Here is a 57,671-nt window from a genome sequence, read left to right as displayed (position 1 = left end):
TATATCGCCATGTTCTTATTAAATGTGAAGCTGGCGCTTATTTGTTTAGTGGCTGTTCCGATTATTTTCCTATGGTCGATGACTTATCGAAAGTTTGCGTCGGTTTACAATCACCGCATTCGATCCATCATCAGTGAAATTAATGCCAAGCTAAATGAAGCCATTCAAGGAATGACGATTATTCAAGCATTTCGACATGAACAAGCAACGAAAGAAGAATTTGATGAGCTGAATAACAATCACTTTCGATATCAGCGAAAGATGCTTCATTTAAATTCACTGCTTTCACATAACTTGGTGAATCTACTTCGGAACTTAGCATATGTCGCACTCATTTGGTATTTTGGCGGTGCGTCCTTAAGTGCGACGGGCATTGTATCGATTGGTGTGCTCTATGCATTTGTCGATTATTTAAATCGTTTGTTCCAGCCGATTACAGGCATTGTGAATCAATTCTCTAGATTAGAATTAGCAAGGGTTTCATCTGAACGGGTCTTTCGATTATTAGATGAGCCAGGTACTGAAGTAGAAGAACCAATTCAGAAGAAACTAGAGGGACACGTCCAATTTCAGGATGTTACCTTTGCGTATAATGAAGGGAAAAATGTATTAAAGAACATCACCTTTGAGGCGAAAAAAGGTCAGACGGTGGCACTCGTTGGACATACCGGTTCTGGGAAAAGTTCGATCATGAATTTGCTGCTACGTTTTTATGATATTCAGCATGGGGACATCCTCATTGATGGAGAAAGCATCTATGATCAGTCGCGCCAAACGCTGCGTAAGCAAATGGGCATTGTACTACAAGATCCTTATTTGTTCTCTGGAACGATTGCGTCCAATGTCAGTTTAGGAAATGAAGACATTAAAAGAGAAACGATTGAAACATCGTTAAAGCAAGTGGGCGCAGCAGAACTATTAAAGCATTTGCCTGAAGGTTTTGATGAACCAGTTGTTGAAAAGGGGAGTACTCTTTCCTCTGGGGAGCGTCAATTGATTTCATTTGCCCGTGCACTGGCATATGATCCAGCGATCTTAATTCTAGATGAAGCGACGGCTAACATTGATACAGAAACAGAAGCCATCATTCAACGGGCACTAGATGTCGTCAAAGAAGGACGAACCACTTTTGTCATTGCACATCGATTATCTACTATTAAGAAAGCTGACATGATTTTGGTGTTAGAAAAGGGTGAGATTGTCGAGCGCGGCAACCACGAAGAGCTCATGGAGCAAGGCGGACTGTATGCGCAAATGTACGAATTACAAAAGGGAGCTGTGACGAGCAGCTGATAGGATAAGCAGCAAAAGCCTCTTTCAATTTGAAAGAGGCTTTTTCATGGCAATGAAAAAAGTCGAGGCTTCATGATATGATCTCGACTTTTACTGGTTGTATATCATTTACACGAACTAAATGGTCAATAAGCGATACCGACACGTTGATGCACAAATTCTTTTGAGTTTAACTGCTGATACAAAAAGTGTGCGGTATCTTCAACTGAGATTTTCTGTCCATCTATAGGGAGAAAATTCTTTTCATAGCGATATGACCGTGTCACTTCTCCATCTGGTAAATAGGTTGGGCAAATGATTGTCCAATCTAGTTCAGTGGATTGAAGAATTTCAAATGCTTTGGCATGTTCTTTAGCAGCTCGGGAAGTGGTTCGCCTTGATTCATTTGTTTCAAAGCGGTAAAGCTCAGGCTGCTGCCTTGCTTTCAAAATCCCCGCAGTGCCAATCGTAATAATTCTTGATGTTCCTGTTTGCTTCATGGCTTGTACGATATGCTCCATTGAAACAGATAAAGTATCATCACCATCTGTTGATAGACAGCTCACGACAATATCTGATCCTTTAATTGTTTCAAGCACATCCTCTTGATTTCTTGAATTGCCGGTGACTTGAAACATACCCGCAAGCATTTCTTCCCGGTTTGTCCGAATTAACGAGCGAACCATGTAACGATCATCTTCTTTTACGAAACGAAGAAATGCTTGTCCTACACGTCCATGAGCACCGAAAAGAGCTATTTTCATCTGATCGATCCCTCCACTACATACTATAAGTGAAAAGAACTTAAAATGGTACAGTTTTATGTCATGCTTTTTTTATAAAGATGAAAGGACCGAATACTATGAGCATATTCACATATTAGAGAGAGACCGACAAATTGTAGAAGTTCAAAATTCACACCTGAAATAATGTCCATGAAGATCCGCTCCTTTCTAATACATCATATGAATTCAAAAGGAATCGGTGAGGGATAAAACCAAAAAAAGAAGACACCATAAGAGGTGCCTTCTATGATCCAGATATGAAATTAAGCTTTTGTTCCGCCAAGGTTTTGCTGAGCGTAAGATACAAGACGTTTCGTGATTTCTCCACCAACTGAACCGTTAGCACGAGCTGTTGTTTCTGCTCCAAGGTTTACACCAAACTCAGAAGCGATTTCGTATTTCATTTGATCGATTGCTTGCGCTGCTCCAGGAACTAGTAATTGATTTGAACTATTAGAATTTGCCATGATGTGAATCTCCTTTTTATATATGATTTTTTTGGTTGGGTTTGCTGGAGTCGCACCAGCGAAATGACCAAGTCATTTGCCACTTGGCGAAACCCAATGCGGTAACTGCTTTGTACTAAATATTATGGTTCGCTACGAAAAAAACATACGGAAAAAGAACATGGTAAATGTTGTTTTCATATACAAAAAACCACCACCCAATGGTGATGGTTTGTGAAACGTCTTCTTATTCAGCTGAGCGGATGCGCAGCTCAGTCTCTGTATCAAAGAAGTGCGCTTTATTCATATCAATGGCAAGAGGGATCGTCTGACCTGCCTGAATATCTGTGCGAGAATCAACACGTGCAATAAACGTTTGACCAGCGAGAGAAGAATAAAGCATCGTTTCCGCTCCCATTAATTCAGCCACTTCTACGTTTGCTTCAATTTTTGTTCCTTCAGAAGCCTCTATAAACACAGGCTCATCATGGAAATCTTCTGGTCTGATGCCTAGAATCACATCTTTTCCGATATAGCCCTGACTGCGTAATACTTTCATTTTTCCTTCTGGTACACGAATGTGCGTATTCCCAATGGCAATGGCTCCGTCAGACAGTTTTCCTGTAAAAAAGTTCATCGCTGGAGAGCCAATAAATCCTCCTACAAAGACATTCTCTGGGTTTTCATACACATCCTTTGGTGCGCCAACCTGCTGAATAAAGCCATCTTTCATGACAACAAGCCGAGTAGCCATTGTCATGGCTTCTGTTTGATCGTGTGTGACATAGATGAATGTTGTCTGCAGCCGCTGATGAAGTTTAGAAATTTCGGCACGCATCTGAACACGAAGTTTAGCATCTAAATTAGAGAGAGGTTCATCCAAAAGAAAGACTTTTGCATCGCGCACAATGGCCCTTCCAAGTGCAACACGCTGTCTTTGACCTCCAGACAATGCCTTAGGTTTTCGATCTAAGTATTGTTCAAGCCCTAATATTTTCGCAGCGTTTCGTACCCGCTCATCAATTTCTGTTTTAGGAAATTTTCGAAGCTTTAATCCAAAAGCCATATTATCGTACACATTCATATGAGGATATAAGGCATAGTTTTGGAAAACCATCGCAATATCCCGATCTTTTGGTGCCACATCATTCATTCGCTTGCCGTCTAATAGAAAATCTCCTTGTGAAATTTCTTCAAGGCCTGCAATCATGCGGAGGGTTGTTGATTTTCCGCACCCAGATGGACCAACAAACACAATAAATTCTTTATCCTCAATATGTAGATTAAAGTTATCTACTGCTGTTACTTTGTTATCGTACACTTTATAAATTTGATTCAGCATCATTTCAGCCATAGGTGGTAGCCTCCCAGTCCTTTTTTGAAAGCGCTTTACTTATAAATGAAGTGTATAAAAAGGAAGGGTGTCTGTAAATGGACAACGTGCACAACATCTTATTTTCATTTTTAGGCAAGGTGCTCATGATAGGATCATTTAAGAAAGATCGAGAAGGTTCATCATGAAGTAAGCAGCTGACGCTTCTTGAAAATGACGTATATCTAGTCCTGTCCGTTCAATAAATTTATCAATCCGATACTGAAGGCTGTTTCGATGAACATATAACGCTTTTGCTGCCTGCGATGCATTTAAATTACACTGCATATAGGTCGTGAGAGTCCGGTAAACGTCCCGATCAAAGATTGTTTCTATAAATGCATCTGAAATAGCAGCAGAAACTATGTCTGTATCATGGCGAATGAAAGCAGGTAGACATTGATAAAATGTTGCAACCCCTGACCTAAGTTTTCCTTGCTTAAGATGCCATAAAAAGAGCTGATGTTCATTTAATAATCTCATTTTTAAATTTCCATTCGGCAAATGCAGCTGTCCTTGCATGAAGACAACGTCTGTTAAAAAATCACTTGTGATGGCTTGAGACAAATCATGTAGCTGTTCAAGTTGACCATTTTCTGATGTAGCGTTTGTTTGAATGAGCATAGCTGTTTCAGTGCCTGTCCATATGAAATGAATATGTTCGAGGCTGCTGTTCACAGCCTCTTTTATTTGCTGCCTTTGTTCTGCTTGGTGATCCATTTTGAAAAAATGAACACGGACGGATTGATCGATGGTGATTGATTTGTTTTCAAAGAGATAGCTGTACCATTTCTGTTCTTCTTCCGTTTCCTGCGTATGAGGTACATCAATTGGTGTGAGGAATGAATTGAGAAGAAGCGTTTCCCTTTCTGTTAGCTCCGTTTTGTTTACTCCGAAAATTTCGCCTTCGTCTGTTTGATACCAGAGAATTTGTTTATCATTTGTTGGTGAACTGATGATATGGTGTCCGTAAACAAGTTTTAGTTTTTCTAACATGGCGAGGCTCCTTAAACAGTTTAATCATACACATGGAATAGCATTAATTCGTGGATTTCTTCTTTTAAGGTTGGTTCAACTTCATGAGGCGGAAGCTGAGAGCCCCATTCAATATCACCCGTTTTGTGATAAATGCCTTCATAGTGTGAACCATTATGAAAAAAGGATATTTTCCAGCCAGGTAATTGCGCTTTTTTAAAGAGTGGTTTCCATTGAAAATGAGAAATCATATCATCATTGCCTCCTTGCTTTTATTGATGAAACAATAAATACACACGACAATACGGAAACAACCTTGAACTTGGTTTTATTGTATCTCATCTGATGAAAAGAGCATAGGGAAAGCACAGATTTCAGAGACATGAAAAGAAAACATCAGTAGGCGTTTGCATGGTCTATAGGAGTAAGAGCCATTTGTGTTAGGTAAGATGCGTATTCAACGATTCTTTTCCCAATCAGCCATTCTGAGTGTTTCAATGGTGCATGCAGAAAAATCTCGCGGCCTGGACGAGAATTGGCTTCAAACATCCAGATAGCACCTAAGTGATCAATACCTAAGTCAAAACCAATTTCGCCAATCAGACCGGGCATTTTTTCATCTATCACACGACTAAGTGCGAGGGCAGTATCAGAGAGCTCTTGCAAAACCTTCAAACGTTTCTCTGCATCAGGAAAGATATCATATAGTGTTTTTACTGAACCACCATGCAGTTGATGGGTTGTGACAGTGTGATCTCCTGAAACTTTTCCAGCAGCGGCTGTAACAGTCCAATGACCATACTTATTTTTATTCGTATGAATTCTAAAATCCATTGGTTGATTGTCTATTTGAAGAAGCTCAATGCCTTGTTGTGCAATCAAGTCGTGAATTGCACAATCTTTTCGCAGTTTTTTCACGAAATGGTCTACGGAATGATATGAAGTGGATTTCCCTTTATTTGAGCAGACAGTGATCCCGTTTTCCGCCTTCTTTAACTGATAAATACCGTCTCCGTGACTGCCGTTTGTTGGTTTTAAATAAATGACATGATGCAGATGAAGGAGTGTTTCTATTTTAATTAAAGCATCAAAAGGATCTAATCGTATGGAATGTGGTAAGAAAGAGCTTGTGTTTTCATCTGTTAATAGCTGCTCATGAATGTCCCATTTATTAAAAAAATAAGGATTGAACCAAGGGATATCGTAGTCTTGAGTGAGTTTTCGTTTTGTTTCTTGAATGAATGCCGACTGAGCAGCCTTTCTATTAGGCAGTCGGTCATAAACAACGGATGGGAGGGGCATCTGCTTTTTTACCCAGCGCTCCTCTTGGTAAAGCAAACCTTCCACTATTCCTTTATCCCAATCGATAGAATGAGTACCAAAAAGATATGCAAAACCAGCATGCTGCCTGCAAGATTGCAGCAATTTCATAAAATAGGAAGATCTTGCGCCTAAAGGTGCTGTATTTTGTTCGAATCCTGCAGTGAAAATGCCGATGAGAGGTCCTATATAGAGTGTATGTTGAACTAATATGACATCAGCTTTCGTTTTGTATGGAATGAGTAAAGCGCGATAAAGGTCTTCTGATAATAAAATCATTTGAGATTGATGATGATAGGAAATGGTGAAATCATCTACTAAACAAGAACCTAAAGCAATAGATAAAATTGCCTCCTGCTCTTTAAACTGAGCAGGGAGATGTACTGTTTTTTCACTTGCTGAATGAGGAGCGATGATGTAGCGTTTTCTCTTCATAAGGAACCTCCTTTTCTTCAGCCATCATCGATTTGGCATGTTCAAGTATGGTCTGAATCAATTGATTCTCCTTCTCAGGATAAGCTTTTAAAAAAGAGGATCGTCCTGGCTTTGATCTTACATTTGAGATAAAAAGTCTGCCTTCATTTGTATGAAGCAAGTCTACAGCGAATTCAATACACGGTGAGAAAGTTTTGTCTATAAACGCTGGAAGAGATGACTGAATGGAGGCAATATCATCTAACAACAGCTCCTTGATGTGTGGCTTTAATGAGTTTAAATAGTGATCAAAGGCTACCACATGAATGGAATTTTGTGTATTGCTTAAAAGGCTGTTTTCTACTGATGGTTTTGTATGAATCCCCATGCTATTCCATTGATTTTGTGAATTTTTTATAAGAAAAATCCTAATTTCATTGAATATAACGTCTTTTTGATCATTCGTGTTAAAAAATTGAAGGAAAGATCGGCCGATATACTTTTTGCACCAGCGTTCAACCTCTGCTGAATGTGAAAAGGTGATGATTTGCTTAGCGTTTAGCTGCACAGTAATGAGTGATTTGTCTCTTAAAGAAATGAAGCAAGAGGGTGCTGCGTGCTGTTGAGAAAGCGGCTGTATTTTACAATATCCGCCCTTTCTGACCAAGTTGAGAAGGTCTGAAGGCTCTGTCAATAGAGAGCAGACAGGTAAGTATGGTTGTAAAGAAGGGAGGAGACGGAGCTGCTCGAATAGCCGCATTTTATTTGAAATTCCAGTATTCAAAAAAAACGGTTTTTGGATACTTTTTTAACCAATTCATGATAGGTTTTGCTTTTTTAGATTGTGCGTCATGCTGATAAAGACAACGATCATAAATCAAGTCAGGAATCTGAAATTCTGACGCTTCAAATCCTTTGCCAGTCTTAAATTTTTGACCGTGAATGACATTTGAAGCAGGCTTTAAATCTAGAGGTGAAAAACGAACAACTTCTAAATCAAAAGAAGAGGCTGCTTTGGCAAGCTGATGTGTGAATGCTTCTTCATGCTTCGGAGAAAGAGTGACAATGCCGAGCGTTGACGTCATGAAACAACACCTACTTTTCAAATTCTTTTTTTAACATCTGAAAAACACTTTTTGTTGATTTTACATAAACTTGGCGTTCCTATATCATTACGACAGATCGTTGTCTCATATGTCACATTGAATGCTTCATTTGCTTGGACTCTTGACAACAACTATAATACGTATAGATAAAAACAATAAACTTCAGGTGTTGTTTGAAAGGTAGATGACGACTTTGGATATATTCACAACGTTTATCTTTATGATTGTGATAGGTGCAGTGATAGGGGCAGCAACAAACCATCTCGCGATTAAAATGCTTTTTCGTCCGTATAAGCCATATTATTTATTTGGGAAGCAGCTCCCATTTACACCGGGTCTCATTCCTAAAAGAAGAGATGAAGTAGCCAAGCAGGTTGGCGTCATGGTGATGGAGCATTTACTAACGCCAGAGGGCATTAAAAAACGATTTGAATCATCAGAGGCAAAGCAAGAGATATTGCGGACAGTGCACCGATATATTGATAAAGGTGCTGATATGGAAATGACGGTTTTCTCCATGTTAGAAAAATACGGTTTTTCACAGGCTGACGTTAAAGCTGACGCATGGCTTCATCAGTGGACTGATCATAAGCTCCACTCACTGCTTGAAAAGTATGATCAGCAAACATTGTCTGAGCTGTTGCCACAGGATGTAGAAAATAAGCTTGCATCAAAAATTCCAGATGCCGCAGATTATATTTTAAAGAGAGGCATTCATTATTTTGAAAGTGATGAGGGAAAAGCAAGACTCGGTCATATGATAGACGATTTCTTAAAAGAACGAGGAATGCTTGGCAGTATGGTCCAAATGTTTTTAGGGAATTCAAGCTTAATTGATCGCGTGCATCCTGAAATGATGAAGTTCTTAAAGAATGCAGAGACAAAAAGGTTTTTATCAGATTTACTTGTTCAAGAATGGGACAAGGTAAAGCAATTTTCTTTACATGAGCTTGATAAAAAATGGAATGTGAAGGAGCTTCTATTTAGTTTGAAAAAGCAATTGCTTTCACATTTTTCTACAAAGGTGCTGTTAGATAGACCAGTAGGAGTTTACATCAGTGCAGTAGCGGATGATCTTAAGACCAAGTTTGCTCCATCTCTCATTGATAAAGGGATTGAAGCCGCATCTAATGCGCTTGAGGGACTGCTCGCAAAGCTCCAATTTGAAGAAATTATTCGTGAACAAATTGAACTTTTCCCGCTTGAAAAAATGGAAGAGCTTGTGATCAGCATATCTAATAAGGAGCTGAAGATGATCACATTTTTAGGCGGTCTTTTAGGTGGATTGATCGGTGCTGTCCAAGCGATTTTTGTCACCTTATTCTAAGGCGAGATCAAGAAATTTCGATGAATTTATTGTATATATGTGAAACGAAAGCCATAGTTTGTTATAGTGGAGTGGTGTCCGCCGATCCATATCGGTGATAACGGATAGAAAGGAGACATAACATGTCTGTAAATCTTTATGATGTTGCATATGACCTTGAAAAAGCACTGCGTCATAGCGAAGAATATTCAGCGTTAAGAAATCTTTATGATGAGGTAAACGGGGATGAATCCTCTAAAAGAATGTTTGAGAACTTCCGTGACATTCAAGTAAACCTTCAACAAAAACAAATGACTGGTCAAGAGATTACACAAGAAGAAGTAGAGCAAGCGCAAAAAACGGTTGCACTTGTGCAGCAGCACGATAAAATCTCTCAGTTGATGGAAGCAGAACAACGCGTAAGTGTTCTCATCGGTGAATTAAATAAAATTATCATGAAGCCTCTTGAAGAGCTTTATGGAAATACTGAAGAAAATTAATTGAAAGGGCGATCATATTCGCCCTTTTTTTCATTCATATCGCCGCTTGTATATCTTTAAAAAAAGGGTTGTCGAAGCTCGTAAATTCTGCGATAATACTTATTGAAAGTGCTTTCAAAAAGCGCTATCGTGATGAATTGGGTGCGTTCCACTTTGGATTTACGGCGATGAGCCAAATGAGAGAGAAGCGCTTCTGGGAGAAAAGCAAAGCATAAGGGGATATGATATAAGCAATGCTTTGGTGTGTGAAAGATGAGGGGATCATGGGGAGCTTCATCACGCCATTGTTACGCATCCAAACCATACATAAAAAAAAGCCTAGGGGTAGGCTTTTTTTATTTGCGATTGTGGCATAAAACAAGGGCTGCTTCAACTGCATGTTCTAAAGCGCTAAGCTAGGGCATATCCTCATCGTAAGTACAGTCATCAAGAAGGGGGATGCCTCAGTGTCAAAAAAGCTACTTGCACTCAATATAGATGGAACGTTGCTTCGTTCCAATGGGAAAATCCATTCCGCTACAAAAGAAGCTGTGGAATATGTTAAGAAAAAAGGGGTTTACGTGACGATTGTCACCAACCGTCATTTTCGATCTGCACAAAAAATTGCCAAGGCGTTGAAAATACCAACTTCAACTCTTGTGACGCATAGTGGTGCATTTATCGCTGATAAGCTTGATGAGCCGCTCCATGTGAAGAAATTAACGGAAGAGAAAACATTTAATCTTGTGCAGATCCTTGAAAGCTTTGATTGTAATGTTCGCTTGTTACATGAAAAATTCTCAATCGGCAATCGGAAAAAAACACAGTCTCAACTGATGGGAAAAACGTTGATTCATCCATCTGATCCCATTTTCTATCCCGTTCAATTTGTTGAATCATTAAGTGATATGCTCATGGATGAACCGGTTAGCACACCTGTCATTGAAGTGTATTCGACGGCAGCACTTCAGCCTGAAATCCACACAACCATTCAACAAGCATTCCCATCTGTTGATCTGATTAAGATCAGTGATGAGAAAATGAATATTGTATGCAAAGGGGTATCGAAAGAAGCAGGACTTTCTCTTTTAACCTCAGCACTAGGTTTTACATTAGAAGATACGGTCGTGATCGGTCACGGGACAGACGACATCCCGATGCTTGAGTTAGCTGGCTTAGGCGTTGCGATGGGGAATGCACCTCATTCGGTCAAACGTAAAGCCGATTGGGTGACACGTTCTCATGATGAACAGGGTGTTGCTTATATGATCAAAGAATACTTTAGAATGCAGCAAAGGGAAGGTTTTTTACATCAATTTGATATTAAACGATAATATAGTGAAGGCCCTGTCTATTAAGAAATGGCAGGGCCTTCGTCTGTTCTCTTCATTGCTTTTCCTAGATGAATTTTGTAAAATGAAACAAGTTTGAAGATAAAGGTGATATGATGCGAATTTTAGTTAAAGGGCTGTCTAATGAACGATTTCATCGACCGCTTGTCAATATAGCCAATTTATTCGAGGAAGATAGTGAAGTGCTGTTTGATTCAGGTGAAGCAAACGATGGCCTGGTCATGGTGTTTGATTGGAAAGAAACTGGCGGTATGGTGGAGGCTTCTGGCCATATTGCTGGATCAGATATGACGAGTTGTTTTACAAGAGAGATGCCGGAGGGCTTGAACGATAAAGAGCGCTGGAAGCAAATCAAAAACACTGTGCTGTCTGTTTATTTACATCTGCTTCAGGAATATACAGGAATGACGCAAAAATGGGGGATTCTTACGGGGATACGCCCTACGAAATTACTTCATAAGATGCTAAGAGAAGGCATGACAAAGGAAGAAGCACATGCAGCGTTAAAGCGCGATTACTTGATTCATGATGAAAAGATCAATTTGATGCAGGAAATTGTTGATCGTCAAATCAAAGCCATTCCAGATCTGTACGATCTGCAGGAGGAAGTGAGTATTTATATCGGTATTCCTTTCTGTCCAACAAAATGTGCTTATTGCACGTTCCCTGCTTATGCCATTCAAGGACAAGCTGGAAGAGTAGGAACGTTTCTTTTTGGGCTGCATTATGAGATGCAAAAAATGGGCGAATGGTTAAAGGAACATGGGGTTAAAGTGACGACTGTTTATTTTGGCGGAGGTACTCCAACGAGTATTACAGCAGAAGAAATGGATTTGCTGTATGAGGAGATGTATCGCTCTTTTCCAGATGTGAAACATATTCGGGAAGTCACTGTAGAAGCGGGACGACCTGATACGATTTCACCTGATAAGCTGGAGGTGCTCAACCGTTATCATATTGACCGGATTAGTATCAATCCGCAATCATATGAGAATGAAACATTGAAAGCGATTGGCCGGCACCATAGTGTGGAAGAAACGATTGAAAAGTATCATTTATCAAGGCAGTATGGCATGAATAATATTAACATGGACTTAATCATTGGGCTGCCAGGAGAAGGGCTAAAGGAATTCCAACATTCCTTGCAGCAAACAGAAGAACTGAAGCCTGAATCTTTAACGGTGCATACCCTTTCCTTTAAGAGAGCGTCTGAAATGACCCGCAATAAGGAAAAGTATCAAGTGGCAGATCGAGAAGAGATCACACGTATGATGGATGAAGCGGTTGCTTGGACAAAGGCTCATGACTATCATCCGTACTATTTATACAGACAAAAAAACATTTTGGGGAATCTCGAAAATGTCGGGTATTCGTTAGATGGACAGGAAAGTTTGTATAATATTATCATTATGGAAGAGGTGCAGACGATCATTGGCATTGGATGCGGCGCTGCGAGTAAATTCATTGATCCGCGAACCGGAAAAATTACGCAGTATGCCAATCCAAAAGATCCAAAGTCTTATAATGATCGTTATGAGCACTATACGGAAGAGAAGATTCAGTTTCTTGAGTCATTATTTGTTTCTCACATGTAAACACTGCGGTGACGCAGTGTTTTTTTCATTTGTAAAAGGGTATATAGGGGGTAAAAAGGTAAAGCAGGTGTACATATGATGGATGTGATCGGAATTGGGATTGGGCCAGCAAATTTAGGATTGGCCGCTTTATTAGAGGAGTATGAAGATGTGACATGCTGTTTTTTTGAACAGGAAACCGAATTTGCTTGGCATCCTGGTATGCTCATCAAAGGAACGGACTTACAAGTTTCCTTTCTAGCGGACCTTGTGACAATGGCTAATCCAAGGAGCAAGTATACATTTTTAAATTATTTACATGAATCAAACAGGCTGCACCGATTTTATACATTTGAACAATTTGATATCCCCCGGAGAGAATTCAATGAGTATTTATCATGGGTTGCAGGTGAATTAGATAGCTGTCAGTTCGGGATGAAGGTGGAAGAAGTGACCGACTGTGAAGACGGGTATCTTGTAAAAGTTCGGCGGTTGAAAGATGGATCGCTTTCTGAATATCGTGCAAAGCATGTCGTCCTTGGAACGGGAAGCAAGCCGATGGTCCCTGTCGATGTGCCAGAAGCTGCGTTGCCGCATGTGACCCATAGCAGCCGTTATGTGGATCAACAAAAAGAACTTCATGAAGCTGAAACGGTGGCGGTGATTGGTTCAGGTCAGAGTGCAGCTGAAATTTTCTTAGACCTGCTTCAGCATCAGAAGAAAGGACAGCAGCTTTCGTGGTTTACACGTTCAAGTGAATTTAGAGAACTAGAGACAGCGGAGCTTGGTCAGGAGCTATTTACACCTAAGTATGTTGAATATTTTCATTCCCTTCCTTATGAAGAACGGATGAACACATTGCCTAGACTGGCAGGATTAAGGAATGGCATAGATGCATCGACGCTTTCTCGTATTTATCAGGAATTGTACCATCGCTCCGTTTCAGGAGAAGAGCCTTCTGTACTCATTCAGCCAATGACTGAGCTTGAAGCGATACATATGGAGGATGAGCAGCAGTTAGAGCTGCATTTGAAACAATGGCAGCTCAAGAAAGAAAAGAAAATCACAGCCAATCATGTGGTATTGGCTACAGGATATACGCCTAATATTCCGGAATGGTTTAGCGTATATGAACCATTGATTGAATGGGAAAGCGATGAGCATTTTAAAGTGACAGACGACTTCAGGCTTGTGTTTAAAGACAAACGGTCTCATCATTTCTTTACATTCACGAACCTCGATCACTCTCATGGAACAGCGGCGACCAATTTAAAACTATCGATCTACCGCAATCAGAAAGTCATCCGAACCATTCGCGGGGATACGAAAGAACAAGTGAAGCAAGAAACAGCATTTCAGCAATTTGAATAGATATAAAAAAAGGGCCCCAGCACAGGGCCCTTTTCAATTAAATGGTTGTTTCTCTTTTTACTTTCGGTTTTTCAGTTTTCCATTTGAAGATTTTGTTTAGGATTTGATAGATACGCTTTGATTCTTTCGTCACTAGCGGTCCTAAAATCGCAAGGATTAATACATATAATGCAGCAAATGGCTTCAATGTAGCGGCAAGCCCGCCTGCAATCCCAAGTTCGGCTACAATGATGGAAAACTCTCCTCTTGATACGATGGTTAATCCAATATTAGAAGAAGCTTTATGAGAGAAACCGGCTCTTCTTCCAGCAAACATCCCGGCGGTGAAGTTCCCAATTAAGGTGAGAATGACAGCGCCGATCGCAAGCCAGAAGGCATCTCCTAATGTAAATGGATCAATACTCAATCCGAAGCTGAAGAAGAACATGGCGCCAAAGAAATCTCTAAAAGGAACAACGAGATGTTCAATGCGATCTGAGTGCTCTGTTTCTGAAAACATAAGACCGAGTAAGAGAGCGCCAATGGCCTCTGCGACATGAATCGTCTCTGAAAAACCAGCCACGAAGAACAAAGCGGCAAAAATGACAATGATAAATACTTCATTTGAACGGATATCGAATAGTTTGTTTAATAGTTTTGGCAGCTTACGTGCGATGATAAAGAAAATCATCATGTAACCAAAAGCGATTAAAATAGATAATAAGGCACCGCCAACGGACGTGGCATCTCCAAGGACAAGACCGGATACGACAGATAAATAGACGGCGAGAAAAATATCCTCAAACATAATAATCCCAAGAATTAACTCTGTTTCAGGGTTCGCTGTCCGTTTTAAATCGACAAGGACTTTGGCGACAATGGCGCTGGATGAAATGGTGATAACGCCTGCCATAATGAGGACTTCAAGGAATCCAAAGCCTGTGATAAACCCATAAAGCAATCCTAAGCTAAAGTTGATCAAAATATAAATAGATCCGCCGACTGCAATGGATTTACCTGATTTTATGAGTTTGCCGACAGAGAACTCAAGCCCGAGGTAGAATAGAAGGAACAGGACACCCATTCTACCAAAAAACGAAATAATCTCGGTGCTCTCGATAAACTTCAAATCAATGATCCCGATGGTTGGTGCATGCGGACCAACAATCATCCCGAGGACAATGAGAAAAGGAATGATAGAAAATTTAATTTTATTGGCGATTAAGCTGGCAATGGCGATGAGAATAAGCGCCGTTCCAACTTCAAAGACTAAATGATCCATTCATCACTCTCCCCCTCTAGAAAGAAAATCACGTATCAATCGCTTCAAGTGTTTTCTTTCGCCTGAAATGACCATCGTATCATTTGCTTGAATTATCGAATCGGCACCGGGGTTGAGTAATTTTTCATTTGTATGTTTAATGATCGCAATGACGGTGACTTCATAATTTTGTCTCACATCTAAATCGCCGAGTGTATGTCCAACCGCTTTTGCGTCTTTTTCTACCTTAAACCATTCAATGATCAAATCATTGAACGCCATTTCAATCGTTTCAAGTGCTTGCGGCTTATACACCATACCGCCAATAATGGCAGCAATTTGCCGGGCTTCAGCATCATCGAGAGAAATGGTGGACAGTACTTCATCTGGATCTTCATCGTCGAAACGATAAATCTCCCGTCTGCCATCATCATGAATCACAATCGTCATCTTTTCTCTATTTCTCGTTTCAATTTCAAATTTCTTTCCAATCCCAGGAAGATCATTTTCTTTAATGTTCATTTTATCCCTCCGAATATGATAGGTTTTGTTTTTCATATAGTGAGTACGGATGAAATAAAATGAATCAGTCGAGGTAATTTGATTGGTACATAATGGGGATTGCACACTTCATTTCTAAAAAACATAAATCAATAGATAACGCTGTGGCTAGTGCAAGCTTTACAAGAAAAGCTTTTGAAGCGCCTATTGATAACCTCTGTTTTAACAGAAGAGATGCGGCATGTTTTTTTGAGAATGGAGGTGTCTTCACAGCGTTGATTTCTTCATCATAAATCGATGGAGAAATCAGGCTTGGTGTGCTCGCTTCTGCTTGTGAAGCAAAAACGACATTTGAAAAGGGAGAAAACATGACGATGCAACTAATCAATATACATATGGAACTTCTTATCAATCATTCTCCCCCTTTCATATGATGTTTTATTTCTTATTTTACTATATAAAAATATATTTCTCGTTTCAATAATTATGCTTATTTTAGTATCAGTTGATCTTGAAATTTTTTATGTAGAGGAAAAGGAATTGCTTGATGGAAATTGAAGTAAGTCATGAGCTTGAAAAGAAAGAGGGGGAATGGATGATGACATATATTAATTGTCAGGTAGACGGGGATATTTTTGAAATCGTTTTCAATAGGCCTGAAGCGTATAATTCGTTTCATGTTGACATGTTTGCTGAATTGAAGGAAGCGTGTGATACAGCGAGTGAGAGCAGTGCGAAAATTGTTGTTCTTAAGGGGATGGGCAAAGGGTTTTCAGCAGGCGGAGATATTGGCATGATGCTAAAGCAAGATCGTGAAGAAGATTTTCATCGCGTGATGGATTTGATCGAGGGAATTACACTTTCTTTAGCCAGTATGAAAAAAGTGACGATTGCACTTGTTCACGGGGCAGCGGCTGGTCTTGCTTTTAGCTTTGCCCTTAGCTGTGACTATTTGTTTATGCATCAAGATGCTAAACTTGCCATGAACTTTAATGGAATCGGGTTAATTCCAGATGGCGGAGGGCATTTTTTCCTCACCAAAAGAGTTAGTGAACAAACCGCTAAACAATTGATTTGGAGCGGACAAAAGCTGCCGGCTGAAGAAGCGCTCAAGCTTCGCCTTGCAGACGGCGTGTTTCAAGATGAGGTGGATACGTATCAAAAAGCGTGCGTCAAGCCATTTTTAAATATGCCGCTTCAAGCCTTTGTTGAAACAAAGATGATTTATTTTCAGCAGTCAGAATCAAAGCTGTTAGCCGTTCTTCAAAAAGAGCGTGCTGCACAAGCTAGACTGAGACAAAGCCGTGATCATCAGGAGGGTGTTCAAGCGTTTTTGGAAAAAAGACGTCCTGTGTTTCATTAAATAGAAGAATGAATGGCCGGCGGATGCCGGCTTTTTTAACGTTCAAATAAAAGAAGTTTACCTGCATCATTTACGAGCCGGTGAGAATGCTTTGTGTATTGTTGTTCGATTAAACGATGACGTCCTAATTCTTTTGCTTTTTCATCACTATCTGTGGTGATTTTTTCATTTAATAAGGTTTTACCTGACGAATCAAATACAGTCAAAAAGTAGGTTTTCTCCATCTCTGATCTTCCCTTTCTTTTTGTTTTTTAATGAATTATACAAGGAGGAAGTTAAAACCTCTTTTTTCACCCCTAAAAATGTGTTTTTTAGAATGAGAGCGATAGAACGTGCATTCGTAAAAACGGCGTGATAAAATATGGACAACTACAGTAACGTACAAGGAGATAGACGTTTGACGAAGCTCACTTTTATTCATGCCGCAGATCTTCATTTAGATAGTCCGTTTGCGGGAATGTCCAATATACCGAACCGAATTTTTAAGAGGTTGAAAGAAAGTACATTTCAAAGTGCCAAGAACATGTTTGAACTTGCAATTGATCGAGAAGTAGACTTTATGCTGCTGAGCGGAGATATATTTGACGAATCGAATCGCAGCCTAAAAGCACAGCTTTTTTTAAGAAATCAGTTTCTTCAGCTACAATCACACGGGATTGAAGTGTTTATTATCTATGGTAATCATGATCATTTAGGTGGTGAATGGACACCAATTGAGTGGCCAGAGAATGTTCACGTTTTTTTGAGCAGTACGCCAAGTGAGCAAGCCTTTTATAGAGAAGGTCAGCTTGTGGCAAGTATTTACGGGTTCAGCTACAAAGATCGAGCTGTCCATGAAAATATGACACCTTATTATGAAAAAACAACAGATGCCCCCTATCATATTGCAATGCTTCACGGCACATTAGCAGGTCAAGAAGGGCATGATGCGTATGCACCATTTCAGCTTCAGCAGCTTCTAGCGCGGGATTTTGATTATTGGGCGCTTGGACATATTCATAAGCGGGCTCTTCTGCATGAAGACCCAATGGTGATCTATCCTGGAAACGTGCAAGGAAGACATATAAAAGAAACAGGAGAGAAAGGCTGTTATGTCGTTTACCTATCTGAAGATGCTCAAAGAGCGGAGTTTATGAGCTGTTCAGATGTCACCTTTGAGACATTGACAATAGATATCACACATACCGCTCATATGACCGATCTTGTGATACTTGTGGACAAAAAGATGAGTGGACTGAAAGAGAGAGGTGTTCCTCATTTTGTGAAAATCGAACTAACTGGCGATGCTCCTGCTTATATGGAGCTCACGCAGCTTGAAGTGCTTGAGGAGCTGATGGCTGTTCTTCATGAACAGGAGGAAGATGAAGACTTGTTCGTTTGGGTGATGTCGATTGACTGCCGGACACATGAAGATGCCGTCTATCTAGAAGATTCTTTTTTGACAGAACTAACAGCAGAAATTGCCGAGTTTGATGCGTATGATGAGCTGCTTTCACCGATCAAGCGTCATCCAACCTATAGAAAGGCAGGAAGAGCTTTTACAAAAGAGGACGAGATCGATATTAAAGAAGAGGCACAAAGGCTGCTGGCAGAACAGCTGAAGCATTTATGAGAAAAGGAGAGGCATGATGAAAATACGTTCACTCCATATTGCGAATTTCGGGAAATTTTCCAATCAAACCTTCCACTTTTCTGATGACGGTTTTCAGTTAGTTTATGGCCTGAATGAATCGGGGAAAACGACATTGAAGGCGTTTATTGAATCGATGTTATTTGGTTTTTCCAAAAGCCATATGTATAAGCCAAAGCATGGCTCATTTTATGGCGGGTCTCTTACATGTTTAGATGAGGAATTAGGTGTGATTCATATTGAAAGAACATCTGATCATGGCGGCCAAGCTCAGGTGTTGCTGCCAAATGGTGAAGTGAAAGGTGAAGCGTTTCTACACGCGATGTTAAAGGGAACAGATCGCAGATTATACCAATCAATCTATTCTTTTGACGTGTTTGGTCTGCAAAATGTACAAGCATTAAATCAAGATCAAATAGGGGAATTTCTACTCTTTTCAAGTTTGTTTGGCTCAGATGCGGCATCCAAAATGGACAGCAGGCTGCTAAAACAGCAGGAGCAGCTTTTTAAACCCAATGGACGTAAGCCTGAATTAAATCAGCAGCTTGATCATGTAAAAGAGCTGTCAGGTAAGTTGAAACAGGCCAAATTGGTAGAAAGTCGTTATACCGAAAAGAAAAAAGAACAAGCTGAATTAACTGAGAAGGTAGAAATGCTTCAGCATGAAATGAGACAGACTGAAGAAGAGATTCAGCTTTTGACTGAACATATTCGACTTTATCCTATGATAGAAAACAAGATAGAGTTAAAAAAAGATTTGGCTAGTTATCCAGAACGAGTCAAACGGTTTAGACCGGAAACCGCGCATGAACTTGATAAATTAGAATCACACCTTCACCCAAAAAAGGCGCAAGTGACGGCACTGAAACAAAAATTAGATCATTTGCAAACGTCGCTCACGCAAGTTCAGCCACTCTATGACAAGGATACGGTATTGGAGATGAAGCGAGTCATAGCTGAATCATCGGATGCTGAACTTGTGAAGAAACGCTTAGCAGAAGGGAAAACAGAGCAGAATTCTTTGAAACAAAAAATAGAAGAAGCATCAGCGAAGCTGAAGAGGCAGCGTCCCATCAAGCTTGACCAGCTGGATGATTCACTTGACTTTGAGTGGGAATTAAAAGAGGCTGTGAGCCAATACGTTCGTTTAATGGATAGGAAAACGCAGCTCGATGACCGGTTTGATCATGCAAGACATGAGCTGGAAGAAGCGGAAGCCGCTCTAAAAGGATTAAAGGAACAGCCCGTTAAACAGCAAGATGCAGAAGATGTCAGGGGCACAAGGGCTACAGTGAAACAGAATCATTCCAGAGTGTGGTTATTTCCGCTGATGTTCGTGCTATGTGCTGTCATTCTCACGGTCTTATTCGTTTTAGCAGAGAGCTGGGTGACGTTACTGTTTGCAGGATTTTCTGTATTTATCTTGATCGCAATTTATCCAGTGCTTAAACAGACTCAGATGAAGGAAGCAAACGACAGTAACGCCTATCATTCCTTTCAAGTTCAAACAGCTTCAGCTGAAACGCTAGTGAAGCAAAAGGAGCTTTTATACGAAAGAATGATACAGCAATATGAAGACTGGGAGCGGGAACTGGAACCTGTACAGCAGCAAGTAGAAGATATGAGAAGGCAGCTGGGTTTGTCCTCAGAGCTCTCATTCCTTGTGGAAGCTTTCCATATCTTGAAACAATTAAAAGCGAATACAGCGGCATATGAGGCGCTTAACAAGGAAATAGAGATGCTCACACAGCAGCAATCGACCTACGAGCAAAGAGTTTCAGCGCTCATGAGTCTCCTTCAAAGAAAAGAAGGGACCATTCAAGAGAATATCTCAGCCTTTCAAGAGATATTGAAAGATGAGGAAAAAAGAGAAAAAGAACGTCAGACATTGCACGTATCCATTCAACATGTAGAGCAGCAGCTGACAACATTAGAAGGAGAAGTTCAATATTATGAAAAACAAACGGACGAGCTTTTTCGAAAAGTAGAAGCAGCGTCAAAAGAAGATTATCATGTCCTATCTCATCTATCAAAAGAATACCGGGAGCGGCTGTACAATTTGCAGCAGCTGAACCAAGAGCTGCACAAAAGCGGTTATATAGATGAGGAAGAGGTCATTGTCCGTAAAGGTTTACGCACCCTTGAGGAGCAGTGTGCACAAGCAAAAAGACGTCTGAATGACATGCAAGAGAATGTGACGAATATGAAAAAACGCTTGGCAGAATTAGCAGTAGAAATACGCCAAATAGAAGCATCAGGTACAGTGTCTGATTTGACTCATCAGCTTGCTGTTGAGCAGGATCAGGCAAAGCATCTAGCGAAAAAATGGGCGGCTATTCAGCTCGTTCGTTCCGTCATTCGAGAGAAACTCAATGAACATAAAGAAACGAGGCTACCAGCACTCCTCCAAACAGCTTCCCGATTTATTCAGCCGTTAACGAATGATCGATATGAAGTGATTTTATTTTCTGCCGAAGATGACCGGCTGATTGTGAAACGGAGGGATGGACGCCTATTCCGCCCGGAGGAGCTTTCACAAGCAACATGTGAGCAAATTTATCTCTCGATTCGTTTTGCACTTGCTTTGTCCCACCAGCAAGATTGTCAGCTCCCATTTATGATGGATGACAGTTTCGTTCACTTTGATCATGTCCGTCTAGACAGGGTGCTGGAGCTGATGAGTGAACTCACTCGTTTTGAAACACAGCTGTTTTATTTCACTTGTCATCATTATATGAAACAAGCAGCGGAAGACGGGCAGATTACGAGCTTAGTAGTGGAATGATTGACAAATTATGACTTATGTTATACTTATATGAGCAGAAACATGGAAGGAGCATTTATTGAATGGCTAAAGGGATCATGACCTATGACGTCGGCGAACAAGTTGACCTGCATTTATTAATTAAATCATCTACTAAAGGGATTGCGAGTAATGGCAAACCATTTTTAACGTTAATTCTTCAAGATCAAAGTGGAGATATTGAGGCGAAGCTATGGGATGCAAAGCAGAATGATGAACTCACATATGCTGCGCAAACCATTGTGAAGGTAGTAGGTGATATTCATCATTATCGCGGAAGGAATCAGCTGAAGCTTAGGAATATACGTCCTGTTGCTGAAAACGAGCAAATCCGCATTGATGATTTTCTAGAAACAGCTCCTATTCCAAAGCACGATATGATGGATACCATCATGCAATATATTTTTGATATGAAAAACCCTAATATTCAGCGTGTCACAAGACATTTGCTGAAGAAATATGGACAGGAATTCGCTGATTACCCAGCAGCTACGAAAAACCATCACGAGTTTGTTTCGGGTCTTGCCTATCATGTGGTATCGATGCTTCATTTAGCGAAAGCCATTGTTGATCTATACCCATCACTAGATCGAGATCTTTTATATTCAGGGATCATTCTACATGATTTAGGGAAAGTCAAAGAGCTTTCGGGTCCTGTCTCCACCACATATACAGTAGAAGGGAACTTAATTGGCCACATTTCTATTATGGTGACAGAAATTGCGAAAGCCGCAGAGGAGCTTGGCATTGATTCTGAGGAAATTCTGATTCTGCAGCATTTAGTGCTGAGTCATCATGGAAAAGGGGAGTGGGGCAGTCCTAAACCACCAATGGTGAAGGAAGCCGAAATTCTCCACTATATAGATAATTTAGATGCAAAAATGAACATGATGGATCGTGCGCTTGAGCATGTGAAGCCAGGAGAATATACAGAGCGTATTTTTGCACTAGAGAATCGTTCGTTTTATAAACCAACCTTTCACAATGAATCATCATGATAAAACGCCCGTTTGATGCGGGCGTTTTTTTTCATAACTTGTCTTCTTTTCGCATAAGCATGTAACACAAAGGAAGAGAGAGTAGTCCTGAAAAAGGAGGCGAAGACAATGTTATTTTTTCCATGGTGGGTATATGCATGTATCATTGGTATTATCTTTTGTGCCTATAAATTAATGACGACAGCCAAAGAGGAGCAAGAGATTGATCAATCCTTTATTGAAAAAGAGGGAGAAATCTTTATCGAACGAATGGAGCAGGAGAGAGAGCGTAGACGTCAAGGACAGCAAATGAAACGATCCCAGGAAACGGCGAAGCATGAGGACCATTCGATTGCATAACCAATAAGAATACAAACAACCCCTCTACAAAGTCATGTAGAGGGGTTGTTTTGCGTTCATTATTGGTTTGTTGTTTGTTGTGTGGTTTGCTCAGATTTTTCTTTGAATGTATTTTCAAGTTCTTTATCTTTTACTTTCACATCAGCATCTTTCACCAATTTGTTTAAGATCGTTTGAATTTCATTGTTATCTGCTTGTTTTTGATCAAGCAGTTCTTTTTTCAAGTCTGCTTTCATGTCATCGTATTTACCGCGTTCTTCGGTCTTTTTAATGATATGGTAACCAAATTGAGATTTTACTGGTTTGCTGATTTCATTTACTTTTAGTTTGAAGGCAGCTTTACTGAAGTTCTCATCCATTTGGCCATCTTTTGCGAACCAGCCTACATCGCCGCCTTGTGCTGCTGAAGCAGTGTCAGTTGAATATTCAGATACAAGGTCATCCCATTTTTCGCCTTTATCTAATTTCTTTTCTACTTCATCTGCTGTTTTCTTGTCAGCAACTAAAATGTGGCTTGCGCGGATTTTCCCTTTTAGGTCATCGTAATACGCTTTTACTTCTTTGTCAGTGATTTTGATGTTAGCTTTGGCAGCCTTTTGAGTCAGCAGCTCATATTTTACTTGATCTTTGATGTAATCTTTTCCGAATTCATCTTGAAGTTGTTTTAAACGATCTTCACCAAGTGTCTTTTTATATTCTTCCAATTTCTTATCAATTTCTTTATCTGATACTTTGTATTTGTCAGCAAGAACCTTTTGTTGAACAAGTAGGTTTAAAGCATCTCCACCTGCTTGTTTCTTAAGTGTTGTGTAAAGCTCTTCTTTTGTGACATCTCCTGATTTTGTGGTTGCGATCACTTCTTTGTCACCGCTACTGCATGCGCCAAGAGTTAAAACACTTACTGCTGTTACAGCTGCTAAAGCCATTTTTTTCATTCAAAAAACACTCCTAATCTTTCCAATTTATTTATCATTGCTTGTATCATAACATATTGTGACATGCTGTAAAAAGAAATGCAAATGGGAGGGCATTCGTCTAGTCAAATTTTTGCGACCAACATACACATATATTGATCACAAAAAGGAGGCTGAATTATATGGGAGCAGGATATTCTAATGGGTTTGCTTTATTGGTCGTGCTATTCATTTTGCTGATCATCGTTGGTGCAGCATATCTTTATTAATTAAATCGCTGTGACAGAAAGGAGCCGTCCTGCCATGCGTGCGGGCGGTTCTTTTTTAAAACGATGACAAGTGCCTAAACGTTTTAAAATTTTCTGCATACACTGAGCTTAGAACAGAGGAAGAACTGGCAGGAGGTGTTTTCACATGGGAGGAGAAGTCTTTGCTGGCGGTTTTGCACTAGTCGTCGTATTATTTATCTTATTGATCATTATCGGTGCATCTTGGATTTGCTAATAGATCATCATACACAAAAAGCTGCCATCAAACAGGCAGCTTTTGCTTTGATCTTAAATAGATATGGTAATTTCAACAAATGATGAGATCAGTAAGATCAGTATCGATACATTGATAAAGCGAAACACCTTATCTTGCCGTTCTTCAGGAATCTCTCTGACAAGGCATAATGTATTAGTAAGCCTGTTTATTGAATACACAATAAACGCGGCAAAGACGATGAAGTAAAATAAAACTATCGGAGATCCCCCCTCTCTATGCTATTCCCATACTACATTACCAAATTTTTTATGAAAAAGATAGAAGTTGGCTTTAAAAACCTCATGATGAGGAAGTTGGGTCAACTAAAATATCAAACTCGTCTTGGGCTTGATCAATGATGCATGATTTTGGCGCTTTTAGCAGTTTCCAAGCAAATAAAAAGTCAGGCAAACAATAGCCTGCATGAATACTTGCGATCATGATAAAATAGTGTGCGTACATTGGAAATGCCATTCCTAAAACAAAGTAAACAGGTGAGATGACACAAAACGGGCTGAGCAGTGAGAAAAGCATCACTCTCTTAGGCACGCGCTGCCAGCAATTTCGTTTAAATAACGTCATTTTTTTCTTATGTTTCATGACTGGGATCAAGTGAACCACGCGGTGGACAAGCAATGTCGCAAGTAAAAGCACGATAAAAAGCGGTGCATTGTGACTGCTGAGTCTCGTTTCAGGATGAGTCAGTTGAAAACATAAAAATGCCATAATGAAAAAAAATACAGTCAGACATATGGCTGAAATCATCATTCTCGTATAACCATAATCCTTTTCAAGATTAATGGTCTTCCAACAATTCATTTTTCATCCTTCCAATCTCGAAAAAAACTAATTGAATATCTCAAGATAATTTACTCTTCCTGAGGATAAAAATCAATGGTTTTCAAGAAAAAAAATAAATTGTTACATTCATATGGAATAAAGAGAGGAAACTTTGGGTTTTTCAAGAAAAAAAGACATAAGAGGGAGGTTCGTCTCTTTCGTCAATGAGTAATTTCGGCTAAAATAGAGTGACTAAGAGAAAGAGGGAACGTACATGAGTATTGAGGAACGAATGAGCCAGCTCGAATATTATATGGAACTGTTACTGACGGCGACAGATATGAGCCGTTATCCATATTATGCGCTATTGATCCGGCAGCGTGTATCGAAAGAAGAGGCAAAGGACATTGAGCGTATTTGTGCTGAGCTCTCAGATGAAATGGACAAGCAAAAAGCACAAGGCTACGTCATGTTCGACGATCTCCTTGCGCTGTTTGCGGGACAGTTAATTGAAAAGTTGGATGTTCATGAGACGATTTTTGCTTTGCATGATCAAGGGCTGTTTCAGCCGTTAATGAATGAATTTATAAAGATCATTAAACAATTTGATTTGCTTTAGCCGCTTTTTCCTCCGCTGAGTCTTCAAGTTCTTCAGGCTTTTTCGTGACTTTCCCACGTTCATTCAAAAAGTCCTTCTCAATGTTTGAAAACGATTTCTCAAAAATCTCCATGAAATCCTCACCATAAATGTTTCGGATAATACACATCATTTCTAAAATTTCAGGGAACTTTCCGTAAATGTCATGAAGCGGCTGTGCGCCTTTGACAATACCAGTTCGGGCCGGGTCGTAATCTTCGAGTAGTTTATGGAATGTCTCTTCGCCTTTTGGCGTTAGTTCAATATACGTATTGCGTTTATCGTTTAACTTTTTAGAAAATTTTAAAAATCCTCTTTCCTCTAATTTTTTAGAGAAGTTAAACGCCGTTGATACATGCATGACGCCAAACTTTGCAATTTCTGATATTGAAGCTCCTTTTAATTGATACGCAATCCACAAAATATGATGTTCATTAATATTTAGGTTATACGGTTTGATCCACTGCTGCCAGTCCTTTTCAATGGATTTCCAAAGAGCTTTGCTCAATTGGGCCATTCTTTGACTGAATAAAAGTGCTTCTTTTACATCGAAAGGCTGTTCCGAATGATTCATCCATTTCACCTACTTCTCTTTTTCTTGTAATTCTATTATGCCAATAAAATAAAGATTAATAAAGCTGAAAATTCAAGAATTTTTAAAAGTCATGAAAAACATTGACAAAATAACCTTTTTTCAACAAAAAAAGTGCGGGATACGCACCCCGCACACTTTTGTAAACGAATATTTTTTTGTGAGTATATTAGTTTTGTAAGGTTTTCTCCAGTTGTTTGAGCTTTTCCTCAATTTCCTGAATTTCCTTTTGTAAGTCCTGCTGATGAGGTTTGATTTCCTCGCGCCATTGCTGAATGGATGTTTGCAATTCAGTCCCGACCTCTTTAATGACCTCAGCACTTTCTTTTGCGGTTTCAACAATCTGCTCTTTTAAAGCTTGTCCATCTCTTTTTAATCTTGTCAGCGTATCTTCGAATTTGTCATAGCCGTCTTTCATCTTTCCGCGTACATCTCTGCCAGAAGAGGGAGTCGTCAGGAGCACTGCCGCACCTCCGAGGAGACCGCCTACAAATAATCCTGTTAATAAAGAACGTCCACTAGCCATTCCAATCACCTCTAGTCAAATTTTACACATTCGCATGTTCTCTCTGAGCTGACGATCAGCTTCATTGAACTTCCATACATAGCTTGCTTTATTTTAGCATACTTTTGAAGAAAAGGGAGGGGAGAAGGGTGTCTGTCTTTCTGTTCGTTTTTACGTGTATGTGTGTGATTTTCGCAGGTGGTTCCATTCATTATGTAAGGCAGCTTGGGTATGCAGGGTCTTATCCGCCAAAACATGTATTAAGACAAAAAGCAATTGTGTGTGCGGCAGGTGCAGGGATTTCGCTCTCCATTTTGCTGCTTACCCTTTTTCTTTTATAGAAGCATGAAAAAAACCTCTTCATCCAATGAAGAGGTTCAGTTATTCGTTAAGCGACTTCAATCATTCTTGCACGCTTTAATATCGACTGAGCAATCGGGAAGACAAATACCATAGCTATCGTATTTATCACAGTTGCTGGTAGGACAACACCTACAAGAAGTGCTGGTAACGCAGCCGGCAGTCCAGTAATCAGTAAAGCGGCAGATAAGAAAATCACGCCCGATACGACGGTCCCAACAGCGGTGAGTACAGCGGTCAGAACGACTTTGTTCTTGATCTTCTGGCAAGATAAGAAAAGGGCTAAGAAGATCAAGGCTGTCACCGGTTTATCAATCATATTGGGAATTTGTCCGCCTGGAAAACCTGTTGTCAAAGCGGAAATGACCCCAGTGACTAGGGCGATCACAACGACATGCTGTACCTTCGGAAAAAGGATGATGCTTAAAAACATCATAACCAGCATCATATCAGGTTTCATTCCGAAAAAGATGGGCGGGAAAATCGTATGCAAAACAGCTCCCATTGCTGCAAGCAATGACATAATCACTAATTCTTTTGTTTTCATTTCTATGCTCTCCTCTGCTAAGCTCTTAGAACTCTCCAATAATATGGCTGATCATTTATTGCAAGAGTCATGACTTTATATTTCTCGTTATTATAACAAATTTATTTCACGATAGAAAAGCCTTTTTACTCATTTTCTTGCTGGAACTTTTTCATAAAGTCCGCAAGCCTTTGGCAGTCTTCTATAGAGACAGCGTTGTAAATCGAGGCTCTGCATCCGCCAACAGAACGGTGGCCGGCGAGTCCAACCATTTGTTCTTGTTTTGCTTTCTCCACAAAGGATGCAGTGAGTGCATCATCACGCAGGGTAAACGTGACATTCATATGTGAACGGCTGTCAGCACGTGCATGTCCTTTGTAAAAACCGCCGCTTTGATCAATCGTATCATACAGAAGCGCTGCTTTTTGTTCATTCCGTTTTTCTGCTGCTTCTACGCCGCCCGCCTGTTTCACATGCTCCAGGACAAGGGACAGCATATAAATCGCAAAAGTCGGTGGTGTGTGATAAAGAGAATTGGCTTTGGCATGTGTTGAATATTTTAAAATTTTAGGTGTGCCGCTTTTTTCTTTCTCTAATAAACGTTTGCGCGCGATCACAATCGTGATACCAGAAGGCCCTAGATTTTTTTGTGCCCCGGCATAAATCAAATCAAATGAAGACACGTCTATTTTTTTGCTGAGAATATCACTGGACATGTCGGCAATAAGCGGGAGTGACGTGTTCGGGAACGTTTTCCACTGAGTACCGAAAATGGTATTGTTCGATGTGATGTGCAAGTAAGCACCGTCAGTTAAAACGGAAGCATCTACATCTGGAATATACGAATAGTTGTCGTCTTCACTTGAGGCAAACACTGATGTTTCACCAAACCCTTTTGCTTCTGACAAGGCTTTCTCTGACCAAGCACCTGTTTGGATGAAATGAGCCGTTTCGCCTTCATGTAAGAAGTTCATCGGAATCATTGCAAATTGAAGACTTGCCCCGCCTTGTAAAAAGAGGACCTCATAATCTTCTGGAATGTCCATCAATTCTACCAAGAGTGCTTTCGCTTTATTGTGGACTTCTTCATACTCACCGCTGCGATGAGAAAGTTCCATCACAGACATCCCGGTTTGTTTAAAATCAACAAGTTCTTCCTGTGCTTTTTGAAGCACTTCTAGCGGCAGCGCCGCCGGACCAGCATTAAAATTCGTCGTTCGCTTCATCACAATCTCTCCCTATTTCTCGCGTTAATGGATCAAAAGATAAAACCATCCTATCACAAATTTGAAGCATTTGGACAAAAAATTTGAATCGTCCTAAATATCTTACGATTCAGAGGATAAGCACAGAAAAGAAGTGAAAAAAAGAAAAACCTCATCAATTAAGATGAGGTAAGGCGCGTATGGATGGCAGAAGAAATGTCTTTTAAATCCTCTGATGTATATTGATCTTGATGAGATTTCCATACGGCACCAAAGCCGTCGCCTTTGCCATAACGTGGAATGATGTGCATATGGTAATGGAACACAGATTGCCCGGCTTTTTCACCGTTGTTGTTCAGAAGGTTTAAACCAATTGGTTCAAATTCTTGTTTGATGGCTCTAGCGATTTTTGGAATCGCTTGGAAGTAATGATTAGACACTTCTGGTGTCATGTCATAAATGTTTTCTTTATGTATTTTCGGGATTACAAGGGTATGTCCTTTTGTTACTTGGCTGATATCAAGAAAAGCCAATACATGCTCGTCTTCATATACTTTTGCACATGGAATGTCTCCATCAATGATCTTGCAAAAAATGCAGTCGCTCACGCCATGTCACTCCTCATTATTTTTCCTTTATCGTATCACAAAAAGAAGCAAAAAAGAAAACAGGACAAGCGAACTCCTTTGGTCGCTCATCCTGCTCCTGCAGAAGAAATGCTGATGCTTTCATTTGATATGCCTTTTGAATTCTCTATTTACTGAAATAAAGAATTCATATGCCTGCTATTTCTGCCGTAAACACCTCATTTGACGTTTTGGTTCGTCATATACATATTTGTATAGGACACAAAAATCAAGAATCAGTGAAGCAAAACAGAAGCTAAGGTTTTTAGATGAAAAACCAATTTGTCATGCGGTTATTGCCTTTAACAAACACCTCATTTACGTATTGGTCATCAAGTTCATTTCTTCTACATACATTATGATGACCAGTATGCCGATGTTTTATTCATGAGTTGTCTATAGGTAAACATTTCAAATTGTCTTTCGTTTTTGGTACTATAAAGGAAAAAAGAAAGAAAGGAACGAACTGATGTCCCTTCTAACTGTAAAAGATGTAACGGGTGGATATACAAAGAATCCCGTTCTGAAAAATATTTCATTTGAATTAGAAAGAAACCAAATCGTTGGTCTCATTGGCTTAAACGGGGCGGGAAAAAGTACAACCATTCGTCATATTATTGGATTAATGAAACCTCATAAAGGGGTCATTGAGCTGAACGGACGAACCCTTCAAGAAGATCAAGAGGCGTATCGTTCACAATTTACGTTTATTCCAGAGACACCTGTCTTATATGAAGAATTAACGTTAAAAGAGCATTTAGAGCTGACAGCGATGGCTTACGGCCTTTCAAAAGAACAATTAGAAGAACGTCTGCCGTCTTTGCTGAAGGAATTCCGAATGGAGAAGCGATTGAAATGGTTCCCTGCTCATTTTTCTAAAGGGATGAAGCAGAAGGTGATGATTATGTGTGCGTTTCTTGTGGAGCCAGAGTTGTATATTATCGATGAGCCGTTTTTAGGGCTTGATCCGCTTGCGATCAACGCACTATTAGAACGTATGAATGCGGCGAAACAAAATGGCGCAAGTGTTCTGATGTCAACGCATATTTTAGCCACAGCGGAACGTTATTGTGATTCCTTTATTATTTTGCATGAAGGGGAAATTAGAGCGAAAGGAACACTGACAGAACTAAGAGAGCAGTTCAACATGAGAGATGCGACACTCGATGATCTTTATTTGGAATTAACAAAGGAAGAAAGCTATGAGTAAAACAACGCAAACCATTTGGAAATCACGATTAGAAGAACACGTACAAGAAACAAGAAAATATTTAAAATATATGTTCAACGATCATCTTGTGATTGTGCTCATTTTTTTCCTTGCAGGCGGGGCGAGCTGGTACAGTAATTGGCTGAAGCATATTCCAGCTCACTTCCCATCCTATTGGGTCATGGCAGTTGTTTTCTCATTGGTACTGACTAGTTCTTACGTGCGAACGTTGATCAAAGAGGCAGATCTTGTGTTTATGCTTCCTTTGGAAGCTAAGATGGACCCTTATTTAAAACAAGCGTTTAACTTTAGCTTCATTTCTCAGTTATTTCCTTTGATTGCCGTGTCCATTATTGCACTTCCGCTATATTCGGCTGTCTCCTCAGGCGATCTGATGCTATATGTGCTCATTTTGGCGCAAATGATCTTAATAAAAGGTCTGAATACAGCGATTCAATGGAGAATCACTTATTTTCAAGGGAAACATGTCAGATGGATTGATGCAGTGATTCGTTTTCTGCTCAATACAATGTTAATGTATACCGTTTTACAAGCAGCTTATGCCATTGCCATTGTTTTTTATCTTTTATATGCTGTCTATCTCATTTATCTAACAAATGCAGTAAAAAAACAGCCCTTTCAATGGGAATTGCATATTTCTGATGAGCTAAAACGAAAACAGCGTTTTTACCGCTTGGCAAACTTATTTACGGATGTCCCTCATTTAAAGAAACAAGTGAAAAGAAGGGCGTATATGGACTGGGTCTTGCAGTTTGTCCCTTATGAACAGCGTAAAGCTTTTTCTTATATGTATGTGAGGGCGTTTTTACGTTCAAATGACTATTTTGGTCTTGTGTTTAGGTTAACGGTCGTGTTTGTGCTCATCCTCTTGTATACAGGTGCAGCAGGCTGGGTGGGGGCATTACTTGTCTTGTTTACAGTCTTTATCACAGGTGTACAGCTTGTCCCGTTAACAAAGCACTTTGCTCATCTGTCGTTACAGGCACTTTATCCTGTGTCTCAGCAAGAAAAAGATCGAAGCTTTTTTGTTCTCGTACGAAATGTACTCATCATCCAGTCAATTGTACTGAGCTCCGCCGTTTTCCCAGCAGGTGGATGGAAGGGAAGCGGACTTGCTCTTCTCATTTCATTGGTATTTGTGCTTGTCCTATTCAAGCCTTACGTACAAAGCAGATTAAAAAAGATGAGATAAGCGGAGATTTGTTTTTTACAGCGAGCGTATGATGTCACCAAGGAGGGTACTGGGATGAATGCAGCTGAACGGGAACTGTATGAAGAGGCCATTTTTTTCAAATGCGTTTTTTAAGAAAACCATCCAAGATCGAGCGGTTTTCAAAAGGCGTTCAGCAGCAAGTGAATCGTCGAATCCCTGCTCGATTTCATCAAGTCATCACAAGTGCGGTGAAAACAATGGTTGAATCCACCGTATCAGGAAGCCATTTTTCTTCATTTACAGTCATTGATGAACAATTGTCTATTGTAGAGCGAAATGAGCTGGCAAAGGAAAAGGTGACATATTATCAAAAGGCCGCTGCGATTGAAGGAATTGGCACAGGTGCGGGTGGATTGTTTCTCGGAATGGCGGATTTCCCTCTCCTTTTGAGTATTAAAATGAAATGTCTATATGAGCTTGCTTGTATATATGGATTTGATTTGTCTCAAAAAGAGGAAAGGCTCTTTTTGCTTTGTATTTTTCAACTCGCCTTTTCAAGCAGTGCACACCGTCAAAAAATGATGAAACTCATTGAAGAATGGGAAACAACCCGGGAAGAAATGGATTGGTATAGCTTTCAGCAGGAATATCGAGATTATATTGACCTTGTGAAGCTGTTTCAATTAATGCCTGTGGTCGGTGCCGCTGTTGGTGGGGTGGCAAATCATCAGCTGACAGGACAGCTTGGTGAAGTCGCACGCCATGTGTTTCACTTGAGAGTGTTGAAAGAATCGAAATAGAAAAGCCGCTGGTGGCAGCGGCTTTTTTTTATTCATCGTAGGAAAGGACGGCATGAGCGAGTACCTTTGCTGCGACAGGCATTGCGTTTTCGTTAATATCAAATTTCGGATGGTGATGTGGATACACATCTTGGCTGTTTTCTGGCATAGCGCCTGTGTAGAAGAAAGTACCAGGAACATGCTGAAGGTAGTAAGCAAAGTCTTCTCCGCCCATTTGAGTTTCGGCTTCTTTTACTTCTGTGACTCCTTCTGTCTGTTTGGCTATTTCTGCTATATATTCAGTTGGTGCAGGGTGATTTTTGACTGCAGGATATCCTCTTACATATTCATAAGTATAAGAGGCATCGTGCATGTGGCAGACACCTTTCACCACCTGTTCAATTTCACGTTCAATGATATGGCGTGCACTCTCTTCAAAGGAACGTGCAGTACCTGTTAGCACGGCCGAATCTGCAATGACGTTAAAGGCATTTTCAGCGACAAATCCCCCTACAGATACCACCGCAGAATCAATCGGGTTGACTTTACGGGCCACGACCTGCTGAAGATTGGCTACAATTTGTGAACCGATGAGTACGGCATCTTTCGTCAGGTGCGGCTGTGCGCCATGTCCGCCTTTACCTTGCACTTGAATAGAGAAACGATCGGCCGCTGCCATAAAGTTCCCGCTTTTATAAAGAACAGTGCCGCATGGCTCTGAGGACCAAAGGTGGGTGCCGAAAATGACGTCAACACCGTCTAAACAGCCATCTTCAATCATTGGTTTCGCACCGCCGGGGGCATATTCTTCAGCGTGTTGATGAATGAGGACGATTTTTCCTTTTAATTGATCTCGGTGCTCATGTAAGATCTTCGCTAAGACGAGAAGTGTTGCTGTGTGGCCATCGTGACCGCATGCGTGCATGACGCCAGGTTTTGTTGAACGGTAAGGTACATCCTTTTCATCATGAATGGGAAGTGCATCAAAATCAGCTCTCAGTGCAATGGTCGGTCCAGGGGAAGCTCCTTCAATAAAAGCGAGTACACCATGTCCGCCTACATGTGTGCGTGTTGGGATATGTAATCTGTCATAATATTGAGCGATGTAAGCAGCGGTTTCCTCTTCCTGAAAAGAAAGTTCTGGATTCATATGGAGATGGCGTCTAATTTCAACCATTTCCTCATAATGTTCATCAAGACGTTCATTGATCCTTTTGTGTAAAGTGGATACTGTCATTGATCCGAAAACCTCCTTTAGGCTCTTTTACTGATTGTATGGTAATTGTTAGAATCTTTCAACAGAAGAGGATGTCGAGAATGACAGAAAAGGTCATTTTACATAAAAGTCGAAGGTTAAGTATGAAGCTTGAAAAAGGGGGAGTGGCATTGGGAAGCTGTCCAAATTGTTCAAAAGCATTTTCTTTCGTCGAAAAATTTCATTTATCTCATACGAGAATGATGCTTTGTCCAAGCTGCCGGCATCAAATCAAAGAAACGTTCGTTTCGAAGATGAGCTTTTTGATGATTTGTTTGATTCCACTGTTGGTACTACTTATTCAGATGAAAGGTGCTTCACCTATGCTCAAATGGCCAATCTTATTAGGGTGGATCTTGCTGAATTTTTATGTACTTCAGCCAATCATTCATCGGTACGAGCTTAGAGATAAGCGTTGAAAGCCCAGCAGAAGGGCTTTTTTTTATGAAAAAAAGAAGTGCGAAAAGCAGCACTTCCTTAATGGTCTATGACGGCATGATAGGATGTCAGATAGGCAGGACGAGAGAAGATGGAGCCAGTATCCTCGTGTGGCTGAAAGAATGCTTCTGACTCTTGAAAGTCTTGAAATAAGTCTTCAGATTCCCAAAGGGTCAATATCAAGTACACTTCTTCATCCTTTTTTGGTCTTAACACACGAAGCGCCTGAAAGCCGCGCTGGTGCTCTGACATGTTTGTTTTTTTCTGAAAGGTGGATTCAAAAAGTGCTCTGCTTTCGAGCTTTACAGGGATATGATTCAGCGTGACAAAGCCAGATTGGACGAGCTCACCTTTTGTATAAATCACATCATAGGCATGGGGTGCTTTAAAGACTGTCTCACCCTCCGTTTCATGAAAAAGAGCCGCTTGTTCCTTACCGACCGTATAAAGCAGATTTTCAAGATGATGTTTTTTTGCGATTTTTTGCAAAAAGTCTGCTGTTCCATATGTAATATAGAAATTCATCTAAACCGCCTCCTGCTTGATAGTATAACAAAAGAATGATATATAATTCTTTGGTAGTCAATCCATAAAACATATTATGAAGCAATACATCCCATACTATCCGTATAAAGGAATGAGGTGACCTAATTTGAAGAAAAAGAAGATAATCATTCCATTAGTCATTGCAGGAAGTACAATCGTGCTTTCATTTATTGGCTATCTGACCATTTTATTTTTAGGACATTATGTCATAGATGAGAAGAAGCTCGTTTTTCACGCTTCCTCGAAAATCATTGATCAGAATGGAAAAGAACTCACAAGCATGTATTCAGAAAATCGGGACCCTGTGTCATTAAAAGAGGTCCCAGATAAAGTGGCGAAAGCTTTTGTTGCTGTAGAGGACAAGCGCTTTTATGAGCACCACGGAATTGATGCACAATCGATTTCAAGGGCGGTTTATCGAGATATATTAGCAGGTGGAAAGGTAGAAGGCGGCAGTACCATCACCCAGCAGCTCGCCAAAAATATCTTTCTCACAAATGATAAAACGTTTCTTCGAAAAACAAAAGAAGTCATTATTGCGATCAATTTAGAAAGAGATTATTCAAAGGACAAGCTGCTTGAAATGTATTTGAATCAGCTTTACTTTGGTCATGGCGTCTATGGGATCCAAGCAGCAGCCAATTACTATTTTAGTAAAGATGTAAAAGATCTCACTGTCAGTGAAGGAGCTACACTTGCTGCCATGCCAAAGGCACCTTCAACGTATTCCCCTGTTCTACACCCAGATAAAAATAAACAAAGACGGGATACCATCCTGAATTTAATGAATGAACAAGGATATTTGTCTTCTACAGAAACAGTTGAAGCAAAAGGAAGAACACTTGGTATTCATTTAAAAAAGAAATCAGAAACCCCTTGGGTGGACAGTTATGTAGATCTCATGATTAAAGAAGCAGAATCACAGTATTCGATTTCGCATGAACAATTGCTTCAAGGCGGCTATACCATTACGGTACCAATCGATATGAATTTGCAAAAAGTTGCCTATGATGCAATGAAAAACAATCGTTATTTCCCGGGAAAAAGCGGGTCACCTGAAGGAAGCGCTGTGTTTATTGACAACGCATCTGGTGGTGTAAAAGCAGCAATAGGCGGACGAGAATATCAGGCAAGAGGCTATAACAGAGTCACAGCTGTTAGACAGCCTGGTTCTGTCTTTAAGCCGATCGCAGTATATGGTCCAGCGATGCAGGAGAAAAAATTCAGACCGTATTCACTGCTTGAGGACAAGGAAAAAAGCTATGACGGCTATTCTCCAAAGAACTACGATGGACAGTACGAGGGCAGGGTCACGATGGTAGAGGCTCTCATGAAAAGTAAAAATACATCTGCCGTATGGACGTTAAGCCAGCTTGGCATCGATACGTCTAAATCCTATCTTGAGAAAATGGGGATGGATATTTCGGATAAAGGACTTGCCATAGCGCTTGGTGGTCTAGAAAAAGGGGTTTCTCCATTGCAGATAGCTGGAGCATTTCATACATTTGCAAATGAAGGCGTCTATAAAAAGCCGTTCTTCATTCAGAAAATCACGAATGATGATGGAGAAACCGTTGAAAAAAATCGAAACAAAGAAGAACGAGTATTTAGCGTACAAAATGCTTGGAATATGACAAGAATGCTTCAACAGGTCGTCAAAGGCGGAACCGCTCAGAGCGGATCATACGCTGGAGATTTGGCTGGTAAAACAGGGACAACTACGTATTCCGGTGTCAAAGGGGCAACGAAAGATGCTTGGTTTGCTGGCTACACGTCTAGTACAACAGGGGCAATCTGGATGGGGTATGACAAAACGGATAACAGTCATTATTTAACTGGCGGCAGTCAGTATCCAGTGCAGTTAATGAAAGAGATTTTAACGACAGCCCAAATAACCAATGAAACATTCCAAAAACCAGAGGGAATTAAAGAACTTCAATCGCCAATCCATTTAGAAGGACTGTCAGGCTTTGAAGCACGTTATGCATTTAAAATCAAAGGGCTCTTTACATTGGAGCTGTCATGGGATGAACAGGAAGACAAACGCGTTGAATATCGTATTTATGAAAAGAGGAATGGAAGCGAGACCCTGATCGATTCTGTAACAGGAACAAACAGCTACACAATGCCGTATGCAAATGTGTTTTCAGATGCGCAGTATAAGGTTGTTCCATACAATACTCAAACACAAGAAGAAGGCGAAGGCAGTGCTTATATCAAGCCAGAGGCTTTTGGACGTTAATATTCGGCGATTTTTTGAACATTGAGCCGCTTTAGTATACCGAGCCTTGAAAAAGCGGTATAGTAAAAGCAGTGTTTGAGCCTTATACAAAGAGAGTGTGAGGCGAAAGGTGGAATGAAAGGTAATGGGAAAAACGAAGGCTTTTAATGACACGTTCTTAAAGGCGTGCAAAGGGGAAAAAACAGACCATGTACCGGTTTGGTATATGAGACAGGCAGGACGCTCGCAGCCTGAATATCGTGCCCTTAAAGAAAAATACGGGCTATTTGAAATTACGCATCAGCCAGAGCTATGTGCTTACGTAACAAGACTTCCTGTAGAACAATATGGTGTAGATGCCGCTATTTTATATAAAGATATTATGACTCCGCTTCCAGCTATTGGAGTGGATGTTGAAATTAAAAATGGAATTGGACCAGTGATTGACTCGCCTATTCGGACAAAGGCAGATATCCAGCGTCTTGGAGAGCTTCATCCTGAAGAAGACCTGCCGTATGTGCTTGATACGATCAAGCTGTTAACAGAGGAGCAGTTGAATGTTCCGCTGATTGGTTTCGCAGGTGCACCTTTTACGATGGCAAGCTATATGATCGAAGGCGGTCCATCTAAAAATTATCATAAAACAAAGGCGCTCATGTACAGTGAGCCAGAGACATGGATGCTTTTGATGAATAAATTAGCCGATATGACGATCACATACATACGCGCTCAGGTAAAAGCAGGCGTTCGAGCATTTCAAATCTTCGACTCTTGGGTTGGCGCTTTAAATGCAGCAGATTACCGGACCTTCATTAAGCCTGTCATGCAGCGTATTTTCACAGAGCTGAAGTCTGAAAACGTACCAATGATTATGTATGGTGTCGGTGCGAGCCATCTGGCCAAAGATTGGCATGACTTGCCGCTTGATGTCGTTGGACTGGATTGGCGTATGAGTATAGACGAAGCGCGAAAAGAAGGCTTAACAAAAACGTTACAAGGAAACCTTGATCCAACGATTTTACTTTCTCCTTGGGAAGTGATTGAAGAAAGAGCAAAAGCGATTTTAGATCAAGGGATGAAATCAGATCAATTCATCTTTAACTTAGGTCACGGGGTATTTCCTGATGTCTCACCAGACACGTTAAAGAAGCTGACAGATTTTATTCACGATTATTCAGCTAAACATAAAAAGACATCCATCTAAATGATTTCAAATGATCTGAAGGAGTGTTGGTTGTGGAGAAAAAGAAAATGGGGCTACTTGTCATGGCATATGGCACCCCATATAAAGAAGAAGACATTGAACGTTACTATACACATATCCGTAGAGGCAGAAAGCCAGAGCCGGAGATGCTGCAAGATTTAAAGGACCGCTACAAGGCAATTGGCGGCATTTCTCCTTTATCAAAAATTACAGAACAGCAGGCAAATGGTTTGTGTGAACATTTGAATGAGATCCAAGACGAGATTGAATTTCATGTATACATTGGGTTAAAACATATTGAGCCTTTCATTGAAGATGCAGTCGCTGACATGCACCGAGATGGCATCACAGAAGCGGTGAGTATTGTCCTTGCACCGCACTTCTCCACATTTAGTGTGAAATCGTATAACAAACGTGCACAAGATGAAGCAGAAAAGCTTGGCCATCTGAACATTACTTCTGTTGAAAGCTGGTACGATGAACCGAAGTTTGTGGACTATTGGGTGAAACAAGTGAAAGAGACGTATGCATCTATGAGTCAGGAAGAAAGAGATTCAGCAGTGCTGATTGTGTCTGCACACAGTCTTCCTGAAAAAATTATTGCAGCTGGGGACCCATACCCTGATCAGCTTGCACAATCTGCAAAAATGATTGCTGAAGGTGCAGGAATTGAGCATTATGAAATTGGCTGGCAAAGTGAAGGCAATACGCCTGATCCGTGGCTTGGACCAGACGTGCAGGATCTCACGCGTGACCTATTTGAGCAAAAAGGCTATAAAACATTTGTATACGTGCCTGTTGGATTTGTCGCTGATCACCTTGAAGTGTTATACGACAATGATTATGAATGTAAAGTCGTCACGGATGAAATTGGTGCAGCTTACTATCGTCCAGAAATGCCAAATGCGAAACCAGCATTTATTGATGCACTGGCAACAGTCGTATTAAAGAAGCTTAATGAAAGCAAGTAATCATATAAAAGAAGGCGATCCTATGCATGACAATCAAAAACACCTTGTCATCATTGGCGGTGGCATCACGGGTTTGGCCGCCGCCTTCTATTTGGAAAAGGAAATTGAAGAAAAAGGTCTTCCTCTCCAAATATCTCTTATTGAAGCGAGTCCTAGGCTAGGTGGAAAAATTCAAACATTATATAAAGACGGTTATATCATTGAACGTGGACCCGATTCATTTTTAGAAAGAAAGGTCAGTGGACCCCAGCTAGCAAAAGATGTTGGCCTATCTGATCAGCTCGTCAATAATGAAACAGGGCAAGCGTATGTATTAGTCAATGAAACCCTTCATCCGATGCCAAAGGGGGCTGTCATGGGCATTCCAACTCAAATCAGTCCTTTCATTACAACTGGGCTTTTTTCAGTTGCCGGAAAAGCACGTGCAGCGATGGATTTCGTTTTGCCAAAAAGCAAACAGACAGAAGATCAGTCTCTGGGGGAATTTTTTAGAAGACGTGTGGGTGATGAAGTGGTGGAGAATTTAATTGAACCGCTACTATCAGGCATTTATGCTGGTGACATTGATCGCCTGAGCTTAATGTCTACCTTCCCGCAGTTCTATCAAACAGAACAGAAGCATCGCAGTTTGATTCTTGGGATGAAAAAATCACAGCAGCATGCAAAAGCGCAACAAGTGACAGCGAAAAAGCAAGGACAGTTCCAGACAATCAATCAAGGGCTGCAAGCACTTGTTGAAGCGGTCGAAAGTAAACTCAAGCTGACGAAGGTTTACAAAGGAACAAAAGTGACCCAGATCGAAAAAGCCGATGGAGGCTATGGCATTCAATTAGACAGCGGACAAACGCTTTTTGCGGATTCTGCCATTGTGACAACTCCTCACCAATCGATCTATTCCATGTTTCCAAAAGAAGCAGGGCTTGAGTACTTGCATGACATGACATCGACTTCTGTTGCAACAGTTGCACTCGGTTTTAAAGAAGAGGATGTTCACAATGAATATGATGGTACTGGTTTTGTCATCTCAAGAAATAGTGATTTCTCCATTACAGCATGTACGTGGACAAATAAGAAATGGCCTCACACTGCACCTAAAGGAAAAACATTGCTCCGTGCATACGTTGGGAAAGCTGGCGATGAATCAATTGTCGAACAGTCTGATCATCAAATCGTGAGCATCGTGCTGGAGGATTTGAAGAAAATCATGGATATTAAAGCAGATCCAGAGCTGACGACAGTGACTCGCTGGAAAACAAGCATGCCGCAATATCATGTGGGTCATCAAAAACAGATTTCGACGATGCGAGAAACGTTTAAGCAATCATATCCTGGTATTTATATCACGGGTGCTGCATTTGAAGGTGTTGGGATTCCTGATTGTATTGATCAAGGAAAAGCTGCCATCTCAGAAGCTGTATCTTATCTATTTTCATAAAAAACAAACTCCCTTTTCTGTCATGGAAAGGGAGTTTTTCATGTTCGTATGTTTAGAAAAGAGTGGTGAATAATAAAATTGAACAAAGTTGTTGCATCTGAGGAAAAGGATGTGGTATATTACTTTCTGTACTTAATGACCGAAACGTTCAAATAGTCATTTTGGGAGTGAGATCATGAGTGTTGATAGGAGACAAATGATTTTAGATGGAGCAACAAAGGCATTTACCCAGTTCGGGTATAAAGCCACGACAATGGACCTTGTAGCAAAGCTTGCCAACGTTGGAAAAGGAACGATTTATACTTTTTTCAAAAACAAAGAAGAGCTGTTCGATGAAATTTTCACATCACTGTTAATGGAGATGAGGAAAATTGCAGATGAAGCAATAGATGAGAAGAATAGTTTCTCAGAAAACCTTCATTTAGCACTCTTTGCAATATTAGAATTTCGAAAAAACCACCAGCTTACAATTAAAATCTTTCAGGAAAATGCGGAGCTTGGCACATCAGCAGTGAAAGAAATGATTGAAAAAATGGAGCAGATGATCATTCGCTATATTAAAACAAAAGTAAAAGAAGCGATTGAAAAAGGCGACATTAAGCCCTGTGATCCTGAATTGACGGCATTTGTGATGGTGAAACTATATATTGCACTTATTTTTGACTGGGAAAAGCGATATGAGCCTTTAACAAAAGAAGAGGTCGCTGAATCGCTCGAGCTTTATGTACTAAAAGGACTGTCTGCAACAACATAATTTTTTTGAGTTCAAATGACCGAATTCTTAATTTAGTCATTCATCAATGGGAGGAAAACAGCAATGAATTTAATTCGGAATCAATGGAAAGACATTGTGACGAGCAAAAAACTACTGATCCCGATTTTAGCTGTCTTATTTATTCCACTGATTTATAGTGGTGTATTTTTAAAAGCTTACTGGGACCCATATGGTACAGTTGATCAATTACCTGTAGCGGTTGTCAACTTAGATGAAGGCAGTCATTATGACGGCAAAACCCTTCAAGTGGGCGATGATTTAGTGAAGGAATTGAAGAAAAACGATAGTTTTAAATGGCATTTTGTTGATAGTGAAGAAAAGGCCATCAAGGGGTTAAATAACGAAGACTATTATCTCGTCGTCGAGATTCCGAAAGATTTCTCGAAAAATGCGAGTACAGTACTAGACAAACATCCGAAAAAATCGAATCTGAAATATTATACGAATCCAGGCGCAAACTATGCTGCGTCTCAAATTGCGAATAACGCCATTATCAAATTAAAAGATTCGGTTTCAAAGGAAGTCACAGAAAATTATGCAGAGGTCATCTTTGATAACTTCAAAACGATTGCAAAAGGATTAGATCAAGCAAGCGATGGAGCGAAGAAAATTGATGACGGAACAAAAAGCGCAAAAGACGGTAGCCAAAAGTTAAAAGACAATTTGGCGAAATTGGCAGAAGGAACGTTAACGTATAGCGAAGGTGTTCATCAGTTTGCAGGAAAAATGGGTGAACTGAACACTGGAATTCAATCTCTTGATAGCGGTCTTGGTCAGCTCTTAACAGGCTATCAAACGATTGATCAGAAATTTGGTGAGCTTGGCACAGGCATTGATACATTGACCGAAGGGTTAAACACAAGCCGTGAAGGACATGAGCAGCTTTCTTCTAAAATGCCGCAATTCACAGCAGGCATTGAGCAGCTGAACAATAAAGCACAGTCATTTTCAGAAAAAATCGCTGCTGTGGAGAAAGTATTGTCTTCACCTGAATTAGCGAATCTTGAAAAGATGGCACCTAAGATTGATCAGGTGAAAGAAGATGCAAAAACGTTCAGTACCAAACTTGCTTCTTTAAAAGAAGCATTATCTAATCGAGATGCAAAAGTAAAAAGTATTATTCAAAACAGCTCGATGACAGATGAAGAGAAAAAGGCGGCAATGGATCAGCTAGACAGTCTTCCTACAATCGAACTGCCTGATTTGTCTGGGCTTGAGCAAAGCTTAGCGGCGCTGCAGGAACTGCCTGACGCAAGTGAAGTTCAGTCTGCGGTTGCATCTGCAAAAGCACAGCTACAGCAAGTCAAGCAGCTGCCAGAGAAAACAGAACAGCTGTATACATCGACAGTAGCCATACAAAATGCGATTGATCAAATGACATCCGGTACGAATAAATTGTATCAAGGTGCACTGAAGCTTCAAACGGGCCAAGGGAAATTACAAGATGGCCTGCAAACAGCAAATGGAAAGCTTGATACAGCGAAAAGTGGTGCGGATAAACTGGCAAATGGTTCAAGCCAGCTTAGTGCAGCATTGAATAAACTAGAAAGTGGATCAGCGAGTATCCAAAGCAACTCATCTAAACTGGCTGAAGGGTCAAAATCCCTTGATAAAGGATTAGGTGACTTAAAAAGTGGAACTGGAAAGCTTTCTGATAAGCTAAAAAGCGCTGCAGATGAAACAGGAGACATTGATGCGGGGCAGGACAATTACAATATGATTGCAAGCCCAGTCAAAACAGAGAATGATACAGCGAAAAAAATTGATAACTATGGAACAGGGCTCACACCATATATTTTATCAATGGGACTCTTTGTTGGAGCTCTTATGCTGACTGTTGTATTCCCAATGAAAGATCCTGCAGGACGACCTAGAAATGCGTTTGAATGGTTTGTCAGCAAATATAGTGTGCTTCTCTTAGTCGGTATCTTGCAGGCAGTGATTGCAAGCTCCATGCTAATCTTTGGACTTGGACTTGAAGTGGAAAGCCTCTGGCGCTTCTATCTCTTTGCAATCATCGTCAGTCTGACATTCCTAGCGATCATTCAGCTTCTTGCGACGACGATGGGGAACCCAGGACGCTTTATTGCCGTCATTATCTTGGTTCTTCAGCTTGCAGCAAGTGCGGGTACATTCCCGCTTGAGCTTGTACCAAAATTCTTCCAAGTTATTCACAGTCTGCTTCCAATGACGTATACCATCAACGGATTTAGAACGATCATTGCAAGCGGTGATAACAGTTATTTATGGCACCAAGCAGCGATTCTTGGAACAGTAGCCATCATCATGATGGCTGCAACAACAGCATACTTTGCTTGGAACATAAGAAAAATGAAACAAGAAGAAGCTTAATCAAAAAAACCTTTCTCTTTCATGAGAAAGGTTTTTCTATTAGAAATTAGACATCAGGAACCCGAAGCGATATATTTTAAGAAGGATGCTGAAAAAAGGCATGCTTGGAAAGAATTTCTTTTAGATGAAGGAGGATATGCCGAATGACAACGGAAGTAAATGAAACGATTCAGCTTATTCAAAAGCTTGTGTCGATCCCAAGTCCATCAGGAAATACAGAGAAAGTGATTGGCTTTGTCGAACGTTTTTTACAAGATTTAAATATTGAAACGAAGCGAAATCGAAAAGGCGGATTAATTGCCACCCTAAAAGGAACAGATGACAAGGAACACCGCATGCTGACAGCACATGTCGATACGCTCGGTGCGATGGTCAAAGAAATTAAATCAAATGGCCGGCTGCGTCTTGCACTCATTGGAGGCTTTCAATATAACTCGATAGAAGGCGAGTATTGTGAAATTGAAACAGTAACAGGCCGTACATACACAGGTACCATTCTGATGCATCAAACGTCCGTTCACGTATATGAGGATGCTGGAAAAGCGAAGCGAAATCAAGAAAATATGGAGATTCGCTTAGATGAGAAAGTGAAAAATGCAGACGATGTGCAAGCACTCGGCATTCAAGTAGGAGACTTTATCTCATTTGATCCTAGAGTGGAAGTGACATCTTCAGGTTTTATTAAATCAAGACACCTTGATGATAAGGCAAGTGTGGCGTTGTTGCTGAGATTGATTCACCGCATTCAAACAGAGAACATCACATTGCCGCATACGACACATTTCTTAATTTCAAATAATGAAGAAATCGGATACGGTGGGAACTCGAATATCCCGGAAGAAACGGTGGAATATTTGGCTGTTGATATGGGAGCCATCGGTGACGGTCAATCAACTGATGAATACAGTGTGTCAATATGTGTGAAGGATTCTAGCGGCCCTTATCACTATGGTCTGCGCAAACATTTAGCAGCATTAGCTGAGGCAAATAAGATCGATTACCGCCTTGATATATACCCTTATTATGGTTCAGATGCGTCAGCAGCGATTCGAGCAGGGCATGATATCATTCATGGACTGATTGGACCTGGCATTGACTCTTCGCATGCCTTTGAAAGAACCCATGAAGACTCATTGATTCATACAGCCAATCTACTGTACCACTATGTTCAAAGCAAATTAATCACAGTATAAAAAAAGAACCCCGATCGCGGGGTTCTTTTTGATTAGCTTGAAAGTTGTGTTGGCTCAGGTACATCTTGTCCAGTCATCACGCGGTGTCCTTTTTCAGGGTCATATTGCCCTTCCCATTTAGACATCACGACAGCTGCAAGTGCATTACCTGTTAAGTTGACAACGGTTCTTGCCATATCCATGATACGATCAACACCTGCAATAAAGGCTAGACCTTCAGCAGGAACACCGATCGTTCCAAGTGTTGCAAGTAATACAACAAAGGATGTACCAGGAACGGCAGCCATTCCTTTTGATGTCACCATCAATACAAGGATTAGTGTGAGTTGCTGTACGATCGTGAGGTCAATGCCATATACCTGCGCTAAGAAAAGCGCCGCAATGGCTTGATACAAGACGGAGCCGTCCAGATTAAACGTATAACCAATTGGGATAACAAAAGAAACAATTCCTTTTGGACACCCGATGCGCTCCATTTTATCCATGACTCTCGGTAAAACTGTTTCAGAGCTGGATGTACTAAAGGCGAGAAGCATTTCGTCTTTCATGTAAGCAAGAAATCTGAAAATATTGACGCCAATCATCTTTCCAATAATTCCGAATACAACGATAAGGAAGAGAGCGAGCGCAAAATAAACAAGACCTACGAGCTTACCTAATGAAACAAGAGATTCAAGACCAAATTTTGATACTGTCACACCAATGAGCGCGAATACACCAAATGGTGCAGCTTTCATCACAACATTGACGACATGGAACATCGCATGTGACACACCTTCAAAGAAGGCGAGCACTGGTTTGCCGCGTTCACCAATCGCTGAAACGCCAAGTGCGAATAATACAGTGAAGAAAATAATCGCAAGCAAATCACCTTCCGCCAATGATTGGAAGAAGTTCGTCGGAACGATATGAAGGAACGTATCAGCAACTGATTTACTGCTTTGTTCTTTTTCCGTTTCAACATACTGGCTAATATCCTGTTTTTCTGTATGTCCAAAGTCAACGCCTGCACCTGGTTGAACAAAGTTTGCAAGCACAAGACCAAGGATGATCGCAAACGTTGTGATAATTTCAAAATAAAGAATGGTTCTAAAACCAAGCTTCCCTACTTTTTTTCCATCACCCGCACCTGCAACACCTAAAATTAAGCTAGATACGACAATCGGAATGACAATCATCTTAATGAGTCGTAAGAAGAAGTCTCCAATTGGTTTTAAATATGTCTCAACACCAGGGTTACCGAAAAAGATCGCACCAACCACGACACCGAGAATAAGACCGATTAGGATTTGAGTAGCTAATCCAAATTTTAATTTTTTCATAGATTTCCTCCCTAACATATTCATTAAAGGAATATTCCCATTATATTAAGTTTTAATATATGAATTAAAGTATAACTAAAATTAAAGAGGTTCGTCCACGATTAAATTATATTAAGAAAATACAAAATTATTTGAAAAAATGGACACTTCGAACCCCCTTCGTTGTTTTAAGTCAATAAAAAGTGCCTTCCGAACTAAAAGTCATCATATGAAAATACTAAAAAACCCTTTTGTACCAAGGGTTTTACCTTTTTACCTATTTTTCAGAAAAAATAAAAAGCACTTTTGACTCCAACTGACGATGGAGGAAAAAAGTGCTTTTTTATTCTATTTATTTCCTTATTTAAGATAACTTACTTGTGAGCATTCCTCACATTCATTACCGTAACACTCGTGCTGTTCCATTAAATCATTTCCACATTTTGTGCATTTTTTTGAAGGCAAATTTCTAAAAAACTCAGTGATTTTTCCAAGCATTTGTCATCCTCCAATACGTTTTATTGTTATCATTGTATTATAACAGATTGATAATTGTCAATCTGTTTTGTAACAATAGGCAAGAAGAATGCTTTTTTTATGAAAAATGGGTATATTGTAAGAAGGGGATTTTTTGAAAAGGAGGAAATATGACGATGAAATTAACCGTGATTGGCTGCTACGGAGGATTTCCAGCAGCAGGTGAAGCCACATCAGGTTATCTTTTTGAATCAGATGGTTTTCGTCTGCTTGTTGACTGCGGGAGCGGAGTTCTGTCAAAGCTTCAGCAATACATTGATATAGAAGAACTAGATGCTGTACTCCTTTCTCATTATCATCACGATCATATTGCAGATATCGGACCTCTCCAATATGCGAAGCTAGTGGGTTATCATTTAGGAAAAAGCAGTGGTCCGCTGACGATCTACGGACATACCGGGGATCAAGCAGCATTTCAGCGGCTCTCTGATGATGTACATACAAAGACAAAACCTTATCACCCGGAAGAGGGCATTCAAATTGGACCATTTCAAATTGATTTTTTGAAAACGGTTCATCCGGCAGAATGCTATGCGATGAGAATTCAAGCAAATGAGGCTGTGGTGGTGTATACAGCTGATTCCAGCTATCAAGATGCATTTATCCCTTTTAGCAAGGATGCAGACTTACTTATTGCCGAAAGCAACTTTTACGCCGGACAAGACGGATCGGGTGCAGGACATATGAACAGCACTGAAGTAGGGAAGCTGGCAAGTGAAGCAAATGTTGGAGAGCTCATCATCACCCATCTGCCTCATTTCGGCCGGCATAAAGACCTAGTCAATGAAGCACAGGCGTTATATACTGGCAATATACAGCTTGCCCAATCAGGGCTTAGATGGAACAAGGAAGGAAGATAGAGATGCTGTTTATCGATAACGAGCAACATTATGACCCAATGATTAATTTAGCAATTGAAGAGTATTGCTTAAAATATTTAGATCCAGAAGAAACGTATTTGCTGTTTTACATCAACCAGCCATCCATTATTATTGGAAAGAACCAAAATACAATAGAAGAAATCAATACAAAGTATGTGGAAGACAATGGCATCAAAGTCGTTCGCAGGTTATCTGGCGGTGGTGCAGTTTACCATGACAAAGGAAACTTGAACTTCAGTTTTATTACAAAAGACGATGGGGACAGCTTTCATAACTTTAAAAAATTTACCGAGCCAGTCATCAAAGCGCTTGAAAAGCTTGGCGTCAAAGCGGAATTAAGCGGCAGAAATGACATCATGGCAGATGGGCGTAAAATTTCGGGGAATGCTCAATTTGCTACACGAGGACGTATCTTCAGTCATGGCACCCTATTATTTGATTCAGAAATCGAACATGTTGTCTCGGCATTAAATGTGAAGAAAGAAAAGATCGAATCAAAAGGTATCAAATCCATTAGAAGCAGGGTTGCGAATATTAGTGAACTGATGGATCAAAAGATGACAACAGAAGAATTTAGAAAAATTCTTTTAAGCTATATTTTTGACACGAACGGAGACGTGCCTGAGTATCGGCTGACAGAAAAGGATTGGGAGAAGATTCATGAGATTTCTCGTGATCGATACCAAAAATGGGAATGGAACTACGGCCGTTCACCTAAGTTTAACTTGCAGCACTCTAAGCGTTTTCCAGCTGGATCGATTGATCTTCGATTAGAAGTGAAAAAAGGCATCATTCAAGACTGCAAAATTTTTGGTGACTTCTTCGGTGTAGGGGATATTGCTGATATTGAGAAACGACTCATCGGGCAGCAATATGATCGCAAAACCATTAGTGATGTATTAGAAGACATGGATATGCGCCATTATTTTGGTAACGTATCAAAAGAAGATTTTCTGGATTTGATTTATTAAGCAAGGACAAGCACGGCTAGAGATAGCGGTGCTTTTTCTAATGAAAGAGATGAAAGCGGTTTACATTTGATCTTGTGAATTTTTTCGATTGTCTATTATAATAGAAAGGAGGAATGTTTGGTCATAAAATGAATGGCTATTCATTCATTGATGAAGTATAAGGGGTGGGAGAATGGATTTGATCAAAAATCTTGAGCAGACTGCGATGACCAAGGGAGAGAACGTCGCACTGATCTTTGAAGGGAACAAGTGGACCTATCAAGAACTGATGACAAGTATCGAACGTTTTGCAGATGGTTTAGTGAGCGAAGGGTTTCAAGCGGGAGATCATATCGCGCTGATTTTAGGAAATTCATCGCATTTTGTGATTTCATTTTTTGGTGCATTAAAGGCAGGACTTGTTGTTGTACCTGTCAATCCAACATATACGCCAAGTGAAATCGGCTATATGCTGGTCACTGGTGATGTAAAAGGGATTGTTGCACCGGATCAGCTTCTGCCGATATACGAGCAGGTGTATGAACAGCTTCCAGCTATTGAACGAGTCATTATTTGTGCACAAAATGAATCTGCGTGCAGGTCAAGTTTAAAAGAAGTATCTGATCGTCTTGTTTTCTTCGGAAAGCTTGTGTCTGGAGATGCGCCGGAAACTGAGCATCCTTCCATACAACCTGACGATACGGCCGTTATTTTATTTACATCTGGCACAACAGGAAAACCAAAAGGGGCAATGCTCACTCATGTTAACCTATATTCAAATGCAAGAGACATTGCGGAGTACCTGTCAATTGATGAAAAGGACAAGGTGATTGCTGCTTTGCCGATGTTCCATGTGTTTTGTTTGACCGTCTGTATGAATGCCCCTTTGATTCATGGAGCGACCATCTATGTCCTGCCGCATTTCAGCCCATCAGAGCTTTTACGAATGATGGAGAAAGAAAAACCAACGCTATTTGTTGGTGTTCCAACCATGTATAACTATTTATATCGTCAGGACGGTCATGAGGAAGCGATGAAGTCGGTGAGGATTTGTATATCAGGCGGTGCGTCCATGCCTGTTGCTTTACTTCACGGTTTTGAAGAAAAGTTCGGTGTCACGGTGCTAGAGGGCTATGGATTGTCAGAGGCTTCCCCAGTGACGGCATTCAATCCCCTTGATGGAAAAAGAAAACCAGGTTCAGTCGGAACTGATATTATGAATGTGAAAAATAAGATCGTGAATGAACTTGGAGAGGAAGTTGGACCAAACGAAGTCGGAGAATTGATTGCAAAAGGGCCAAACATTATGAAAGGCTATTATCAAATGCCAGAAGACACAGAAGCAGCACTGAAAGATGGCTGGCTGTACACAGGAGATTTGGCGAGAAGAGATGAAGACGGATATATTTATATCGTCGATCGAAAAAAGGACATGATTCTCGTTGGCGGGTATAATGTCTATCCAAGAGAAGTAGAAGAAGTGCTTTATCAACATGAAGCTGTAGCAGAAGCCGTTGTCATCGGTGTGCCCGATCCAAACACAGGAGAGGCTGTTGTCTGCTACATTTCCCCTAAGAAACATGCTCACATCAATCAAGAAGACATCATCACACATTGTTCACGCTATTTGGCGAAATATAAGCAGCCCCAAACGATCCATTTCATTGATGATATTCCAAAAAACACGACTGGTAAAATTTTAAGAAGAGCGCTAAAGGATAAGTACCAAGCAGAAACAAGTAAATAAAAAAAGAGTCTCTTCTTATGAGGAGGCTCCTTTTTGAATCGCTTCTTGTACCTGTTTTCGAAAGGAATTTGACTGTTTTTGATTTAATTCATAATAGGTGCCGTCTACTAAAAAAACAACTTGAGAGCGGTTGGTCCATAGCTGAAAAGAAGTGCCATTTGTCCGTCCGAACATGACCTTGGCGATATAATCTGGCTTCTTTACATTCTTTTTGAGATGGCTGCTTGTTTGTTTCCCTTTGTTTAATTGTTCAATTAGATCCTCAGTTGTATCTTTATCATCTATTTCATAAGAAATGGACTGGTTCGTCGGTGAAAGCAATAATTTCTCTGCTCGATTTTCATCGAAGATGTCACTTGTCCGGCTGAACACATAAAAGAAGGTAATCAGTAAAAGCCCAAAGATCACAATTCCTGCAAGGATTTTCTTCATGATGAACCTCCAACTCACTTTTTTATGGTTAGTTTCTCCGATTTTTGAACAGCATAATCATTTTTTTCACTCAAGCTTTTTCAGATAGGGCATGCTATGATGGAGCCACATGAGACAGGTTCTAAACAAAAACGTGCGTGATTACAATAGAGAGAGAAATGGAAAGGAGGCTGACCAGTGCGAGTACGCAAATGGGTAGCTCTTGCAACGGTAGCATACATATTGTACGGTCTTTTTATTTATTCTTACTTATTTCTAATGGGGGATTCATCTGTCCCTGACAGTGTGAAAGGGACAAGTGCAGACCCGCATACATTTATGACAAGCCATGAGCTTTTGGTCAGTGGAAATTACTCGAACATTCGTAACCTGTTGTACTTTATGACAATTCCTTTAGATTGGTATGTCTTTTTCCTTTTGCTCATTTCAGGGTTTTCAAGGAAATTAGCAGATTGGAGCCTGGCAGCAGCTCGTTTTCACCTTGTGAGCAAACTTGTGTATGTGTTTGTGCTGTCACTTTTGACGATGCTGATCACATTGCCGGTCAAGTGGGTGGGCTACCAGTTGTCCTTGTACTACGGTGTTTCAGCACAAAGCACGGCAAGTTGGCTAAAAGACCAAACGCTTGATTTTTGGATTCAATATCCACTGCTTGTTCTATGCGCCATTGTGTTCTTTTGGCTCATTCAAAAGAAAAGGAAATATTGGTGGCTGTATGCTTGGTGTTTAACCGTTCCAGTTACACTGTTTCTCTTCTTTATACAGCCGGTCGTTATTGATCCACTCTACAATGATTTTTACCCATTGAAGGATCAAGCTCTTGAGAAAAAGATATTAACTCTTGCAGAGAAAGCACACATTCCAGCAGATCATGTATATGAAGTCAACATGTCAGAGAAAACAAATACGATGAATGCTTACGTCACAGGAATTGGTGAAAATAAGCGTATTGTTTTGTGGGATACGACACTTCAAAAGCTGAAAGACCGTGAAATCTTATTTATCATGGCGCATGAGATGGGACATTACGTGATGAAGCATGTGTATATCGGTTTAGCAGGATATTTAGTGCTGTCTCTGGTTGGATTTTTTGCCATTGACCGTTTTTATTTTTCCCTTTACCAAAAAGGCGCTTCTTCATTTCGTCTGAAGGCACCACATGACGTTGCTGCTCTTCCACTTCTGTTGATCATTGTATCTATGCTGTCATTTGTTGCTTCTCCTTTTACAAATGCTGTGTCAAGGCATCAAGAACGTGCAGCTGATGAATACGCCGTGAACTTGACGAAAGATGGAGAGGCGGGGGTGACGTCATTTCAAAAGCTTGCAAAATCAGGGCTTTCCCAAGTCAATCCGCCACTTTTAGTGAAAATCTTCCGCTATGGACACCCGACGATGATGGAGAGAATCATCGATATGGAAAAAGCCTCAAAAAAAGAGGAAACATCGAAAAAGCAATAAATAAAAAATCCGGCTCAGTTCGCCGGATTTTTTTGTCACACTTATTTTAGTTAGAAGCCGCTTGAACGTTAATTAATCCTTTTCCATAATAGAACGAATTACCAAGCGGTGTTGCCGTATTTTCTAAGCGCTGACGAACCTGAGACGTTGATAGATTCGGATACTTAGAAAGGATAAGCGCTGCTGCTCCTGCTACATGAGGAGATGCCATTGATGTTCCCGTATAAGACGTATATCCACTGCTTGGTACTGTACTTAAAATCGATGTACCAGGTGCAGAAACATCTAATTCAGGACCTGCGCTAGAAGACGAGTTTCTGACATTGTTGCTGTTCACGTTGGCAACAGCAATTGTAGAGTCGTATTTTGCAGGATAGCCTACGGTGCTAGTAGAGCCAATTGAACCTGAATTCCCTGCTGCGGCAACGACAACTACTCCGCGGTTATTCGCTGTGTCTACAGCATTTTTAAGCGCTGTGGAGCCGTTTGGTCCGCCTAAGCTCATATTGATGACATCCATGTTATTGGCAACAGCCCATTCAATACCGCTGATAATCCAGCTGTATTGTCCATCTCCGTTTCGATCTAACACTTTAACGGCATACAAGGAGGCGCTTGGCGCAACCCCAAGAACACCAATCGTGTTATCAAGGGCAGCAATGGTTCCGGCTACGTGAGTTCCGTGTGATTGAAAGTCTTGTGTGGCATTTGGCTCTGAAGGGACGAAGCTAGCACCGCCTGCAACATTTAAGTCAGGGTGTGCGGCGTGGATTCCAGTATCAAGGACAGCTACTTTGACGTTAGCACCTTTATAACCTTGAGCGTGTACGGCTGGAGCTTTGATTTGAGGGATACCATAAGGGACGGTTTGGGCATATGCTTCTGCTTTGTGGTCTTCTTCTACATAAGCAATGCTAGGGTCGTGTTCAAGTTTTTTTGCGGCTTGTTCAGACATCTTCACTTGTGCAGCATTAATGAGGCGGTATTGTTTTTCTAATTTCCCACCATTTTGTGTCACTGCTTGTCTCTTAGAGCTGTTTGTGGTGGCAGAAGCTTTAAAGCCAACGATATAGCTTTTTTCGCTTTCTGACTTTGAGGCAGTCTCGGCATTTGCCATCGAGCCTCCAAACCCTGCTGAAAACAGAAGAGGGACAGCCAATAAAACACTTGTCATCACATTTTTCTTTTTCACGCACATTCCACATCCCTTTTTCTTATTTCAGAATAATCATCCGTAGTCTATTAGAATGATCCGTTTGATTATTCTGTATTTTCAGTTTAATAGAGATAGGCAAATAAGAGTAGGCCCGAATTTTTGTGGAAGTCCTAGCGAAAAATAGGGAATTAAGTCGCTTGGAAATGATGGTAAAATATGTTTATTCTATATTTCCAACGGTTTCCTATTAAAAAGGAATCGTGCTTTTTTTCTCATGATCCATTTGAGGATAAACATTCGATACCCGAAATGCCATAAAATAGGTAGAAAAGGCTATCATCTATTTCGAATTTCGATATAAAAAAATATTATTTTATCATTGTTTTTGACATGAAAAAGAACCTGCTATGAAAACAGGTTCTTTAAGAAGGGGCAGATTGTGTTAAATGGCTGACCACGTTGTAATCGTTCACCTTCCATTCACCATCTGTCCATTCCACATAATTTAAGCAGGCATTCTCAAGTCTTGTATCCTTAATACCCATATGTTCGTCAGCTAGTGAGGTGAGTAAGGCATGGATGGCAGCACCATGTGCTACGATTAGTACCCGTTGATCTGGGTAGGTTGCTCTCACTTTTTCGATACCTTCTAGCATTCGATCTTGAAGTGCCGATAGTGGTTCCATATTTGGATACTGTTTATTTGGAAACAGTTTCTGACGTTCCTCAAATGACATGCCTTCAGCGTCGCCATAGTCACGTTCAATAAAATCGTCCATGATCACGAGCGGTGCATGTACATGCTGTAAAATCAAATGAGCTGTTTCTTTTGCCCTTGATAGCGGACTGGAAATGACAATATCCCAGTGGGCATCTTTTAAGTAAAGACCGGTTTGTTCCGCTTGCCATTTACCAGTGTCATTTAAAGGGATATCTGTTCGTCCTTGAATTCGTTTTGCTGCATTCCAATCGGTTTCTCCGTGTCTGACTAGGCAAATTGCTGTCAATCAAATCCCGCCTTTTCTATCTTTTCCTCTATTATACTAAAACAGAAGAAGAATGACTGGATCAGTGATTTGTCAGACTCGTTAAGGACTCGACCGAACTTGCCACTTGGGACACTGTTTGTTTGACTTCTTTCAATTCGTTTAGGAATGTTTGCAAATCTATTTCAATTTTTCCGTTTTGGTTTTTGCTTAAGTTCATGCTGCTGACGATATCATCGAATAGCGAGTTGATTTGGGTCATTTTTTCTTTACTGTCTGTCACAAGTAAATTCACATCAGCAATATGCTGTGACACAATGGCGATTTGTGAATTTGTGTTGTTGACGAGCTCAGATACAGTTGAAACCGTTTTCTTTGTATCCTCTGATAATTTGCGAACCTCGTTTGCAACGACAGCAAAGCCTTTGCCATGTTCACCTGCTCGAGCTGATTCGATTGAAGCGTTTAAAGAGAGTAAATTCGTTTGCTCCGCAATACCTGTGACGATCCCAAAAATTTGTTCAATTTGTTTCGCAATTTCTTCTAAGCGTTTAATTTCTGTTTCAATCTTTGTCATACTGCCGTCAATTTGGTTCATTTGCGTCTGCTGAATTTCTAACTCTTTTTTACCGCCAATTGATTTCTCTTCAACTTGTGCTGAAATCTTTGTGCCAGCCTGTGACATATCCGCCATCTCATCAGATTTTGATACAAGTTTGTCCACTGCATTTGTTGTGTTTGAGAAGAGAGAAGCAAGTGAATTAGATGTTTCTGTAATTTTTGTATGAAGCTCTTTTTGCTGTAGTTCTGCTTCATCACGAACTTTAGAGTATTCATTTTGGAACGTATCTAGGACAAGCTGCTGCTCTAGATTTAAAATTTTCGTCGTCGCTTTCACTGCCGTCTGATATTCTTTGAAATCTTGGATATGCTGGGCAAATAAATCCATAATGGATAGCAATAGGTCTTGGAAGGCTGCCATATACCATTTAGGTTGAAGTCCAATTCTTAAATGAACTTGTGCAATTTTAATTCTTTTGGCCACATAAGATTCGTCAATCACACCGGCGAACATTTCACTAATATGAATGCGTAGTGTTTTCTTTAGACGCTCGACTGAGCTGTTATCTTGAATGATGTGCATCAAGGAAGACTCGACTTCTAGGTTTTTATAAAATTTATCGACGATATGTTCAATTTCATCTTGAACGATTGGATTCAGCTGTTTCAAGATAAATAGGTCTTGCTGCGTCAAATCAATCATTTTAATTTGTTTGGCAATGTCCGTATTCTCCGGAAAATTGATTCGTTTTATCCCATCATCCTGCTGTGTGAAAAAAGCAGTGTTTTTCTTTTTACTCTCTTTTTTAAATAACAATGTGTTTGTCCCCCCATGATTATCAAAAATATCAGACTTTATGTTTTTTATCGGATAATTTTGGTTTTTTTAAAGGGAAAACAGTGAAATTTTACTGTTCTTTATATGACCTTTTTAGTGGTTTTTTAGCCGGACCTTCTACTACTTCTCCCGTAATAGAGAAACGAGACCCGTGACAAGGACAGTCCCACGTGCGGTCACTATTATTCCACGCGACTTCACAGCCTAAATGAGTACAGGTTGTATCGACAAGAAAGATATCGCCGTCCTCTGACTTAAAAGCGCCACATTTTTTATGCTCATAAGACACAATGCCGCCTTCACCCGGTTTTAAATCATCAATTGTTTGATCAGCTCGCTTTAATTTACCGCTGATTAGCTTCGCTGCAACATTGGTGTTTTCTTTGATAAAGTCTTTTACGAATGCGTCTGACACGAGTCTTGATGGAGTAAAGATGGATTCGTAAGGATTCGATTTTCCTTCGATCAAATCTCCGATCAGTGTCGCTGCTACGTGGCTTGTGGTCATGCCCCATTTTCTAAAGCCTGTTGCCACAAAAATATTCGAATGATGTGATGTCAGGCGGCCAATGTAAGGGATTTGATCCATTGTGACCATATCATGCGTGGACCAGCGGTAAAGGACTTCCGTTATACCAAGGGTGGCTTCACCAAACTTTTCTAGTGCTTCATAGTGTGCGGATTCATCTCCGCCTTGTCCGGTTTTATGGCCTTGTCCACCGATGAGCATGACGTCTTCTCCATGGAATTTTGCCGTTCTTAATGAATGGGCAGGCTGATCAATTCCTAAGTACATGCCGTCTGGAAGCGGTTTGCTTGTTTTGGCTGCGACGACATAAGATTGCTCAGGATGGATTCGTGTGAAATACAGTCCTTTGCCATCGTAAAAAGGAAAGTGTGAGCATGAAATGATAGAGCGCCCCATCAGATGATGGCCACTTTTTGTGATGACAGCAGGGTGTTTTCCTTCTTTTACATCGACTGCCGATGTCTGTTCAAATATGCGCACGCCTCGGTCAATGAGTTGATCGATCAGTGCATGAAGATAATGAAGAGGATGAAATTGTGCCTGCTGCGTCATGGCGAGGGCTGCCTTGATGCCAGCATCAAACGGGAGCGCTGTTTTCCATTCGCGATCGATCCCGAGCTGTTTGTACGCATCTAATTCCTTCTTTAACTTTTTGACGCCGTTTTCTTCTGTTGTATAAAGGTAAGCATCTTTTACCTCAAGCTCACAATCAATGTCATACTCTTTCACACGTGCTTGGATGAGCTCCTTTGCTTTTTCATTTGCTTCTACATATAAACGGGCTTTCGGCATACCAATATGCTGAATCAGCTCATGATAGTAAACATCATGCTGGGAGGTAATTTTCGCTGTCGTATGTCCAGTGGTTCCTTGCAGCACTTGATCAGCATCTATGATGATGACATCCAGTCCGCGTTCTGTCATTTCAAATGCAGTAGCGATACCGGTAATACCGGCACCGACAATGATGACATCTGCTGTAAGATCTTCGCTGACAGTAGGAAAAGAGGGCTTCTCACTATCAGCTAGCCATAACGACTTTGCTTGTTCCGATCCTTTATGTTCTTGTTCCATGTTGTCGCCTCCAGTCACTTATTGTGTATAATTTTTCCACGATGCTGAAAATCATACATTTTAGTGAAAACAAGAGCGAAATACATAAAAAAATGAGCAACACATAAAAATAAACGAGATAAAAGGAAGGAGTGGACTGACGTGTCAACAAAGCAGCCAAAGAAAACGTTACCGCCTCAGCATCAGAACGAACGTCCAGGACTTGAATATAAAATGAACCCTAGACCTATCTTTGATCGAGAGGTGCAAGGCAAAAAGCTGACAGGGAAAACGGCGATTGTCACAGGTGGAGACAGCGGGATTGGAAGAGCAGTATCTGTCTTATTTGCGAAAGAAGGAGCCAATGTAG

General features: G+C 40.5%; 60 protein-coding genes (2 of these 60 cut by a window edge). 31 read left to right on the top strand and 29 right to left on the bottom strand.

The features are described from left to right. On the top strand, positions 1–1,293 hold the 3' portion of the coding sequence (locus tag M2369_RS15425) for an ABC transporter ATP-binding protein (protein WP_113767238.1). It extends 723 nt beyond the left edge of the window; the window shows 1,293 of its 2,016 coding nt (coding positions 724–2,016); its start codon lies off the left edge, out of view; it ends in the stop codon at positions 1,291–1,293. Between the two features lie 125 nt (positions 1,294–1,418). On the opposite strand, the gene M2369_RS15420 is transcribed toward M2369_RS15425, so the two are convergent. From M2369_RS15420 to M2369_RS15385, 8 genes are all read right to left on the bottom strand, one after another. Beyond that, positions 1,419–2,036 (bottom strand): NAD(P)-dependent oxidoreductase, encoded by a 618-nt coding sequence (locus M2369_RS15420; protein ID WP_008348943.1) that lies wholly within the window; start codon positions 2,034–2,036, stop codon positions 1,419–1,421. A gap of 284 nt (positions 2,037–2,320) precedes the next feature. Continuing rightward, the gene (locus tag M2369_RS15415; RefSeq protein WP_008348940.1) at positions 2,321–2,524 is read right to left on the bottom strand and encodes an alpha/beta-type small acid-soluble spore protein; all 204 of its coding nucleotides are present in this window, start codon (positions 2,522–2,524) and stop codon (positions 2,321–2,323) included. 226 nt (positions 2,525–2,750) lie between these two features. After that, the gene (locus M2369_RS15410; RefSeq protein ID WP_008348937.1) at positions 2,751–3,857 is read right to left on the bottom strand and encodes an ABC transporter ATP-binding protein; all 1,107 of its coding nucleotides are present in this window, start codon (positions 3,855–3,857) and stop codon (positions 2,751–2,753) included. Positions 3,858–3,995: 138 nt separating this feature from the next. Then, positions 3,996–4,871 (bottom strand): helix-turn-helix domain-containing protein, encoded by an 876-nt coding sequence (locus tag M2369_RS15405; RefSeq protein WP_045034848.1) that lies wholly within the window; start codon positions 4,869–4,871, stop codon positions 3,996–3,998. A gap of 20 nt (positions 4,872–4,891) precedes the next feature. Continuing rightward, positions 4,892–5,101, bottom strand: a complete 210-nt coding sequence (locus tag M2369_RS15400; RefSeq protein WP_008348933.1) for a YheE family protein — start codon at positions 5,099–5,101, stop codon at positions 4,892–4,894. A 145-nt stretch (positions 5,102–5,246) separates the two neighbouring features. Then, positions 5,247–6,605, bottom strand: a complete 1,359-nt coding sequence (locus M2369_RS15395; RefSeq protein ID WP_045034849.1) for a YheC/YheD family endospore coat-associated protein — start codon at positions 6,603–6,605, stop codon at positions 5,247–5,249. Then, entirely contained in the window at positions 6,562–7,344 is a 783-nt protein-coding gene (locus M2369_RS19460; protein WP_327859580.1) for a YheC/YheD family protein, read from the bottom strand. Before M2369_RS19460 ends, M2369_RS15395 begins: the two co-directional genes overlap by 44 nt. 1 nt (position 7,345) lies before the next feature. Further along, entirely contained in the window at positions 7,346–7,669 is a 324-nt protein-coding gene (locus M2369_RS15385; protein WP_228003919.1) for a hypothetical protein, read from the bottom strand. 214 nt (positions 7,670–7,883) lie between these two features. On the opposite strand from M2369_RS15385, the gene M2369_RS15380 reads away from it, so the two are divergent. The 5 genes from M2369_RS15380 to M2369_RS15360 all read left to right on the top strand — a co-directional run bounded on the left by M2369_RS15380 (position 7,884) and on the right by M2369_RS15360 (position 13,772). Beyond that, positions 7,884–9,017 carry a DUF445 domain-containing protein gene (locus tag M2369_RS15380; protein ID WP_216916248.1) on the top strand — a complete coding sequence of 378 codons (1,134 nt, stop codon included), beginning with the start codon at positions 7,884–7,886 and terminating at the stop codon, positions 9,015–9,017. A gap of 122 nt (positions 9,018–9,139) precedes the next feature. After that, positions 9,140–9,496 (top strand): YlbF/YmcA family competence regulator, encoded by a 357-nt coding sequence (locus M2369_RS15375; RefSeq protein ID WP_008348927.1) that lies wholly within the window; start codon positions 9,140–9,142, stop codon positions 9,494–9,496. A gap of 446 nt (positions 9,497–9,942) precedes the next feature. Continuing rightward, positions 9,943–10,809 (top strand): Cof-type HAD-IIB family hydrolase, encoded by an 867-nt coding sequence (locus M2369_RS15370; RefSeq protein WP_008348923.1) that lies wholly within the window; start codon positions 9,943–9,945, stop codon positions 10,807–10,809. Between the two features lie 113 nt (positions 10,810–10,922). Next, complete coding sequence (locus M2369_RS15365) at positions 10,923–12,422, top strand: coproporphyrinogen III oxidase (protein ID WP_259254845.1); 1,500 nt, start codon at positions 10,923–10,925, stop codon at positions 12,420–12,422. 75 nt (positions 12,423–12,497) lie between these two features. Then, positions 12,498–13,772, top strand: coding sequence for a lysine N(6)-hydroxylase/L-ornithine N(5)-oxygenase family protein (locus M2369_RS15360; RefSeq protein WP_216895868.1), 1,275 nt, complete (start codon positions 12,498–12,500; stop codon positions 13,770–13,772). Between the two features lie 37 nt (positions 13,773–13,809). Here the strand turns inward: M2369_RS15360 and M2369_RS15355 are convergent, their stop codons facing one another. From M2369_RS15355 to M2369_RS15345, 3 genes are all read right to left on the bottom strand, one after another. Next, positions 13,810–15,033, bottom strand: coding sequence for a cation:proton antiporter (locus tag M2369_RS15355; RefSeq protein WP_113767245.1), 1,224 nt, complete (start codon positions 15,031–15,033; stop codon positions 13,810–13,812). A 3-nt stretch (positions 15,034–15,036) separates the two neighbouring features. After that, positions 15,037–15,534: a cation:proton antiporter regulatory subunit gene (locus M2369_RS15350; RefSeq protein ID WP_017366937.1), complete on the bottom strand. Its 498-nt coding sequence runs from the start codon at positions 15,532–15,534 to the stop codon at positions 15,037–15,039. Between the two features lie 64 nt (positions 15,535–15,598). Then, positions 15,599–15,925 (bottom strand): potassium:proton antiporter, encoded by a 327-nt coding sequence (locus M2369_RS15345; protein ID WP_231101368.1) that lies wholly within the window; start codon positions 15,923–15,925, stop codon positions 15,599–15,601. A gap of 135 nt (positions 15,926–16,060) precedes the next feature. On the opposite strand from M2369_RS15345, the gene M2369_RS15340 reads away from it, so the two are divergent. Further along, a complete protein-coding gene (locus M2369_RS15340) occupies positions 16,061–16,876 on the top strand; it encodes an enoyl-CoA hydratase (RefSeq protein ID WP_216895866.1) in 816 nt (271 codons plus the stop codon). A 35-nt stretch (positions 16,877–16,911) separates the two neighbouring features. Here the strand turns inward: M2369_RS15340 and M2369_RS15335 are convergent, their stop codons facing one another. Next, positions 16,912–17,100, bottom strand: a complete 189-nt coding sequence (locus tag M2369_RS15335; protein WP_113767248.1) for a YhzD family protein — start codon at positions 17,098–17,100, stop codon at positions 16,912–16,914. Between the two features lie 173 nt (positions 17,101–17,273). Between M2369_RS15335 and M2369_RS15330 the strand changes: the two genes are divergently transcribed. The 4 genes from M2369_RS15330 to M2369_RS15315 all read left to right on the top strand — a co-directional run bounded on the left by M2369_RS15330 (position 17,274) and on the right by M2369_RS15315 (position 22,646). Then, a complete protein-coding gene (locus M2369_RS15330; RefSeq protein ID WP_259254835.1) occupies positions 17,274–18,488 on the top strand; it encodes a metallophosphoesterase family protein in 1,215 nt (404 codons plus the stop codon). 16 nt (positions 18,489–18,504) lie between these two features. Next, positions 18,505–21,291, top strand: coding sequence for an ATP-binding protein (locus M2369_RS15325; RefSeq protein ID WP_259254834.1), 2,787 nt, complete (start codon positions 18,505–18,507; stop codon positions 21,289–21,291). Positions 21,292–21,353: 62 nt separating this feature from the next. After that, positions 21,354–22,307, top strand: a complete 954-nt coding sequence (yhaM, locus tag M2369_RS15320) for a 3'-5' exoribonuclease YhaM (protein ID WP_081114753.1) — start codon at positions 21,354–21,356, stop codon at positions 22,305–22,307. Between the two features lie 108 nt (positions 22,308–22,415). Next, positions 22,416–22,646 (top strand): sporulation YhaL family protein, encoded by a 231-nt coding sequence (locus tag M2369_RS15315; protein WP_017360318.1) that lies wholly within the window; start codon positions 22,416–22,418, stop codon positions 22,644–22,646. 59 nt (positions 22,647–22,705) lie between these two features. On the opposite strand, the gene M2369_RS15310 is transcribed toward M2369_RS15315, so the two are convergent. Continuing rightward, positions 22,706–23,581 (bottom strand): peptidylprolyl isomerase, encoded by an 876-nt coding sequence (locus M2369_RS15310; protein ID WP_007497153.1) that lies wholly within the window; start codon positions 23,579–23,581, stop codon positions 22,706–22,708. 161 nt (positions 23,582–23,742) lie between these two features. Between M2369_RS15310 and M2369_RS15305 the strand changes: the two genes are divergently transcribed. Both M2369_RS15305 and M2369_RS15300 read left to right on the top strand, forming a co-directional pair. Beyond that, on the top strand, positions 23,743–23,829 hold the full coding sequence (locus M2369_RS15305; RefSeq protein ID WP_008361129.1) for a YjcZ family sporulation protein: 87 nt from the start codon (positions 23,743–23,745) through the stop codon (positions 23,827–23,829). A 145-nt stretch (positions 23,830–23,974) separates the two neighbouring features. Then, positions 23,975–24,064: a YjcZ family sporulation protein gene (locus M2369_RS15300; protein ID WP_017360317.1), complete on the top strand. Its 90-nt coding sequence runs from the start codon at positions 23,975–23,977 to the stop codon at positions 24,062–24,064. Positions 24,065–24,117: 53 nt separating this feature from the next. Here the strand turns inward: M2369_RS15300 and M2369_RS15295 are convergent, their stop codons facing one another. Both M2369_RS15295 and M2369_RS15290 read right to left on the bottom strand, forming a co-directional pair. Further along, entirely contained in the window at positions 24,118–24,303 is a 186-nt protein-coding gene (locus M2369_RS15295) for a hypothetical protein (protein ID WP_072368131.1), read from the bottom strand. Between the two features lie 82 nt (positions 24,304–24,385). Then, positions 24,386–24,904, bottom strand: a complete 519-nt coding sequence (locus tag M2369_RS15290; protein ID WP_008348895.1) for a DUF3267 domain-containing protein — start codon at positions 24,902–24,904, stop codon at positions 24,386–24,388. Between the two features lie 235 nt (positions 24,905–25,139). Here M2369_RS15290 and M2369_RS15285 point away from each other — a divergent pair, with 235 nt between their 5' ends. Next, positions 25,140–25,484 carry a YhaI family protein gene (locus tag M2369_RS15285; RefSeq protein ID WP_007497157.1) on the top strand — a complete coding sequence of 115 codons (345 nt, stop codon included), beginning with the start codon at positions 25,140–25,142 and terminating at the stop codon, positions 25,482–25,484. Here the strand turns inward: M2369_RS15285 and M2369_RS15280 are convergent. Together M2369_RS15280 and M2369_RS15275 are read right to left on the bottom strand one after the other, a co-directional pair. Then, on the bottom strand, positions 25,462–26,076 hold the full coding sequence (locus tag M2369_RS15280) for an HTH-type transcriptional regulator Hpr (protein WP_008348891.1): 615 nt from the start codon (positions 26,074–26,076) through the stop codon (positions 25,462–25,464). The two genes, M2369_RS15285 and M2369_RS15280, sit on opposite strands and share 23 nt — an antisense overlap. 187 nt (positions 26,077–26,263) lie before the next feature. Continuing rightward, complete coding sequence (locus M2369_RS15275; RefSeq protein WP_007497160.1) at positions 26,264–26,620, bottom strand: YtxH domain-containing protein; 357 nt, start codon at positions 26,618–26,620, stop codon at positions 26,264–26,266. Positions 26,621–26,748: 128 nt separating this feature from the next. Here M2369_RS15275 and yhzF point away from each other — a divergent pair, with 128 nt between their 5' ends. Continuing rightward, the gene (gene yhzF / locus M2369_RS15270; protein ID WP_008348888.1) at positions 26,749–26,940 is read left to right on the top strand and encodes a membrane protein YhzF; all 192 of its coding nucleotides are present in this window, start codon (positions 26,749–26,751) and stop codon (positions 26,938–26,940) included. Between the two features lie 47 nt (positions 26,941–26,987). Here the strand turns inward: yhzF and M2369_RS15265 are convergent, their stop codons facing one another. From M2369_RS15265 to M2369_RS15255, 3 genes are all read right to left on the bottom strand, one after another. Then, positions 26,988–27,506: a tryptophan transporter gene (locus M2369_RS15265; protein ID WP_259254823.1), complete on the bottom strand. Its 519-nt coding sequence runs from the start codon at positions 27,504–27,506 to the stop codon at positions 26,988–26,990. Positions 27,507–27,631: 125 nt separating this feature from the next. Next, positions 27,632–28,711 (bottom strand): 3-phosphoserine/phosphohydroxythreonine transaminase, encoded by a 1,080-nt coding sequence (serC, locus tag M2369_RS15260; RefSeq protein WP_259254821.1) that lies wholly within the window; start codon positions 28,709–28,711, stop codon positions 27,632–27,634. Positions 28,712–28,869: 158 nt separating this feature from the next. Next, complete coding sequence (locus tag M2369_RS15255; protein ID WP_008348883.1) at positions 28,870–29,298, bottom strand: HIT family protein; 429 nt, start codon at positions 29,296–29,298, stop codon at positions 28,870–28,872. Positions 29,299–29,785: 487 nt separating this feature from the next. Here M2369_RS15255 and M2369_RS15250 point away from each other — a divergent pair, with 487 nt between their 5' ends. The 3 genes from M2369_RS15250 to M2369_RS15240 all read left to right on the top strand — a co-directional run bounded on the left by M2369_RS15250 (position 29,786) and on the right by M2369_RS15240 (position 32,500). Then, the gene (locus M2369_RS15250) at positions 29,786–30,526 is read left to right on the top strand and encodes an ABC transporter ATP-binding protein (RefSeq protein ID WP_008348877.1); all 741 of its coding nucleotides are present in this window, start codon (positions 29,786–29,788) and stop codon (positions 30,524–30,526) included. Further along, positions 30,519–31,739, top strand: a complete 1,221-nt coding sequence (locus M2369_RS15245) for an ABC transporter permease (RefSeq protein ID WP_007497169.1) — start codon at positions 30,519–30,521, stop codon at positions 31,737–31,739. The genes M2369_RS15250 and M2369_RS15245 overlap by 8 nt, the downstream gene beginning before the upstream one ends. Before the next feature lie 101 nt (positions 31,740–31,840). Next, complete coding sequence (locus M2369_RS15240; RefSeq protein WP_396126117.1) at positions 31,841–32,500, top strand: EcsC family protein; 660 nt, start codon at positions 31,841–31,843, stop codon at positions 32,498–32,500. A gap of 28 nt (positions 32,501–32,528) precedes the next feature. On the opposite strand, the gene M2369_RS15235 is transcribed toward M2369_RS15240, so the two are convergent. After that, positions 32,529–33,716, bottom strand: coding sequence for a M20 family metallopeptidase (locus tag M2369_RS15235; RefSeq protein ID WP_008348870.1), 1,188 nt, complete (start codon positions 33,714–33,716; stop codon positions 32,529–32,531). 143 nt (positions 33,717–33,859) lie between these two features. On the opposite strand from M2369_RS15235, the gene M2369_RS15230 reads away from it, so the two are divergent. Then, positions 33,860–34,153: a hypothetical protein gene (locus M2369_RS15230; protein WP_224562986.1), complete on the top strand. Its 294-nt coding sequence runs from the start codon at positions 33,860–33,862 to the stop codon at positions 34,151–34,153. Positions 34,154–34,211: 58 nt separating this feature from the next. On the opposite strand, the gene M2369_RS15225 is transcribed toward M2369_RS15230, so the two are convergent. Further along, the gene (locus M2369_RS15225; protein WP_007497177.1) at positions 34,212–34,697 is read right to left on the bottom strand and encodes an antibiotic biosynthesis monooxygenase family protein; all 486 of its coding nucleotides are present in this window, start codon (positions 34,695–34,697) and stop codon (positions 34,212–34,214) included. A 127-nt stretch (positions 34,698–34,824) separates the two neighbouring features. On the opposite strand from M2369_RS15225, the gene M2369_RS15220 reads away from it, so the two are divergent. The 7 genes from M2369_RS15220 to M2369_RS15190 all read left to right on the top strand — a co-directional run bounded on the left by M2369_RS15220 (position 34,825) and on the right by M2369_RS15190 (position 44,869). After that, the gene (locus M2369_RS15220; RefSeq protein WP_259254816.1) at positions 34,825–36,960 is read left to right on the top strand and encodes a transglycosylase domain-containing protein; all 2,136 of its coding nucleotides are present in this window, start codon (positions 34,825–34,827) and stop codon (positions 36,958–36,960) included. A 124-nt stretch (positions 36,961–37,084) separates the two neighbouring features. Then, entirely contained in the window at positions 37,085–38,143 is a 1,059-nt protein-coding gene (hemE, locus tag M2369_RS15215; protein WP_007497181.1) for a uroporphyrinogen decarboxylase, read from the top strand. A 32-nt stretch (positions 38,144–38,175) separates the two neighbouring features. Then, positions 38,176–39,114, top strand: coding sequence for a ferrochelatase (gene hemH / locus M2369_RS15210; RefSeq protein WP_100325422.1), 939 nt, complete (start codon positions 38,176–38,178; stop codon positions 39,112–39,114). A 22-nt stretch (positions 39,115–39,136) separates the two neighbouring features. Continuing rightward, the gene (gene hemY, locus M2369_RS15205; RefSeq protein WP_113767263.1) at positions 39,137–40,549 is read left to right on the top strand and encodes a protoporphyrinogen oxidase; all 1,413 of its coding nucleotides are present in this window, start codon (positions 39,137–39,139) and stop codon (positions 40,547–40,549) included. A 175-nt stretch (positions 40,550–40,724) separates the two neighbouring features. Beyond that, entirely contained in the window at positions 40,725–41,303 is a 579-nt protein-coding gene (locus M2369_RS15200) for a TetR/AcrR family transcriptional regulator (protein ID WP_007497184.1), read from the top strand. A gap of 63 nt (positions 41,304–41,366) precedes the next feature. Then, a complete protein-coding gene (locus tag M2369_RS15195; RefSeq protein WP_039167547.1) occupies positions 41,367–43,676 on the top strand; it encodes a YhgE/Pip domain-containing protein in 2,310 nt (769 codons plus the stop codon). A 143-nt stretch (positions 43,677–43,819) separates the two neighbouring features. Beyond that, the gene (locus M2369_RS15190) at positions 43,820–44,869 is read left to right on the top strand and encodes a M42 family metallopeptidase (protein WP_024720001.1); all 1,050 of its coding nucleotides are present in this window, start codon (positions 43,820–43,822) and stop codon (positions 44,867–44,869) included. 32 nt (positions 44,870–44,901) lie between these two features. Here the strand turns inward: M2369_RS15190 and M2369_RS15185 are convergent, their stop codons facing one another. Beyond that, positions 44,902–46,191 (bottom strand): glutamate/proton symporter GltT, encoded by a 1,290-nt coding sequence (locus tag M2369_RS15185; RefSeq protein WP_008348850.1) that lies wholly within the window; start codon positions 46,189–46,191, stop codon positions 44,902–44,904. Between the two features lie 339 nt (positions 46,192–46,530). Continuing rightward, the gene (yhfH, locus tag M2369_RS15180) at positions 46,531–46,668 is read right to left on the bottom strand and encodes a protein YhfH (RefSeq protein ID WP_008359029.1); all 138 of its coding nucleotides are present in this window, start codon (positions 46,666–46,668) and stop codon (positions 46,531–46,533) included. Positions 46,669–46,823: 155 nt separating this feature from the next. Here yhfH and M2369_RS15175 point away from each other — a divergent pair, with 155 nt between their 5' ends. The 3 genes from M2369_RS15175 to M2369_RS15165 all read left to right on the top strand — a co-directional run bounded on the left by M2369_RS15175 (position 46,824) and on the right by M2369_RS15165 (position 50,285). Beyond that, positions 46,824–47,567, top strand: a complete 744-nt coding sequence (locus M2369_RS15175; RefSeq protein ID WP_039167545.1) for an MBL fold metallo-hydrolase — start codon at positions 46,824–46,826, stop codon at positions 47,565–47,567. A gap of 2 nt (positions 47,568–47,569) precedes the next feature. After that, a complete protein-coding gene (lplA, locus tag M2369_RS15170) occupies positions 47,570–48,559 on the top strand; it encodes a lipoate--protein ligase (RefSeq protein ID WP_041507504.1) in 990 nt (329 codons plus the stop codon). 172 nt (positions 48,560–48,731) lie between these two features. After that, positions 48,732–50,285 (top strand): fatty acid--CoA ligase family protein, encoded by a 1,554-nt coding sequence (locus tag M2369_RS15165; protein ID WP_041507503.1) that lies wholly within the window; start codon positions 48,732–48,734, stop codon positions 50,283–50,285. Between the two features lie 15 nt (positions 50,286–50,300). Here M2369_RS15165 and M2369_RS15160 read toward each other — a convergent pair whose 3' ends face one another. After that, complete coding sequence (locus tag M2369_RS15160; protein ID WP_007497192.1) at positions 50,301–50,717, bottom strand: YhfM domain-containing protein; 417 nt, start codon at positions 50,715–50,717, stop codon at positions 50,301–50,303. Positions 50,718–50,894: 177 nt separating this feature from the next. Here M2369_RS15160 and M2369_RS15155 point away from each other — a divergent pair, with 177 nt between their 5' ends. Beyond that, the gene (locus tag M2369_RS15155) at positions 50,895–52,178 is read left to right on the top strand and encodes a M48 family metallopeptidase (RefSeq protein WP_041507502.1); all 1,284 of its coding nucleotides are present in this window, start codon (positions 50,895–50,897) and stop codon (positions 52,176–52,178) included. Positions 52,179–52,224: 46 nt separating this feature from the next. On the opposite strand, the gene M2369_RS15150 is transcribed toward M2369_RS15155, so the two are convergent. The 4 genes from M2369_RS15150 to M2369_RS15135 form a co-directional block, all read right to left on the bottom strand. Further along, a complete protein-coding gene (locus M2369_RS15150; RefSeq protein ID WP_041507592.1) occupies positions 52,225–53,370 on the bottom strand; it encodes a serine alkaline protease SapB in 1,146 nt (381 codons plus the stop codon). A 386-nt stretch (positions 53,371–53,756) separates the two neighbouring features. Further along, on the bottom strand, positions 53,757–54,341 hold the full coding sequence (locus tag M2369_RS15145; RefSeq protein ID WP_041507501.1) for a histidine phosphatase family protein: 585 nt from the start codon (positions 54,339–54,341) through the stop codon (positions 53,757–53,759). A gap of 61 nt (positions 54,342–54,402) precedes the next feature. Next, positions 54,403–55,749 carry a globin-coupled sensor protein gene (locus tag M2369_RS15140; RefSeq protein WP_373368001.1) on the bottom strand — a complete coding sequence of 449 codons (1,347 nt, stop codon included), beginning with the start codon at positions 55,747–55,749 and terminating at the stop codon, positions 54,403–54,405. Positions 55,750–55,789: 40 nt separating this feature from the next. Continuing rightward, positions 55,790–57,322 (bottom strand): FAD-dependent oxidoreductase, encoded by a 1,533-nt coding sequence (locus M2369_RS15135; protein WP_041507500.1) that lies wholly within the window; start codon positions 57,320–57,322, stop codon positions 55,790–55,792. A gap of 141 nt (positions 57,323–57,463) precedes the next feature. Here M2369_RS15135 and M2369_RS15130 point away from each other — a divergent pair, with 141 nt between their 5' ends. Then, on the top strand, positions 57,464–57,671 hold the 5' end (the start) of the coding sequence (locus tag M2369_RS15130) for an SDR family oxidoreductase (protein ID WP_041507499.1). Its footprint extends 653 nt past the window's final position; 208 of the gene's 861 nt are visible here — the first part of the coding sequence; it begins with the start codon at positions 57,464–57,466; the stop codon falls past the right edge of the window.

Origin of the sequence: Bacillus sp. JUb11 (assembly GCF_024807925.1) — a bacterium.
GTDB lineage: Bacteria > Bacillota > Bacilli > Bacillales > Bacillaceae > Bacillus > Bacillus altitudinis.
Note: the sequence above shows the minus strand (reverse complement) of the source record. Positions and strands in the feature narration are given on the sequence as shown.

Coding starts and splice junctions, on each gene's coding strand:
- M2369_RS15420 (WP_008348943.1), bottom strand. CDS start 2,036: ATGAAAATAGCTCTTTTCGGTGCTCATGGACGTGTAGGACAAGCATTT.
- M2369_RS15415 (WP_008348940.1), bottom strand. CDS start 2,524: ATGGCAAATTCTAATAGTTCAAATCAATTACTAGTTCCTGGAGCAGCG.
- M2369_RS15410 (WP_008348937.1), bottom strand. CDS start 3,857: ATGGCTGAAATGATGCTGAATCAAATTTATAAAGTGTACGATAACAAA.
- M2369_RS15405 (WP_045034848.1), bottom strand. CDS start 4,871: ATGTTAGAAAAACTAAAACTTGTTTACGGACACCATATCATCAGTTCA.
- M2369_RS15400 (WP_008348933.1), bottom strand. CDS start 5,101: ATGATTTCTCATTTTCAATGGAAACCACTCTTTAAAAAAGCGCAATTA.
- M2369_RS15395 (WP_045034849.1), bottom strand. CDS start 6,605: ATGAAGAGAAAACGCTACATCATCGCTCCTCATTCAGCAAGTGAAAAA.
- M2369_RS19460 (WP_327859580.1), bottom strand. CDS start 7,344: ATGCGGCTATTCGAGCAGCTCCGTCTCCTCCCTTCTTTACAACCATAC.
- M2369_RS15385 (WP_228003919.1), bottom strand. CDS start 7,669: ATGACGTCAACGCTCGGCATTGTCACTCTTTCTCCGAAGCATGAAGAA.
- M2369_RS15375 (WP_008348927.1), top strand. CDS start 9,140: ATGTCTGTAAATCTTTATGATGTTGCATATGACCTTGAAAAAGCACTG.
- M2369_RS15365 (WP_259254845.1), top strand. CDS start 10,923: ATGCGAATTTTAGTTAAAGGGCTGTCTAATGAACGATTTCATCGACCG.
- M2369_RS15360 (WP_216895868.1), top strand. CDS start 12,498: ATGATGGATGTGATCGGAATTGGGATTGGGCCAGCAAATTTAGGATTG.
- M2369_RS15355 (WP_113767245.1), bottom strand. CDS start 15,033: ATGGATCATTTAGTCTTTGAAGTTGGAACGGCGCTTATTCTCATCGCC.
- M2369_RS15350 (WP_017366937.1), bottom strand. CDS start 15,534: ATGAACATTAAAGAAAATGATCTTCCTGGGATTGGAAAGAAATTTGAA.
- M2369_RS15340 (WP_216895866.1), top strand. CDS start 16,061: ATGGAAATTGAAGTAAGTCATGAGCTTGAAAAGAAAGAGGGGGAATGG.
- M2369_RS15335 (WP_113767248.1), bottom strand. CDS start 17,100: ATGGAGAAAACCTACTTTTTGACTGTATTTGATTCGTCAGGTAAAACC.
- M2369_RS15325 (WP_259254834.1), top strand. CDS start 18,505: ATGAAAATACGTTCACTCCATATTGCGAATTTCGGGAAATTTTCCAAT.
- yhaM (WP_081114753.1), top strand. CDS start 21,354: ATGGCTAAAGGGATCATGACCTATGACGTCGGCGAACAAGTTGACCTG.
- M2369_RS15315 (WP_017360318.1), top strand. CDS start 22,416: ATGTTATTTTTTCCATGGTGGGTATATGCATGTATCATTGGTATTATC.
- M2369_RS15310 (WP_007497153.1), bottom strand. CDS start 23,581: ATGAAAAAAATGGCTTTAGCAGCTGTAACAGCAGTAAGTGTTTTAACT.
- M2369_RS15305 (WP_008361129.1), top strand. CDS start 23,743: ATGGGAGCAGGATATTCTAATGGGTTTGCTTTATTGGTCGTGCTATTC.
- M2369_RS15300 (WP_017360317.1), top strand. CDS start 23,975: ATGGGAGGAGAAGTCTTTGCTGGCGGTTTTGCACTAGTCGTCGTATTA.
- M2369_RS15290 (WP_008348895.1), bottom strand. CDS start 24,904: ATGAATTGTTGGAAGACCATTAATCTTGAAAAGGATTATGGTTATACG.
- M2369_RS15285 (WP_007497157.1), top strand. CDS start 25,140: ATGAGTATTGAGGAACGAATGAGCCAGCTCGAATATTATATGGAACTG.
- M2369_RS15280 (WP_008348891.1), bottom strand. CDS start 26,076: ATGAATCATTCGGAACAGCCTTTCGATGTAAAAGAAGCACTTTTATTC.
- M2369_RS15275 (WP_007497160.1), bottom strand. CDS start 26,620: ATGGCTAGTGGACGTTCTTTATTAACAGGATTATTTGTAGGCGGTCTC.
- M2369_RS15265 (WP_259254823.1), bottom strand. CDS start 27,506: ATGAAAACAAAAGAATTAGTGATTATGTCATTGCTTGCAGCAATGGGA.
- serC (WP_259254821.1), bottom strand. CDS start 28,711: ATGAAGCGAACGACGAATTTTAATGCTGGTCCGGCGGCGCTGCCGCTA.
- M2369_RS15250 (WP_008348877.1), top strand. CDS start 29,786: ATGTCCCTTCTAACTGTAAAAGATGTAACGGGTGGATATACAAAGAAT.
- M2369_RS15245 (WP_007497169.1), top strand. CDS start 30,519: ATGAGTAAAACAACGCAAACCATTTGGAAATCACGATTAGAAGAACAC.
- M2369_RS15240 (WP_396126117.1), top strand. CDS start 31,841: ATGCGTTTTTTAAGAAAACCATCCAAGATCGAGCGGTTTTCAAAAGGC.
- M2369_RS15235 (WP_008348870.1), bottom strand. CDS start 33,716: ATGACAGTATCCACTTTACACAAAAGGATCAATGAACGTCTTGATGAA.
- M2369_RS15225 (WP_007497177.1), bottom strand. CDS start 34,697: ATGAATTTCTATATTACATATGGAACAGCAGACTTTTTGCAAAAAATC.
- hemE (WP_007497181.1), top strand. CDS start 37,085: ATGGGAAAAACGAAGGCTTTTAATGACACGTTCTTAAAGGCGTGCAAA.
- hemY (WP_113767263.1), top strand. CDS start 39,137: ATGCATGACAATCAAAAACACCTTGTCATCATTGGCGGTGGCATCACG.
- M2369_RS15200 (WP_007497184.1), top strand. CDS start 40,725: ATGAGTGTTGATAGGAGACAAATGATTTTAGATGGAGCAACAAAGGCA.
- M2369_RS15195 (WP_039167547.1), top strand. CDS start 41,367: ATGAATTTAATTCGGAATCAATGGAAAGACATTGTGACGAGCAAAAAA.
- M2369_RS15190 (WP_024720001.1), top strand. CDS start 43,820: ATGACAACGGAAGTAAATGAAACGATTCAGCTTATTCAAAAGCTTGTG.
- M2369_RS15185 (WP_008348850.1), bottom strand. CDS start 46,191: ATGAAAAAATTAAAATTTGGATTAGCTACTCAAATCCTAATCGGTCTT.
- yhfH (WP_008359029.1), bottom strand. CDS start 46,668: ATGCTTGGAAAAATCACTGAGTTTTTTAGAAATTTGCCTTCAAAAAAA.
- M2369_RS15175 (WP_039167545.1), top strand. CDS start 46,824: ATGAAATTAACCGTGATTGGCTGCTACGGAGGATTTCCAGCAGCAGGT.
- lplA (WP_041507504.1), top strand. CDS start 47,570: ATGCTGTTTATCGATAACGAGCAACATTATGACCCAATGATTAATTTA.
- M2369_RS15165 (WP_041507503.1), top strand. CDS start 48,732: ATGGATTTGATCAAAAATCTTGAGCAGACTGCGATGACCAAGGGAGAG.
- M2369_RS15160 (WP_007497192.1), bottom strand. CDS start 50,717: ATGAAGAAAATCCTTGCAGGAATTGTGATCTTTGGGCTTTTACTGATT.
- M2369_RS15135 (WP_041507500.1), bottom strand. CDS start 57,322: ATGGAACAAGAACATAAAGGATCGGAACAAGCAAAGTCGTTATGGCTA.